General features: G+C 72.5%; 51 protein-coding genes, 1 pseudogene and 1 riboswitch (1 of these 53 cut by a window edge). Of the genes and pseudogenes, 17 read left to right on the top strand and 35 right to left on the bottom strand.

What is annotated here, in order from left to right:
* Nucleotides 1-175 precede the first annotated feature (175 nt).
* From ACTFTM_RS08440 to ACTFTM_RS08425, 4 genes and pseudogenes are all read right to left on the bottom strand, one after another.
* Nucleotides 176-688 (bottom strand): annotated as a pseudogene (locus ACTFTM_RS08440) (CinA family protein); the annotation flags it as partial.
* Between the two features lie 129 nt (nt 689-817).
* Nucleotides 818-1,411, bottom strand: coding sequence for a CDP-diacylglycerol--glycerol-3-phosphate 3-phosphatidyltransferase (gene pgsA, locus ACTFTM_RS08435; protein WP_449565260.1), 594 nt, complete (start codon nt 1,409-1,411; stop codon nt 818-820).
* Between the two features lie 77 nt (nt 1,412-1,488).
* Nucleotides 1,489-2,997, bottom strand: a complete 1,509-nt coding sequence (rimO, locus tag ACTFTM_RS08430) for a 30S ribosomal protein S12 methylthiotransferase RimO (protein WP_449565259.1) — start codon at nt 2,995-2,997, stop codon at nt 1,489-1,491.
* 80 nt (nt 2,998-3,077) lie between these two features.
* A complete protein-coding gene (locus ACTFTM_RS08425; protein ID WP_449565258.1) occupies nt 3,078-4,001 on the bottom strand; it encodes an ornithine cyclodeaminase family protein in 924 nt (307 codons plus the stop codon).
* 92 nt (nt 4,002-4,093) lie between these two features.
* A riboswitch (guanidine-III (ykkC-III) riboswitch) is annotated at nt 4,094-4,164 on the top strand.
* Between the two features lie 36 nt (nt 4,165-4,200).
* Between ACTFTM_RS08425 and ACTFTM_RS08420 the strand changes: the two genes are divergently transcribed.
* On the top strand, nt 4,201-4,515 hold the full coding sequence (locus ACTFTM_RS08420; protein WP_449565257.1) for a DMT family transporter: 315 nt from the start codon (nt 4,201-4,203) through the stop codon (nt 4,513-4,515).
* Nucleotides 4,516-4,588: 73 nt separating this feature from the next.
* On the top strand, nt 4,589-4,834 hold the full coding sequence (locus ACTFTM_RS08415) for a hypothetical protein (RefSeq protein WP_449565256.1): 246 nt from the start codon (nt 4,589-4,591) through the stop codon (nt 4,832-4,834).
* A 66-nt stretch (nt 4,835-4,900) separates the two neighbouring features.
* Here ACTFTM_RS08415 and ACTFTM_RS08410 read toward each other — a convergent pair whose 3' ends face one another.
* Nucleotides 4,901-7,354, bottom strand: a complete 2,454-nt coding sequence (locus ACTFTM_RS08410; protein WP_449565255.1) for a DNA translocase FtsK 4TM domain-containing protein — start codon at nt 7,352-7,354, stop codon at nt 4,901-4,903.
* 113 nt (nt 7,355-7,467) lie between these two features.
* Here ACTFTM_RS08410 and ACTFTM_RS08405 point away from each other — a divergent pair, with 113 nt between their 5' ends.
* Complete coding sequence (locus ACTFTM_RS08405) at nt 7,468-7,938, top strand: YbjN domain-containing protein (RefSeq protein ID WP_449565254.1); 471 nt, start codon at nt 7,468-7,470, stop codon at nt 7,936-7,938.
* 95 nt (nt 7,939-8,033) lie between these two features.
* Nucleotides 8,034-9,608: a YbjN domain-containing protein gene (locus ACTFTM_RS08400; protein WP_449566577.1), complete on the top strand. Its 1,575-nt coding sequence runs from the start codon at nt 8,034-8,036 to the stop codon at nt 9,606-9,608.
* A gap of 170 nt (nt 9,609-9,778) precedes the next feature.
* Here the strand turns inward: ACTFTM_RS08400 and ACTFTM_RS08395 are convergent, their stop codons facing one another.
* From ACTFTM_RS08395 to ACTFTM_RS08375, 5 genes are all read right to left on the bottom strand, one after another.
* On the bottom strand, nt 9,779-11,467 hold the full coding sequence (locus tag ACTFTM_RS08395; protein ID WP_422738863.1) for a ribonuclease J: 1,689 nt from the start codon (nt 11,465-11,467) through the stop codon (nt 9,779-9,781).
* Nucleotides 11,468-11,519: 52 nt separating this feature from the next.
* The gene (gene dapA / locus ACTFTM_RS08390; RefSeq protein ID WP_433537556.1) at nt 11,520-12,446 is read right to left on the bottom strand and encodes a 4-hydroxy-tetrahydrodipicolinate synthase; all 927 of its coding nucleotides are present in this window, start codon (nt 12,444-12,446) and stop codon (nt 11,520-11,522) included.
* Between the two features lie 47 nt (nt 12,447-12,493).
* Nucleotides 12,494-13,234 (bottom strand): FAD-dependent thymidylate synthase, encoded by a 741-nt coding sequence (thyX, locus tag ACTFTM_RS08385; protein WP_449566576.1) that lies wholly within the window; start codon nt 13,232-13,234, stop codon nt 12,494-12,496.
* A 506-nt stretch (nt 13,235-13,740) separates the two neighbouring features.
* Nucleotides 13,741-14,328 (bottom strand): DUF2752 domain-containing protein, encoded by a 588-nt coding sequence (locus tag ACTFTM_RS08380; protein WP_449565253.1) that lies wholly within the window; start codon nt 14,326-14,328, stop codon nt 13,741-13,743.
* Nucleotides 14,329-14,332: 4 nt separating this feature from the next.
* A complete protein-coding gene (locus tag ACTFTM_RS08375) occupies nt 14,333-15,562 on the bottom strand; it encodes a winged helix-turn-helix domain-containing protein (protein ID WP_449565252.1) in 1,230 nt (409 codons plus the stop codon).
* An 80-nt stretch (nt 15,563-15,642) separates the two neighbouring features.
* Between ACTFTM_RS08375 and ACTFTM_RS08370 the strand changes: the two genes are divergently transcribed.
* Nucleotides 15,643-16,194 carry an N-acetyltransferase family protein gene (locus ACTFTM_RS08370; RefSeq protein WP_449565251.1) on the top strand — a complete coding sequence of 184 codons (552 nt, stop codon included), beginning with the start codon at nt 15,643-15,645 and terminating at the stop codon, nt 16,192-16,194.
* Here ACTFTM_RS08370 and ACTFTM_RS08365 read toward each other — a convergent pair.
* Nucleotides 16,093-17,367 carry a glycosyltransferase 87 family protein gene (locus tag ACTFTM_RS08365; RefSeq protein WP_449565250.1) on the bottom strand — a complete coding sequence of 425 codons (1,275 nt, stop codon included), beginning with the start codon at nt 17,365-17,367 and terminating at the stop codon, nt 16,093-16,095. The two genes, ACTFTM_RS08370 and ACTFTM_RS08365, sit on opposite strands and share 102 nt — an antisense overlap.
* 36 nt (nt 17,368-17,403) lie before the next feature.
* Between ACTFTM_RS08365 and ACTFTM_RS08360 the strand changes: the two genes are divergently transcribed.
* Nucleotides 17,404-17,979 (top strand): N-acetyltransferase family protein, encoded by a 576-nt coding sequence (locus ACTFTM_RS08360; protein WP_449565249.1) that lies wholly within the window; start codon nt 17,404-17,406, stop codon nt 17,977-17,979.
* Nucleotides 17,980-18,016: 37 nt separating this feature from the next.
* Here the strand turns inward: ACTFTM_RS08360 and ACTFTM_RS08355 are convergent, their stop codons facing one another.
* From ACTFTM_RS08355 to ACTFTM_RS08340, 4 genes are all read right to left on the bottom strand, one after another.
* Nucleotides 18,017-18,901 carry a carbohydrate ABC transporter permease gene (locus ACTFTM_RS08355; RefSeq protein ID WP_449565248.1) on the bottom strand — a complete coding sequence of 295 codons (885 nt, stop codon included), beginning with the start codon at nt 18,899-18,901 and terminating at the stop codon, nt 18,017-18,019.
* A gap of 1 nt (nt 18,902) precedes the next feature.
* Nucleotides 18,903-20,021 (bottom strand): carbohydrate ABC transporter permease, encoded by a 1,119-nt coding sequence (locus ACTFTM_RS08350; protein WP_449565247.1) that lies wholly within the window; start codon nt 20,019-20,021, stop codon nt 18,903-18,905.
* 70 nt (nt 20,022-20,091) lie between these two features.
* Nucleotides 20,092-21,339 carry a sugar ABC transporter substrate-binding protein gene (locus ACTFTM_RS08345; protein ID WP_449565246.1) on the bottom strand — a complete coding sequence of 416 codons (1,248 nt, stop codon included), beginning with the start codon at nt 21,337-21,339 and terminating at the stop codon, nt 20,092-20,094.
* A 25-nt stretch (nt 21,340-21,364) separates the two neighbouring features.
* Nucleotides 21,365-22,324 carry a LacI family DNA-binding transcriptional regulator gene (locus ACTFTM_RS08340; protein WP_449565245.1) on the bottom strand — a complete coding sequence of 320 codons (960 nt, stop codon included), beginning with the start codon at nt 22,322-22,324 and terminating at the stop codon, nt 21,365-21,367.
* Between the two features lie 172 nt (nt 22,325-22,496).
* Between ACTFTM_RS08340 and ACTFTM_RS08335 the strand changes: the two genes are divergently transcribed.
* Complete coding sequence (locus ACTFTM_RS08335) at nt 22,497-24,599, top strand: amylo-alpha-1,6-glucosidase (protein WP_449565244.1); 2,103 nt, start codon at nt 22,497-22,499, stop codon at nt 24,597-24,599.
* 223 nt (nt 24,600-24,822) lie between these two features.
* Here the strand turns inward: ACTFTM_RS08335 and dapB are convergent, their stop codons facing one another.
* The 6 genes from dapB to truB all read right to left on the bottom strand — a co-directional run bounded on the left by dapB (nt 24,823) and on the right by truB (nt 32,051).
* Nucleotides 24,823-25,575 (bottom strand): 4-hydroxy-tetrahydrodipicolinate reductase, encoded by a 753-nt coding sequence (gene dapB, locus ACTFTM_RS08330; RefSeq protein ID WP_449565243.1) that lies wholly within the window; start codon nt 25,573-25,575, stop codon nt 24,823-24,825.
* 61 nt (nt 25,576-25,636) lie between these two features.
* The gene (locus ACTFTM_RS08325; protein ID WP_449565242.1) at nt 25,637-27,034 is read right to left on the bottom strand and encodes a M16 family metallopeptidase; all 1,398 of its coding nucleotides are present in this window, start codon (nt 27,032-27,034) and stop codon (nt 25,637-25,639) included.
* A 47-nt stretch (nt 27,035-27,081) separates the two neighbouring features.
* Nucleotides 27,082-29,472, bottom strand: a complete 2,391-nt coding sequence (locus ACTFTM_RS08320; protein ID WP_449565241.1) for a polyribonucleotide nucleotidyltransferase — start codon at nt 29,470-29,472, stop codon at nt 27,082-27,084.
* Between the two features lie 226 nt (nt 29,473-29,698).
* Complete coding sequence (gene rpsO, locus ACTFTM_RS08315; protein WP_007456699.1) at nt 29,699-29,968, bottom strand: 30S ribosomal protein S15; 270 nt, start codon at nt 29,966-29,968, stop codon at nt 29,699-29,701.
* Between the two features lie 191 nt (nt 29,969-30,159).
* The gene (locus ACTFTM_RS08310; RefSeq protein WP_449565240.1) at nt 30,160-31,089 is read right to left on the bottom strand and encodes a bifunctional riboflavin kinase/FAD synthetase; all 930 of its coding nucleotides are present in this window, start codon (nt 31,087-31,089) and stop codon (nt 30,160-30,162) included.
* Nucleotides 31,090-31,166: 77 nt separating this feature from the next.
* On the bottom strand, nt 31,167-32,051 hold the full coding sequence (gene truB, locus ACTFTM_RS08305) for a tRNA pseudouridine(55) synthase TruB (RefSeq protein ID WP_449565239.1): 885 nt from the start codon (nt 32,049-32,051) through the stop codon (nt 31,167-31,169).
* 171 nt (nt 32,052-32,222) lie between these two features.
* Here truB and ACTFTM_RS08300 point away from each other — a divergent pair, with 171 nt between their 5' ends.
* Both ACTFTM_RS08300 and ACTFTM_RS08295 read left to right on the top strand, forming a co-directional pair.
* Nucleotides 32,223-32,525, top strand: coding sequence for a hypothetical protein (locus tag ACTFTM_RS08300; RefSeq protein WP_449565238.1), 303 nt, complete (start codon nt 32,223-32,225; stop codon nt 32,523-32,525).
* Between the two features lie 12 nt (nt 32,526-32,537).
* A complete protein-coding gene (locus ACTFTM_RS08295; RefSeq protein ID WP_449565237.1) occupies nt 32,538-33,548 on the top strand; it encodes a hypothetical protein in 1,011 nt (336 codons plus the stop codon).
* 11 nt (nt 33,549-33,559) lie between these two features.
* Here the strand turns inward: ACTFTM_RS08295 and ACTFTM_RS08290 are convergent, their stop codons facing one another.
* From ACTFTM_RS08290 to rimP, 10 genes are all read right to left on the bottom strand, one after another.
* Nucleotides 33,560-34,882, bottom strand: coding sequence for an MATE family efflux transporter (locus tag ACTFTM_RS08290; protein WP_449565236.1), 1,323 nt, complete (start codon nt 34,880-34,882; stop codon nt 33,560-33,562).
* 562 nt (nt 34,883-35,444) lie between these two features.
* Nucleotides 35,445-35,654 carry a DUF6186 family protein gene (locus ACTFTM_RS08285; RefSeq protein WP_449566575.1) on the bottom strand — a complete coding sequence of 70 codons (210 nt, stop codon included), beginning with the start codon at nt 35,652-35,654 and terminating at the stop codon, nt 35,445-35,447.
* On the bottom strand, nt 35,654-36,061 hold the full coding sequence (locus ACTFTM_RS08280; protein WP_421475037.1) for a hypothetical protein: 408 nt from the start codon (nt 36,059-36,061) through the stop codon (nt 35,654-35,656). Before ACTFTM_RS08280 ends, ACTFTM_RS08285 begins: the two co-directional genes overlap by 1 nt.
* Nucleotides 36,062-36,174: 113 nt before the next feature.
* Complete coding sequence (locus tag ACTFTM_RS08275) at nt 36,175-37,200, bottom strand: DHH family phosphoesterase (RefSeq protein WP_449566574.1); 1,026 nt, start codon at nt 37,198-37,200, stop codon at nt 36,175-36,177.
* Nucleotides 37,201-37,229: 29 nt separating this feature from the next.
* Nucleotides 37,230-37,721: a 30S ribosome-binding factor RbfA gene (gene rbfA, locus ACTFTM_RS08270; RefSeq protein ID WP_449565235.1), complete on the bottom strand. Its 492-nt coding sequence runs from the start codon at nt 37,719-37,721 to the stop codon at nt 37,230-37,232.
* Nucleotides 37,722-37,849: 128 nt separating this feature from the next.
* A complete protein-coding gene (locus ACTFTM_RS08265) occupies nt 37,850-38,146 on the bottom strand; it encodes a DUF503 domain-containing protein (RefSeq protein ID WP_039905658.1) in 297 nt (98 codons plus the stop codon).
* Nucleotides 38,147-38,236: 90 nt separating this feature from the next.
* Nucleotides 38,237-41,251, bottom strand: a complete 3,015-nt coding sequence (gene infB / locus ACTFTM_RS08260; protein ID WP_449565234.1) for a translation initiation factor IF-2 — start codon at nt 41,249-41,251, stop codon at nt 38,237-38,239.
* A gap of 93 nt (nt 41,252-41,344) precedes the next feature.
* Nucleotides 41,345-41,677 carry a YlxR family protein gene (locus ACTFTM_RS08255; RefSeq protein ID WP_449565233.1) on the bottom strand — a complete coding sequence of 111 codons (333 nt, stop codon included), beginning with the start codon at nt 41,675-41,677 and terminating at the stop codon, nt 41,345-41,347.
* A 16-nt stretch (nt 41,678-41,693) separates the two neighbouring features.
* Entirely contained in the window at nt 41,694-42,737 is a 1,044-nt protein-coding gene (gene nusA / locus ACTFTM_RS08250) for a transcription termination factor NusA (protein ID WP_449565232.1), read from the bottom strand.
* Nucleotides 42,734-43,432: a ribosome maturation factor RimP gene (gene rimP, locus ACTFTM_RS08245; protein ID WP_449565231.1), complete on the bottom strand. Its 699-nt coding sequence runs from the start codon at nt 43,430-43,432 to the stop codon at nt 42,734-42,736. The genes nusA and rimP overlap by 4 nt, the downstream gene beginning before the upstream one ends.
* A 153-nt stretch (nt 43,433-43,585) precedes the next feature.
* Between rimP and ACTFTM_RS08240 the strand changes: the two genes are divergently transcribed.
* The 7 genes from ACTFTM_RS08240 (at nt 43,586) to ACTFTM_RS08210 (ending at nt 50,161) form a co-directional block, all read left to right on the top strand.
* A complete protein-coding gene (locus ACTFTM_RS08240) occupies nt 43,586-44,113 on the top strand; it encodes a hypothetical protein (RefSeq protein WP_449565230.1) in 528 nt (175 codons plus the stop codon).
* The gene (locus ACTFTM_RS08235; protein ID WP_449565229.1) at nt 44,110-44,547 is read left to right on the top strand and encodes a ferritin-like domain-containing protein; all 438 of its coding nucleotides are present in this window, start codon (nt 44,110-44,112) and stop codon (nt 44,545-44,547) included. Before ACTFTM_RS08240 ends, ACTFTM_RS08235 begins: the two co-directional genes overlap by 4 nt.
* A 52-nt stretch (nt 44,548-44,599) precedes the next feature.
* A complete protein-coding gene (locus ACTFTM_RS08230; protein WP_449565228.1) occupies nt 44,600-45,202 on the top strand; it encodes a PadR family transcriptional regulator in 603 nt (200 codons plus the stop codon).
* Nucleotides 45,199-45,933 (top strand): ABC transporter ATP-binding protein, encoded by a 735-nt coding sequence (locus ACTFTM_RS08225; RefSeq protein ID WP_449565227.1) that lies wholly within the window; start codon nt 45,199-45,201, stop codon nt 45,931-45,933. Before ACTFTM_RS08230 ends, ACTFTM_RS08225 begins: the two co-directional genes overlap by 4 nt.
* A complete protein-coding gene (locus tag ACTFTM_RS08220; protein WP_449565226.1) occupies nt 45,930-48,722 on the top strand; it encodes an FtsX-like permease family protein in 2,793 nt (930 codons plus the stop codon). The genes ACTFTM_RS08225 and ACTFTM_RS08220 overlap by 4 nt, the downstream gene beginning before the upstream one ends.
* A 72-nt stretch (nt 48,723-48,794) precedes the next feature.
* Nucleotides 48,795-49,295, top strand: a complete 501-nt coding sequence (locus ACTFTM_RS08215) for a nitroreductase/quinone reductase family protein (protein ID WP_449565225.1) — start codon at nt 48,795-48,797, stop codon at nt 49,293-49,295.
* Between the two features lie 155 nt (nt 49,296-49,450).
* A complete protein-coding gene (locus tag ACTFTM_RS08210) occupies nt 49,451-50,161 on the top strand; it encodes a nucleotidyltransferase domain-containing protein (protein WP_449565224.1) in 711 nt (236 codons plus the stop codon).
* A gap of 7 nt (nt 50,162-50,168) precedes the next feature.
* Here ACTFTM_RS08210 and ACTFTM_RS08205 read toward each other — a convergent pair whose 3' ends face one another.
* Both ACTFTM_RS08205 and map read right to left on the bottom strand, forming a co-directional pair.
* Entirely contained in the window at nt 50,169-50,882 is a 714-nt protein-coding gene (locus ACTFTM_RS08205) for a VIT1/CCC1 transporter family protein (protein WP_449565223.1), read from the bottom strand.
* Between the two features lie 173 nt (nt 50,883-51,055).
* Nucleotides 51,056-51,913 carry a type I methionyl aminopeptidase gene (gene map, locus ACTFTM_RS08200; protein ID WP_449565222.1) on the bottom strand — a complete coding sequence of 286 codons (858 nt, stop codon included), beginning with the start codon at nt 51,911-51,913 and terminating at the stop codon, nt 51,056-51,058.
* 95 nt (nt 51,914-52,008) lie between these two features.
* On the opposite strand from map, the gene ACTFTM_RS08195 reads away from it, so the two are divergent.
* Nucleotides 52,009-52,323, top strand: a complete 315-nt coding sequence (locus tag ACTFTM_RS08195; protein ID WP_449565220.1) for an STAS domain-containing protein — start codon at nt 52,009-52,011, stop codon at nt 52,321-52,323.
* Nucleotides 52,324-52,339: 16 nt separating this feature from the next.
* Here ACTFTM_RS08195 and ACTFTM_RS08190 read toward each other — a convergent pair whose 3' ends face one another.
* Together ACTFTM_RS08190 and ACTFTM_RS08185 are read right to left on the bottom strand one after the other, a co-directional pair.
* Nucleotides 52,340-55,999, bottom strand: coding sequence for a SpoIIE family protein phosphatase (locus ACTFTM_RS08190; protein ID WP_449565219.1), 3,660 nt, complete (start codon nt 55,997-55,999; stop codon nt 52,340-52,342).
* A 193-nt stretch (nt 56,000-56,192) separates the two neighbouring features.
* Nucleotides 56,193-56,732, bottom strand: partial view of a pyridoxamine 5'-phosphate oxidase family protein gene (locus ACTFTM_RS08185; protein ID WP_449565218.1) — the 3' portion only. 12 nt of this gene lie beyond the right edge of the window; the window shows 540 of its 552 coding nt (coding positions 13-552); its start codon lies off the right edge, out of view — the gene reads right to left on this strand; it ends in the stop codon at nt 56,193-56,195.

The following is a 56,732-nucleotide window of genomic DNA, read 5'->3' as shown; positions in this document are numbered from 1 at the left end:
GCGGGACGGCTCACCGACGCCCCGCGCCGGCCGTCCCCAGACCGTCCCGGGCGTCGTCGCGGGCCGATCCCGCGTCGTCTCCGGTGGCCTGCCCGGCGGTGTCAGCGCCGGCAGAGGCGGTCGCGCCAGCGGCGGTGTCCGCGCCGGCGGGGGCGGCCGCGTCCGCCGGCTCCCGGCCGTCGCGGGCGGCCTCGTCGGCGGCGTGGATGTGTTCGGCGAGCAGTCGCAGCGCCTCGATCACGGCGGCCGAGCGTACGTGGTCCCGGCCGCCGTCGAGGTCGAGTTCGCGCACCTCGACGCCGGTCGGGCCGGCGACCGCGACGTAGACCAGGCCGACGGGCTTGCCGTCCTGCGGTTCCGGGCCGGCGACACCCGTGGTGGCGAGCCCCCAGTCCGCTTCGCAACGCCGCCGACCGCCCTCGGCGAGCGCCGCCGCCACGTCGGGGTCGACCGGTCCGCGTGCGGCCAGCAGATCTGCCGGTACGTCGGCCAGCGTGGCCTTCAGTTCGGTGGCGTAGACGACCAGCCCGCCCCGGTAGATCCCACTGACCCCGGCGATCTCCACGATCGACGCGGCGAGCAGCCCGCCGGTGAGCGATTCGACGGTGGCGAGGGTCTCGTGCCGCTGCGACAGGCTGTGCACGACACCCGCCGCCGCGCTACCCGTCGCGTTCTCTTCCCGCTGCATGATCCCGTCCTTCCCCGGCCGCCGATCCCCAACCCTCCCGGCCGGACCCCGTCGATCATGAAGTTAGCGCCCCGACACGCCGGGCCGAGGGGCGATAACTTCATGATCGCCGCACCTCAGGGGGCCGGGTCAGGGGCGGGGGCGGCGGAGGCGGAGGGCCTGGAGGATGTAGTCGAAGCCTGTCGCCACCGTGACCAGGACGGCGGCGCCCATGATCCAGGGGCCGACGGCGGCGAGGGCGGCCGGCATCGGCCAGAGGTACCAGGCGATGGCCAGGATCTGGAGCGCAGTCTTGATCTTTCCGCCGCGGCTGGCCGCGATCACGCCGTGCCGGATCACCCAGAACCGCAGGCCGGTGATGCCCAGCTCGCGGACGAGGATCAGCGCCGTCACCCACCAGGGCAGCCGGTCGTACCAGGAGAGCAGCACCAGGGCCGCGCCCGTGAGCGCCTTGTCGGCGATCGGGTCGGCCACCTTGCCGACCGAGGTGACCAGCCCGAACCGGCGGGCGATCCAGCCGTCCACCAGGTCGGTCGCCGAGGCCACCGCGAAGATCAGGCAGGCTGCCATCCGCCAGCCCGTGTGGGTCATCTCCGACACGATCACCGAGGCGGCGAAGACCGGCACCAGCACCAGCCGCAGCGCGGTCAGGGCGTTGGCCGCGTTGAGCACGGGCACCCGCGCGACCACCCGGGCCGGCGTCGACTCCGTCGCTTCGGTCACCGTCTCGCTCCGCTCGGGCCGCCGTGGCGTTCCCGGCACCGCAACACCTGGCTCCCCCGCTCCGTCCGGGCCCGCCGTCACCGTGCCGCGCCGGGCGCCGCCGAGATCATCTCATCCGGCACCGCGAGCAGATCCACCCCTTCGGTGCCGGTCACCGTGGCCCGTACCAGGTCACCCGGGCGCAACGCGGCCAGGTCCACCCCGCCGTCGACCGGCGCGACCAGGGTGGTCGATCCGTCCACCTCCGGCGCCTGGTGCGCGGCCCGGCCCTCCACCACGCCGTCCACGATCGCGTCGACGAGCACCTCGACGGTCGAGCCGAGCCGGTCCTCGGCCCGCTGGGAGCAGAGCTCGTCGGCGAGCGCGCTGAGCCGGTCGTACCGCCGCTTGATGGTGGCGGCGGAGACCTTGCCGGGCAGCCCGGCGGCCTCGGTGCCGTCCTCGTCGCTGTAGTCGAACATGCCGATCGCGTCGAGCCGGGCCTCGGTCAGGAAGCGGACCAGCTCGTCGACGTCGGCGCGGGTCTCGCCGGGGAAGCCGACGATGAAGTTGCTGCGCGCGCCCGCCTCCGGCGCCAGCGCCCGGGCGCTGGCCAGCAGTTCCAGGAACCGGTCGGTGGAGCCGAAACGCCGCATCCGGCGCAGCACGGGCTCGCTGGAGTGCTGGAACGACAGGTCGAAGTACGGGGCCACACCGGGCGTACCGGCGATCGCCTCGACCAGCCCGGGCCGCGTCTCGGCCGGCTGGAGGTAGCTCACCCGCACCCGGACGATGCCCGACACCCTGGCGAGCTGCGGCAGCAGCTTCTCCAGCGCACGCGGGTCGCCGAGGTCCTTGCCGTACGAGGTGGAGTTCTCGCTGACCAGCACCAGCTCCCGTACGCCGGTCTTGGCCAACCACTCCGCCTCGGCGAGCAGCTCGTCCGGGGTGCGCGAGACGAACGCCCCACGGAACGCCGGAATGGCACAGAACGCGCAGCGCCGGTCGCAGCCGCTGGCCAGCTTCAACGAGGCGACCGGGCCGGTGTCCAGTCGACGGCGCAACACCTGACGCAGGTGCGCGGGGGTGTGCTCGTCGGCGTCGACGGTGGCGCGCGCCACGGTGCCGTGCCCGGGCAGGGACACACCGCTGTCCCGGCGCTTCACCGGCGTCAGCGGCAGCAACTCGCGGCGGTCGCGCGGGGTGTGCGCGGTGACCTGTTCACCGGCGACCACGGCGTTGAGCCGGGCGGCGATGTCCGGGTAGTCGTCGAAGCTCAGCACCGCCTGCGCCTCGGGCAGACTGTCGGCCAGCTCCTTGCCGTACCGCTCGGCCATGCAGCCCGCGGCCACCACCTTGGCGCCCGTCCCGGCGGCGGCGAGCAGCGTCTGGATCGAATCCTGCTTGGCCTTCTCCACGAAGCCGCAGGTGTTCACGACCACCACGTCGGCGCCCTCGCCGTCGGTGCTCACCTGCCAGCCGTCGGCGTGCAGCCGGGCGGCCAGCTCCTCCGAGTCGACCTCGTTACGGGCGCAGCCCAGGGTGAGCAGGGCGACGCGACGGCCCTCGGCGTTGTCGGAAGCGGAAGGAGAGGTGGCAGACACCATCCGAGGGTACCGGGCCGCTCGCGGTAGCCCACGCACGCGGGCACGCTGGCCGGCGGGAACACCCCGCTCGCCCGCGTCGGTCACCGGGTCACGGCGGTCGCGTGGGTCAGCGCGTCGAGCAGGAAGACCTCGCTACCGGCCAGGCCCGTGCAGCAGAAGACGGAGACCTGGTCCGCCGTGGTCCGGCCGGGAACCGCGCCCGCCAGGATGCCGCCCAGGTCACGCAACCGTTCCGCGTACGGGGGCAGGGCCGCGAGCATCGGCGGCTGGTAGTCGGCCGCCTGGGCCGGCGAATCGGTGACCAGCAGGTCGGCGACGTCCAGCAGGTCGGTGCCGAACTCGCTGCGGTCGTGCTGCTTGAAGCCGACCGTGTTGACGTGCGTGCCGGGGCTCACCTCGACGGCGCGCAGCACCGGCGTGGGGCTCGTGGTGGCGAGCACCACGATGTCCCGGCCGGTGACGGCCGCGCCGGGGTCGGCGACCGCGCGGGCCGGCACGCCCAGTTCGGCGCGTACCCGGGCGGCGAAGGCCTCCCTGCGCGCCGTCGAACGGCTGTGCACCACCACCTCCCGCAGCGGGCGCACGGCCGCGGTGGCCCACACCTGGGTCCACGCCTGCCGGCCGGAGCCGATCACGCCGAGGGTGGTCGCGTCCGGGCGGGCCAACGCGTCCACCGCGACGCCGCCCAGCCCGCCGGTACGACGGGAGCCCAGCTCCTCGCCGACGGCGACGGCCCGGACCGCGCCGGTGTCGGCGTCGTGCAGCACGACCAGTTGCTCCCCGTTGGGGTGGCCGAACGTGTCGTACGAGCGGTAGCCGTACCAGTGGCCGACCAGGTGCCCGGCGGTGAGCACCATCCGGCCGCCGCCGAGCGGGGCGGCGGCCCGGGGTGGGGCGATCAACCGTCCCTCGTACGCGGCCACCAGGGCGGCCCGCATGGCGTCGACGGTGGTGGCGGCGTCCAGGGCGGCGGCGACCTCGGGGTCGGCGTAGAGCAGGGCCATGCCCGCCATAGTGCAAGTTGAAGCAAAGTAGAGGTCAATGCGTGGTGGCGTGAGTCACCGACCGGGGCCGCCGGCCGGTGCTAGCGTCGGCCGTGGTGACCCGGACGCGGTGGTCACTCCGGACGAGCGGTGGGCGTACCCGGTCAGGCCAAGACGCCCCGGCAGTGTGCAGACCCGACTCGTCCTCGTGAGGTGAACGATGGCCTGGCTCGTACTCGTGATCTCCGGTCTGCTGGAGACGGCCTGGGCCATCGCCCTGGACCGCAGCGCCGGCTTCAGCAGGCTGCTCCCGTCGGTGGTGTTCGTGCTGGCCCTCGTGCTGAGCATGGGCGGCCTGGCGTACGCCCTGCGCGACATCCCGGTCGGCACCGGATACGCGGTCTGGGTCGGCATCGGCGCGGTCGGCACCGCGGTGGTCGGCATGGTGGCGCTCGGCGAGTCGGTGAGCCTGCCCCGGGTCTTCTGCCTGCTGCTGGTGGTCGCCGGCGTGGTCGGCCTCAAGATCTTCCATTGACGACCACGCGTGGCGAGCACCCACAGTGGGTAGTGATCGATTCGTCACGACAGGCTCTCATCCGGAGGAAGACATGACCGACATTCCCACCACTGCCCGCCCGCGCAGCAACGCCGCCCGCATCCTCACCATCGTGGGTTTCGTCTTCGCGGTGCTCGCCCTGCTGCTCAACCCGATCATCTTCGGCGTGCTCGGCATCATCGCCGGCATCGTCGGCGCGGTCCTGGGTGACAAGCCGCTGGGCTGGTACGCCGCCGCGGCCAACGTCGTCGCCGCGATCATCGGCCTGGTGGTCATCGCCGCGCTGATCAACAACTGAACGCTCCCGACGTCACGGGCCCGCCGGATACCGGCGGGCCCGTCGTGTGTCCGGGGTCGGGTGTGGTCAGTCCACGTCGCCGCGCAGGCCGACCAGGACCTCCTCCAGCTCGTCCGGCTTGACCAGCACGTCGCGTGCCTTCGAACCCTCGGACGGCCCGACCACCCCACGGGTCTCCATGAGGTCCATGAGGCGACCCGCCTTGGCGAAACCGACCCGCAGCTTGCGCTGGAGCATCGAGGTGGAGCCGAACTGCGAGGTGACCACCAGCTCCACGGCCTGCACCAGCAGGTCGAGGTCGTCGCCGATGTCCTCGTCGATCTTCTTCTTGTTGTCCTGGGCGGGAGCCAGCACGTCCGGGCGGAACTCCGGCTCACGCTGGTCCTTGCAGAACTTCACCACGTCGCTGATCTCGCGCTCGGTGACCCAGGCCCCCTGGATGCGGACCGGCTTCGACGCGCCCATCGGCAGGAAGAGCCCGTCGCCCCGGCCGAGCAGCTTCTCCGCGCCCGGCTGGTCCAGGATGACCCGCGAGTCCGCGAGGGACGAGGTGGCGAACGCCAGCCGGGACGGCACGTTCGCCTTGATCAGACCGGTCACCACGTCGACCGAGGGACGCTGGGTGGCCAGGACCAGGTGGATGCCGGCGGCCCGCGCCAACTGCGTGATCCGGACGACCGAGTCCTCCACGTCACGCGGCGCGACCATCATCAGATCGGCCAGCTCGTCCACGATCACCAGCAGGTACGGGTACGGGCGCATCTCCCGCTCGCTGCCGGGCGGCGCCTTGATCTCGCCGTTGCGGACCTTACGGTTGAAGTCGTCGATGTGCCGGACCCCGTTGGCCGCGAGGTCGTCGTAGCGCATGTCCATCTCGCGCACGACCCAGTCCAGCGAGTCCGCCGCCTTCTTGGCGTTCGTGACGATCGGCGTGACCAGGTGCGGGATGCCCTCGTAGCCGGTCATCTCGACCCGCTTCGGGTCGATCAGCAGCAGCCGCACCTCGTCCGGCGTCGCCCGGGTCAGGATCGACACCAGCAGGGTGTTCAGGCAGGACGACTTACCCGCGCCGGTCGCGCCGGCGATGAGAATGTGCGGCATCTTGGCGAGGTTGGCCACCACGTAGCCGCCCTCGATGTCCTTGCCGAGCGCCACCACCATCGGATGGTGGTCGCTCGTCGCCGCCCGCGAGCGCAGCACGTCGCCGAGCGCCACGTTCTCCGGGTCGGTGTTCGGGATCTCCACACCGACCGCGCTCTTGCCCGGGATCGGGCTGAGAATCCGTACGTCCGGCGACTTCACCGCGTACGCGATGTTGCGGGAGAGCTGGGTGATCCGCTCGACCTTGACGCCGTGCCCCAACTCCACCTCGTACCGGGTGACCGTCGGGCCACGGGTGAAGCCGGTGACGGCGGCGTCCACGTCGAACTGGTCGAAGACGCCGGTCAGCGCGGCGATCACCTCGTCGTTGGCCTTGCTGCGGGTCTTGGGCGCGGCCCCGCTGCTGAGCATGTTGGCCGGCGGCAGGGTGTAGTCGCCCGCCAACCCGGTCAACGCGAGCTGCTCGGCGCGGGTGGGCGCGGGCGAGTGCTCGGGCGGCTCGGCCGGCTTGCGGCTGGCCGGCACCTTCGCCGGGGCCTTGCGCGGCAGGACCATGGTCTCCTGGAGGTCCGCGCCCTCCAGATCCTCGAAGTCGTCCGGGTCGATCGGTGGCGGCATCCGCTTCGCCGGCCGCTTGCGGGCGGGCCGGGCGACCGGCTCGTCGTCCTCCTCGGTGGCCTCCGGAGGCGCGACCAGTGTGCCGGCGAGCAGGCCCAGCCGCTCCGGAATCTTGTTGATCGGCGTCGCCGTGACCACGAGCAGGCCGAAGAGCAGGAGCAGGACCAACAGGGGTACGGCCACCCAGGCGGTGACCGCCCGTTCCAGCAACCCGCCCACACCGGCGCCGATCAGGCCGCCGGCGAAGTCACGCTCCACGGTGTCCACCGGGTCCTGGCCGATCTCAAGCAGCGCGGCCGTCGACACCAGCAGCGAACCCCAGCCGATCAGCCCTCGACCCCGGTGCTCCGGATCGGCCGGCTGACGCATGAGCCGCCACGCGCCGATCATCAGCAGCACCGGCACCACGACGGAGATCGCGCCGAGGAACAGCCGGACCGTGTCGGCCAGACGGGCGCCCACCGGGCCCGCGCCGGAGAACCACAGCGCCACGGCGCTGAGCAGGGCCAGCCCGAACAGCAGCAGCCCGGCCCCGTCGCGACGGTGCTCCGGATCCAGGTCGCGGGCGGAAGCGGCCTGCCGTCCGGCGGCCCGCACGGCCCACCCCATGCCGTGCGCCAGCCCCATCCACAGTGCACCCACGGCGCGGCCGACGTAGACGGCCGGGCCCGGACGGGCGGGTGTGGTGCGCCGTCGTACCGGAGCGCGGGTCTTCTTCGCCGGTTGACGGGCACGGCTGTTGGTGCCACCGCGCGGCGACGCGCCGCGTCGCCGGCTCGCCTGAGAGGTACGGCCCGCCATAGAGTCACGGTAACGGTGGGGCCGGGCAGATCGCCGCTTTTCCGGGTCGTGTCCGCGCGTCGCAGCACGGACCCTGCCGCCGGTCGTGATATCCGCCTCAGAAGGGATGCCCCATGGCGTCGCCGGGACTCGAGGACGATCCGCTGGCCGGGCACCCCGATGCGGTACGCCCGCTGACCGGCGAGCTTGTCGCCGCGGTGCTCGCCGCGCGTGGCCGTGCGGTCGGCCGTGCCCCCGACGGCGACCTCGTGGGGCGCTTCGACGACAACCTGATCTGGTTCCTCCGCCTCGGCGCCGACGGCGAGATGCTCCAGGTCCGCACGATGGTCGCGCCGACCTTCGGGATCGAGCGGGTGCCCGACCTCTACGCCTTCTGCAACTCGTGGAACCACGACCGGCTCTGGCCCAAGGCGTTCGTGCACGTGGACGACGTCGGACGGGCCCGGATCCACGGTGAGGTGATCACCGACCTGGAACGCGGCGTCACGCCGCACCAGCTCGACCGGCTGCTCGACTGTGGCATCACCACCGGCTGCCAACTCGCCGTGGCGGTCCGTCGGCTGCCCGGCGCGGTGCTGTCGTGACCGGCCGGGAGGAGACCACGGGCAGCCGCACCGACCGGGTGCACGCGCCCTCCGGTGGGGACGACGGGCGACGCGTCGGTCAGCGCGTCCCGGCGTTGGTGTCCGCGCTGGCCGACGCCCGGGACCTGCCCGACGGGCCCGGCCGGTTGGCTGCCCTGGAAGGGATCGCCGAGCGCGCCGACGCCGCCGGGGACGTCCGGTCCGCGCTGGACGCGAGGTTCGCGCTCATCGAGGCGTACCTGCTGCACGGCGAGCGGTGGCGGATCGTCGAGCCGGTACGACGCTGCCGGGCCGCCGCCGACCGGTGGCCCGGGCTGCTCGGCGACGCCGAGACCGTGCTGCTGACGCGTTACCAGCGGTACGCGGTGGAGGCGCTGCTCGGCACCCCGCGCGTGGGGCTGGACCAGACCCGTCTGCTCCTGGACGACCTGGCCGAGCGGGTGGGAACGGACGGGCTCGACGCGCCGACAGTCGCCGAACTGCGGTGCCGGATCGCCGACCACCTGGGCGACGAGCCCACCGCCCGGCGCTTCTATCGGCAGTGGGCGGGTACGCGTGGCGGTCCGGCCGGCGGGTGTCCCGGCTGCGCCCCGGCCCGCCGGGCGGAGCTGCTGGCCGGCTGGGGCGAGTGGCAGGCGGCCCGCGCCGAACTGGAGGTGTACGACACCGGTGCGCCGACCTGCACCGACCAGCCCGAGCGGGCCCTGGTCGCCGGACTGCTGCCACGGTTACGGCTCGGTGCGGTCGAGGAGGCGGCGGCGGCGCACGTGCGGGCGTACCGGCGGCACCGGCACGAGCGTGCCGCGTTCGGGCATCTCGCCGCGCACCTGCGGTTCTGCGCGCTCGGCGGGCATCTGGACCGCGGGCTGGCCATCCTGGCCGAGCAGCTACCCCGACTGGACCGGCCCACCGACGACCTCGCCGCCATGGAGTTCGCCGCGGCGGGAGCGCTGGTCTGCGGGCTGGCCGACGAGGCGGGGCTGGGCGAGCGGCGGGTGCGCCGCCCGGCGTACGGCGAGCGTCCGGCCACGGAGCTGGACACCTCGACGCTCGGCGCGCTGCTGCTCGGCCTCGCCACCGACCTGGCCGGCAGCTTCGACGCCCGCAACGGCACCGGTCACCAGTCCGGAAGGATCGCGGCCTGGTTGGCCGAACGCCCCGCCGCGACCACCGTGCCGCTGCCCGCCGACGGCGCCGACGGGGAAGAGGACGAGGCTGGGGCCGGAGCCGGAGCCGAGGCCGGGGTCGACCGGGACTCCGAGCGGGAGCTGATGGCGCTCACCGCTGACCTCATCGCCGCGACGCTCGACCGACGCGGCGACCGGTACCTGGTCGACGACGACGGCACGGTGGTCGGCCGGTGGGGGGCCGCCGTGATCCAGTTCCGGCGGGCCGGCGAGCGGGGCGAGGTGCTGCACACCCGGGCGATGGCCGACCGACGGCTACCGGCCGCGCGCAGGTCCGAGGCGTACGCCTTCTGCAACGCGTGGAACCACGACCGGCTGCTGCCCAAGGCGTACGCCCACGACCTGGACACCGAGATCGTGCTCGCCGGGGACGTGGCCACCGACCTCGCGCACGGGGTCGCGCCGGAGCAGTTGCGGGTGCTGGTGGACGCCGCCATCGCCACCGGCGTCGCGTACGCGGAGGCCGTCGCCGCCCTGCCCTGACTCGCGGGACGGCCCGCAGTTCGCACCCCCGCGCGCGCGACTGCGCGACTTCCGACAGCGCGCAACCGGACGCGCGGGACAACTGTGGTATCGCCGTGGCCCGCAACAGAATCCGGGCCGGTCACCGACATCCACGGGGGACGTCGGCGACCGGCCCGGTCACACGTGCGTCAGACCTCGACGACCGTGGGCACGATCATGGGCCGCCGCCGGTACGCGTCGTTGACCCACCGCCCCACCGTCCGCCGGACGATCTGCTGGAGCTGGTGCGGGTCGGTGATGCCGTCCGAGGCCGCGCGGTTGAGCGCTTCGGTGACCAGCGGGATCACCGGGTTGAACGCCTCGGGGTCCTCGGAGAAGCCCTTCGCCGACAGCGTCGGACCGGCGACCACCTTGCCGGTGACCGAGTCGACGACAACGGTCGTGGCGATGAACCCGCCGTCGCCCAGGATGCGCCGCTCGGTGAGCAGCGACTCGCTGACGTCGCCGACGGCGAGGCCGTCGACGTAGACGTACCGGCTCTTGACGTGCCCGACCAGGCTGGCGCGGCCCTCGACCAGGTCGACCACGTCGCCGTCCTCGCAGATCACCACCCGGTCGGGGGCGACACCGGACTCGATGCCGAGCCGAGCGTGTGCGCGCAGGTGACGCCACTCGCCGTGCACGGGCATCAGGTTGCTGGGTCGGACCACGTTGAGCAGGTAGAGCAGCTCACCGGCCGGCGCGTGCCCGGAGACGTGCACCTTCGCGACGTCCTTGTGCACGACCACCGCCCCGGCGCGGGCGAGCCGGTTGATGACCCGGTAGACCGAGGTCTCGTTGCCCGGCACCAGCGACGACGCCAGCACGACGGTGTCACCGGGCGCGATGGTGATGTGCCGGTGGTCACCGCTGGCCATGCGGCCGAGCGCGCTCATCGGCTCGCCCTGCGACCCGGTGGACATCAGCACGATCTGGTCCGGAGGCAGCGTCGTCGCCTCCTCGATCCCGATGACCAGGCCGGCCGGGATGTTGAGCAGGCCCAGGTCGCGGGCGATGCCCATGTTGCGGACCATGGACCGGCCGATCAGGGCGACCTTGCGGCCGTGCTCGGCGGCGGAGTCGAAGACCTGCTGCACCCGGTGCACGTGCGAGGCGAACGAGGCCACGATGATCCGGCCCTTGGCCTTCGCGAAGATCGAGTCGAGCACCGGTCCAATCTCCCGCTCCGGGGTGACGAAGCCGGGGATCTCCGCGTTGGTGGAGTCGGAGAGCAGCAGGTCGACGCCCTCGGCGCCGAGCCGCGCGAAGCCGGCCAGGTCGGTGATCCGGCCGTCCAGCGGGAGCTGGTCCATCTTGAAGTCGCCGGTGTGCAGCACCAGCCCGGCCGGGGTGCGGATGGCCACCGCGAGCGCGTCCGGGATCGAGTGGTTGACCGCGAAGAATTCGCACTCGAACGGCCCGAGCCGCTCACGGCCGCCCTCGCGCACGGTCAGCGTGTACGGCTGGATCCGCCGCTCGGCCAGCTTCGCCTCGACCAGGGCGAGGGTGAACTGCGAGCCGACCAGCGGGATGTCGGGCTTGTGGGCCAGCAGGTACGGCACCGCGCCGATGTGGTCCTCGTGGCCGTGCGTCAGCACGATCGCCTGGACGTCGGCGAGACGGTCCAGGATCGGGCCGAAGTCGGGCAGGATCAGGTCCACGCCCGGCTGCTCGACGTCGGGGAAGAGCACCCCGCAGTCGACGATCAGCAACTTGCCGTCGTACTCGAAGACGGTCATGTTCCGACCGATGGCGCCGAGCCCGCCGAGCGGGATGATCCGCAGGCCACCTTCCGGCAGCGGCGGGGGTAGTTCCGCCTCGATGTGCGCCTCGGTCACTCGTCCACCTCATTCTGCGACGCCGTCACCCGGCGCCCGTCGTGTCGTTCGATCATTCGGGTAGCTCCAGGCCCGCTGCCGCGAAGTCCGCGCGCAGCTGGGCGATCTCGTCGTTGGTGGCGTCCACGAGCGGGGGCCGCACCGGGCCGGCAGGCAGGCCCAGCGACGCCAGGCCGGCCTTCACCAGGATGGTGCCCTGCGTGCGGAAAATGCCGGTGAACAGCGGCAGCAGCCGCCGGTGCAGGGTCAGCGCGGTAGGCATGTCCCCCGCGTCGTACGCCTCGATCATCTGTGCGGTCAGCGCCCCGGTGAAGTGCGTGGAGGTGCCGACCACGCCCACGCATCCGACGGCCAGCGCCGGCAGGGTGAGCGCGTCCTCGCCGCTGTAGTAGGCGAGGCCGGTCCGGCTGGTCACCCAGCTGGTGGCGATCAGGTCGCCCTTGGCGTCCTTGACCGCGACGATGCGGCCGTGGTCGGCGAGCCGGACCAGTGTCTCGGTGTCGATCGGCACGCCGGAGCGGTGCGGGATGTCGTACAGCATCACCGGCAGTCCGCTGGCGTCGGCGACGGCGGTGAAGTGCCGCAGCAACCCGCTCTGCGGCGGCTTGTTGTAGTACGGCGTGACCACCAGCAGCCCGTGCGCGCCGGCCTTCTCGGCGGAGGCGGCCAGCTCGATGGTGTGCCGGGTGTCGTTCGTGCCGACACCAGCCACGACACGGGCGCGGTCACCGACGGCCTCGACCACGGCGCGGATCAGGCGTTCCTTCTCCGCGTCGGTGGTGGTCGGCGACTCGCCGGTGGTGCCGTTGACCACCAGCGCGTCGTTGCCCTGTTCGTCGACCAGGTGGCTCGCCAGTCGGGCGGCGCCGTCGAGGTCGAGTGAGCCGTCGGCGGTGAACGGGCTCACCATGGCCGTGAGCACCCGCCCGAAGGGGCGGGACACCGGTCGGGCTGCGGCGTCGGGGTGGTCCTGCGTCATACCCTCCAACCTAGCGGACGACCAGCCGGAGCCCGCCGGGGAAGGGCTCAGGACGCCTCGTGCGGGCTGGCCGCCACCTCGGTGCCGTCCGGCAGGGTGGTGATCACGAAGTCGGCGAAGACGTTCGGGGCGGCCCCCTGGAGCTGACGCAGACACTCCACGGCCAGTTCGCGGATCTCCACGTCGGCGTGCTCGGTGGCCCGCATCGCGATGAAGTGCCGCCAGGCCCGGTAGTTGCCGGTGACCACGATCCGGGTCTCGGTGGCGTTCGGCAGCACCGCGCGGGCCGCCTGCCGGGCCTGCTTGCGGCGCAACGTCGGGTTCGGCTCGTCGGAGAAGCGCTGCTCCAGACCCTCCAACAGCTCCGTGTACGCCCGCACGCTCGCTTCGGCGGCCTCGACGAACTTCTTGTGCAGCTCCGGGTCGTCGGCGATGACCGCCGGCTCGACCATTGCCGCGTCCCGCTCGGGGACGTACCGCTGCGAGAGCTGGGAGTACGAGAAGTGCCGGTGCCGGATCAGCTCGTGGGTGAAGGAGCGGGACACCCCGGTGAAGTAGAAGGTCACCGAGCCGTGCTCCAGCACGCTCAGGTGACCCACCTCGAGGATGTGCGCCAGGTAACCGGCGTTGGTGGCGGTCGCCGGGTTCGGCTTCTTCCACGACTGGTAGCAGGCCCGCCCGGCGAACTCGGCGAGCGCCTGGCCGCCCTCGGCGTCAGTCGACCACGGCACGTCGTCCGGGGCCGCGAACTGGGTCCACGCGATCAATTTGACCTGGGGCTGCACCATCTCCGGCATGCCTGGGACTGTAGTGGCGTGCCGCCTCCCGGCCCAACTCAGGCGCGCCCCGTGCAATGTCGATCACTCACTCCGCGGCGACGGCGTCGGCGCCGGCGCCGGCGCCGGCGCCGGCGCCGGCGCCGGCGTGGTCCCGCACCGCCACGGCACGGCACGGCACGGCACGGCACGGCAGAGATCGGTCGGCCTCACCACTGGGCCCGACGGTCGGGGCGCATGCCTGGGCTCAGGTCCTTTGGAGCTGAATCGTTTATGACATCGGCTGGCAGCAGAGATCACGTGATGTCGTCAACGATTCAGCTCCAAAGCGTCCGAACACCACACCCGGAGGGCGCTCGACCTGCTCCGTGCCGCCGGGCTGCCGGGCTGCCGGAGCGCAAGCCGAGCGACGAAGAGACAGCCAGACGCGAACGGCCGCGCGGACCGAGCTGGCAGTTACTGCGCGGTCGAACGCAGAGCGCGGTAAGACGCAGAGCGCGGTCAGACGCAGAGCGCGGTCAGACGTAGAGCGAGGTGAACGGCGCCCAGGGCAGGTTGCGCACCACCGTGAACGCCAGCCACGCGGCCATGAAGCCGCCGATGACCTTGGGGCTGATCCGCAGTTCGGGCAGCCGCCAGCCGAACGCCTGGTTGCCCGCCCAGGCCACGAAGAGGTAGGCCAGGAAGGGCAGGGAGAAGACGAACAGGAAGTGGTGTCGGGCGGCGGCCGGCAGGTCGGCGTGCAACACGTACCAGAGGGCGCGGGTGCCGCCGCAGCCCGGGCAGTCGAACCCGGTGGTCAGCTTGAGTATGCAGGTGGGCGCGGCGTCCGGGTCGGCGTGGGCCGGGTTGCTCACGAGCGCGTACGCCATGCCGAGCCCGACGCAGCCGACCGCGGCCAGTGGCACGGCCCAGCGCGGTGAACGCTCGTGGATCCGCAGGACGAGCCGGGTGAGCCGGTCCGGCTCGGGCGCCGGGTAGGGGTAACCGACGGGCGGCTCCGCCGACCACCCGCTCGGGGCAGCATCGGGGGCGGACGCCGTGTGGACGGCACCGGCACCGGCGGTGGGCGGTGACTGGTCGACCGGTCCGGGAACGCTCGTCACGCATTCACGGTACACCCGACACGCTCGCCAGGGCGGCCGTGAGCGGACCGGCCAGGTCGCCGGCGGCCGGGGGCGCGACCGCGTCCAGCCCGAGCCAGCCGGCCAACCGGTACAGCTCGGCGGCGAGGGCCACGGCGGTCTCCCCCGCGTCGGCCCCTGGTTCGAGCCACGCGGCCGGCACCAGCAACACCCCGGCCTTGCGGTCGGCCTTCAGGTCGACCCGGGCGGTGAACCGGTCGCCCTGCAGGAACGGCAGCACGTAGTAGCCGTACACCCGCTGGGGCGCCGGCACGTAGATCTCGATCCGGTAGCTGAAGTCGAACAGCCGCTCGGTGCGGGCACGTTCCCAGATCAGCGGGTCGAACGGGCTGACCAGCGTGTTGCCCCGAACCCAGCGCGGCAGCCGCGCCGACGCGTGCAGCCAGGCCGGCTGCCGCCAGCCCGCCACGGTGACCGGCACCAGCTCGCCGGCCTCGGCCAGCTCGGCGACCGCCTGGCGGGCCCCGGCGACCGGCAGCCGGAAGTAGTCGCGCAGCTCCGGCTCGGCGGCGACCCCGAGCGACCGCGCGGCCAGGGCCACGAGACCGCGGTACGCCTCGGCGTCGGTCGGGGTGGGCGCGGCCAGCACGGACGTCGGGAGCACCCGCTCGGGCAGGTCGTAGCGGCGGGCGAAGGACGTGCTGCGCTCGGCGGCGGTCACCTCGCCGGCCCAGAACAGGAACTCCAACGCCTGCTTGACCGCCGACCAGTTCCACCCCCAGTTGCCGGTCTGCCGGGGCGCGTCGTGCTCGATCTCGGCGGCGGTCAACGGCCCCCGGGCGGCCACCTCGTCACGCACCCAGGTGACCAGGTCCGGCTGCTCCTGCGCGATGCGCCGCATGCCGCCCCAGGCCTCGCTGCGCGCCCGTGCCATGCGCCAGCGCAGCAGCGGGTGCAGCCCGACCGGTACGAGGGACGCCTCGTGGCCCCAGTACTCGAACAGCTCCCGCGGCCGGCGGTAGGCGGCGGTGTCCAGCAGGGCCGTCGGGTACGGACCGAGTCGACTGTAGAGCGGCAGGTAATGCGCCCGTTGCAGCACGTTGACCGAGTCCATCTGGATCAGGGCGACCCGGTCCAGGACCCGGCGCAGGTGCCGACGGGTGGGCACGCCGGTCGGCGGCGGGTCGGCGAAGCCCTGGGCGGCGAGCGCCACCCGCCGGGCCTGGGCGAGCGAGAGTGATTCCGGTGCGGCCATCGTCGGCGACGATAAATCATCGGTACGACGTCGGTGCGGGAAGCTGGACTCCGACCGTCATCGGGGCATAGAACGGTGCAATGCTGACCATCCGCCGGGAGGAGCCGGACGACGCCGAGGCGATCGCCCGGGTGCACGTGCACGGCTGGCAGTCGGGTTACGCCGGTGTCATGCCGGACGAGGTGCTCGGTCGGCTCAACGTGGCGGCCTGGGCGCAGCGCCGCCGTGAGGTGGGCACCGCCGAGCCGGAGCACCCGTTCACCACCCTCCTCGGCGAGGTGGACGGGCTGGCCGTCGGTTTCACGACCTTCGGGCCGTACCGCCGCAACCAGGATCGGGACGACCTGGATCCGAGCGTCGGCGAGGTGCTGGCGCTCTACGTCGAGCCGGCGTTCTGGGGCGACGGGACGGCCACCGCGCTGTTCTCGGCCGCCCGCGCCGGGCTCAGCGAGCGGGGCTGGACCGGCTACCGGCTGTGGGTGCTGGCCGACAACGGGCGGGCCCGCCGGTTCTACGAACGGGCCGGGCTGTCACCGGACGGTGAGCGGTCGACCTACCAGGTGCCGCTCGCCGGCGGGCGTGGGCCGGTCGGGCTCGTCGAGCTGCGGTACGCCGGACGCCTCGACGACTGACCCACCCGGCGTCAGCCACCGGCGGATCGGCAGGAAGGCCAGCAGCGCCAGGCTGATCCAGACGTACGCGTTGCTGCCGAGGAAGCCGTCGACGCCGGTGAAGTCCTTCTCCCAGAACCAGACGGTCCGGCTGATCAGCAGCACGTACCCGATGATCGCGGCGACCAGCAGGACGCGCCGGCGACGGCCGGCCGGCGCGGCCATCGCGTTGTCGACGAGCAGGATCAGCGCGGGCAGCAGCCAGACCAGGTGGTGTACCCAGGTGACCGGGCTGACCAGGCACATCACCGCGCCGGTCAGGGCCAGGCCGGTGACCTCGTCGCCGGCCGCGACGGCCGCGCGGGACCGCCAGGCCCAGAGCCCCAGGGCGCCGAGGACCAGCAGCAGCCAGAGCAGGGTGCTCGGGTGCTGCGGGTCGAGGCGGGCGACCACGCCGCGCAGCGACTGGTTGGAGACGAACGCCAGCTCGCCCACCCGCCCGGTGTTCCACAGCGCCTCGGTCCAGAACTCCCGGGACGCGTCCGGGAAGAGCGCGCCGGCCAGCACGGTCACCCCGGCGGCCGTGCCGCTGGCGGTGAGAGCTGCGCGCCACCGCCCGGTGACCAGCAGGTAGACGATGAAGATGCCGGGGGTCAGCTTGATCGCGGTGGCCAGGCCGATGCCCACACCCGCCCACCGGTTGCCGGCGGGCAGCAGCCGGAGCAGGTCGACCGCGACCAGGAAGAGCAGCAGCGTGTTGACCTGACCGAAGTTGACGGTCTCGCGCATCGGCTCGAAGGCGGCGGCCAGGCAGAGCGCGACGGCGAGGGCGAACCAGCGGGTCCAGCCGGCCCGCTGGGCGATCGGGTCGACGAACCACCAGATCAGCACGGTGGTGGTGGCCACGCTGGCGAGCACGCTCACCACGATCGCGGCCGTCCACGGCAGGTACGCCATCGGCAGCATGACCAGCGCGGCGAACGGCGGGTAGGTGAAGCCGTACTGGGTGGTGGGCTTGAGGTAGTCGTAGATCTCCCCGCCGTCGTGCACCCACCACGTCAACGCGCCGTAGTAGACCTTGAGGTCGAAGAAGCCGTGCCGCACGGCGGCGACGGAGAGGAACGCGGTGACCGCCACGGCGAGCACCACCACCCCGACGACCTGCGCGGCCGTCCTGTTGGCACCCTGCGCCACCGTCGCCTCCCTGGCCCTTGAGTAGGCTTGCGTCCCATGGCTCTCGGGTACGTCCGCCCGGCGCGTCCCGAGGACGCCGGCGAGATCGCACGCATCCAGCTCGCGACCTGGCGGGTCGCGTACCGCCGGATCCTGCCTCGGCACGTGCTCGACAACCTGGACGAGGCGTTCCTCGCCCGGCGGTGGAGCGCCGCGGTGCTGGAGCCGCCCTCGGGCGCGCACCGGGTGCTGGTCGCCGTCGAACAGGCGGAGCAATCGTATCTGGTGGGGTTCGCCGCCTCCGGCCCGGCCGACGGCGAGGCCCTCGCTCCGGGGGAGCCGGCCGACGCACTGGGCCCGGACGTGGCGGCGGTGACCGACCTGCTGGTCGAGCCGCGCTGGGGTCGGCGGGGGCACGGCAGCCGGCTGCTCGCCGCCACCGTCGACCTGTGGCGCTCCGACGGGATGAGTCGGGCGGTGGCCTGGGCGTTCGACGGCGACGAGGCGACCCGGAAGTTCCTTACCAGCACCGGCTGGGAGCCCGACGGCGCGGCCAGGGCGCTGGACGTCGACGACATGCTGGTGCCCCAGGTGCGCCTGCACGTGGCCGTCCCGCCGGAGAAGACCGAGTGAACCGGTGCGGCGGCTGCGGGCCGCCGCACCGGCACGGTCAGCCCTTGTCCGATCCGTCGTTGGCGTCGCGGACGAAGTAGCGCTGGAAGACCACGAAGATGATCGCCACGGGAATGGTGGCGAGCAGCGCCGCGCCCAGCTTCAGCGGGTACTGGGTGCCGCTGCCCAGCGAGCCGCTGACCAGGTCGGCGAGGCCACGCGGCAGGGTGAACAGCTCCGGGTCCTGCACCGACACGAGACTGTGCGGGAACTCGTTCCAGGAGCCCTGGAACGACAGGATGGTCAGGGTGATCAGGGCCGGCTTCGCCATCGGCAGCACCACCGACCAGAAGGTGCGGAAGATGCTCGCCCCGTCGATGCGGGCGGCCTCCTCCACACTCACCGGGATCGACTCGAAGAACTGCTTCATGATGAACACGCCCGCCGCGTCGGCCAGCAGCGGCACCACGAGGCCGGCGTAGCTGTTGTAGATGCCGAGCTGGTTGAGCACCAGGAACTTCGGGATCAGCAGGACCACACCGGGGACCGCCATCACCGCGATGACGGCCGCGAACAGCCCGCCGCGTCCGGCGAACCGCAGCCGGGCCAGGGCGTACCCGGCGAGCGAGTCGAAGAACACCCGACCGAGGGTGACCAGCACGGTCACCAGCAGCGAGTTGCCCAGCCAGAGCGGGAAGTTGGTGCCCGCGAAGATCCGCTCGAAGCCGGCCAGGGTGAGCGGGTCCGGGAACGGCGACAGCGGGTTGGCCGCCGCGTCCGGCTCGGTCTTGAGCGAGTTGCCGATCTGGATGACGAACGGGTAGAGGAACACCAACCCGAAGAAGACCAGCGTCGCGTACCCCAGGAAGCGGGTGGCCAGCGTGCGGGCCGCGCGCTGGTCGCCGCGCGCGGGCCCCGCCGGGCGGTCGGTGCGCACGGTCATCTCAGGGCCTCTCCGGTACGCGCCGACGCCGCCAGCCGCGGCGCGGTCGGTCGGTGTCCCGCTCGGCCAGCGCGCGGCGCTGGATCAGCGTGAGCACGATGATGATCAGGAACAGGACGAACGAGATCGCCGCGCCGGATCCGTAGTCGAAGTCCCGGAAGGCGGTCCGGTACGACAGGTACGCCGGGGTGAGGGTGGTCTTGGCCGGGTCGCCCTGGCTCATGACGTACACCTGGTCGAAGACCTGCCAGGAGCCGATCAGGCCGAGGGTGAGCACCAGGAAGGTGGTCGGCCTGATCATCGGCAGCGTGACGTGACGGAAGCGCTGCCAGCGGGACGCGCCGTCGAGGGTGCTCGCCTCGTCGAGGGTCACCGGGACGTTCTGGAGCCCGGCCAGGAACATCAGCATGAACGTGCCGGAGGTCGTCCAGACGACCAGCGTGATGATCGAGGTCATGGCGACGCTGGGGCCGGCGAGCCAGTCCCACCAGGTCAGCCCGAACGGGCCGCCGTCGGTCAGCGCCGCCGGGGGCGTGTCGACGCCGACCGCGCCGAGCAGGAGGTGCAGGACGCCCCGGGAGTCGGCGAACCACTCCGGTCCGTCGATGCCGAGGAAGCCGAGCAGCGCGTTCACCGCGCCGGAGTTGGCGAACAGGAACAGGAACACCACGCTGATCGCGACCGAGCTGGTGACCGAGGGGAAGTAGAAGGCGCTGCGGAAGAAGCTCTTGCCCTTGAGCATCCGGTTGTTGACGATCAGCGCCAGCCCCAGCGCGAGCACGGTCTGCGTCGGCACCACGATGACCACGTAGTAGATGTTGTTGCGGATGCTGGTCATGAAGTCGCGGCGGGCCAACCCGTCCTCGGTGAACAACTGGGTGTAGTTGTGCGCGCCGACGAACGGGACGTCGCCGGTGAACGGGCTGCCCTGGCCGTTCCAGTCGGTCAGGCTGACCCAGAGCGCCATCAGGATCGGCAGCAGCAGGAACAGCCCCAGGATGACGATCACCGGCGCGACGAACAGCCAGCCGGCGAGGTTCTCGTTGCCGCGAACGCCACCACGGCGGCGGCGGCCCGCGCCGGGCGCGGTGGCCGTGGCGGTCAGTGTCTCGGTTGCCATCTCCCCTCCCTTCCTCTCTCGGGCCGACGTGCGGCGGGGGTCCCTGGTCCGTGGGGCCCCCGCCGACTCGTCAGCTACCGCCGAGCGCCGCCTTGGCGTTCTTGTCGAAGTTCTGCAGCACGGTCTTCGGGTCGCCGTTGGCCAGGCCCTGCAGACCGGTGTCGAGATCCTTGAGGACGCTGTCCATCTTCGGCGCGTTCACCGGGCCCTGGGCGTACGCGGCGCCGTCGATGAAGACCTTGTCGCCCGGGGAGGCGGCGATGTACTGATCGCGCACCGACTGCCGCGACGGCATGACACCGACCGCCTTGGCGAACGTCAACTGCTGCTCACCGGCGGTCATCGCCTCGACGAACTTGATCGCCTGGTCCTTGTACTTGCTCTTCGCCGCGATGCCCCAGCACTGGGTGAACGAGAGGGTGCCCTGACCACTCGGCCCGGCCGGCAGCGGCACCACCTTGTACTTCACGTTCGGGAAGTCGTTCTGCATGGCACCCTTGATCCAGTTGCCCTCGATCGTCATCACGGCCTTGCCCTTGCCGAACGCCTCGCCGGACCAGCCCGAGTCGAGCTGCTTCGGGTACTTGGCCAGGCCGGAGGTGAGCAGGGTCTTGACGTACTCCAGGGCCGCCAGGTTCTTCGCGCTGTCGGCGGTCGGCTGCTTGCCGTCCTCGCTCATCAGCCAGCCACCGTTCTGCACCAGGAAGGCGCCGATCCGGTCGCGGGTGTCGCCGAGCGCCAGGGCGACCTGCCCCTTCGCCTTGATTTTCTGGGCGGTCACGGTGAGCTGGTCCCAGGTGGTCGGCACGTCGGCGTCGGTCAGCCCGGCCTTGGCCCACAGGTCGGTGTTGATCTGCAGCGCCAGGGTGGAGAAGTCCTTGGGAGCGCAGTAGAGCTTGCTGTCGTAGCTGAACGTCATACGCAGGCTCTCGTAGAAGTCGCCCTTGTCCGCGAGCTTGTCGCCGTACGGCTCCAGCGCGCCGACGCTCGCGTAGTCGGCGAAGCGGGCCGCGTCGACGTAGAAGACGTCCGGCGGGGTGCCTCCGGCGAGGGCCTGGCCGAGCTGCTGGGTGAGGTCCTGCGCGGGGGTGACCGTCGCGGTGTTGCCGGAGCTGCTGGCCCACTTGGCGGCGGCGTCCTGGACGGCCTTGGTCTCGGCCTCGCCGGAGGAGCCGATGAGGATCTGCAGGTTGGCCGGACCACTGGACTGGGCGGCGTCGCCGGAGTCGTCGAAGCCGCTGCCGCAGGCCGCGGAGCCGAACAGCGCGACGGCGGCGAGGCCGGCGACCGCTGCCCGGGTGAGGGTTCTGGGTGCCATGGGTTTCTCCTGGTGGGGGGGTGGGTTACGCGGTGTGCCGCAGGGCCAGCGAGGGCGCGAGCAGCACGGGGGTGGGTGTCTGGTTGCCGTCGAGGACGCCGGTGAGCAGGTCCACGCAGCGGGCGGCGGCCTCGGCGAGGGGTTGGCTGACGCTGGCCAGGCCGATGGCGGCGGCCACCGGCGTGTCGTCGAAGCCGATCACCGACACCGGCGGGTCGAGGTCGCGGATCGCCTGGAGAGCGCCGAGCGCGAGCGAGTCGCTGGCACAGACCACGGCGGTCGGCGTCTCGGCGGCGAGCAGGTCGCGCATGAGGCGTTCGCCCTCGGCGACGCCGTCCTCGGTCTCCCGGTGCAGTCCGGCGGGGTCGATGCCGGCGGCGTCCAGCGTGTCGCGCCAGCCGGCGCGCCGGTCGTCGCCGACGCCGGAGCCGATGGGCCAGCCGATGAAGGCGATCCGCCGATGCCCGGCGTCGAGCAGGTGCCGGGTGGCGGCGGCGGTGCCGGCCGCGCCGTCCACGTCGACCCAGGGGTGCGCGTCGAGCGCGTCCCACGGCCGACCGAACGTCACGAACGGCACCTCCCGTTCGGCGAGCCAGGCGGTACGCGGGTCGCCGTACTTGGTGCCGACCAGCACGAACGCGTCCAGCTCGTACGTGCCGAGCAGGTCGTCGTAGGTGGCGATCTCCCGCTCGTCGTCGGTGGCGGTGTAGAGCAGCACCCGGTAGCCGGCGGCGTCGGCGGTCTCGGTGAGGCCGTGCAGGAAGCGGTCGAGCACGGAGCCGTTGATGCCGTCACGGGTGGGTTCGATGCGGGCGGCGATGAGTCGGGACCGGCCGGTGCGCATCTGCCGTGCGGCCTGGTTCGCCCGATAGCCGAGCGCGTTGATCGCGTCCTCGACCCGCTGGCGGGTCTCCTGCCGCACGATGTGCGGGGAATTGAGCACGTTGGAGACCGTCTGGCGGCTCACGCGGGCGTGCCGGGCCACCGTTGCGATGGTTACCTTTTCAGGCACTTAATCCCTCTCGCCGTCTTGAACGATCCAATTCGGATAGTGCAGAATTAGATCGTTCAAGTTTCTGGAATGTTTCGCACTTTGCACCGCCAGGGGCGCGTTGTCAAGACGTCCGCCCCGCACCCCGATGATCTGGAGCCGCACCGTGACCGAACGCCAGCTGCAACCCCTCCTGCACGAGTTGGTGGGGGTGGTGCTCGCCCCCACCAGCGCGCTGGGGGACGCGACCGGGCAGATCCGCCCGACCGGCGTCCAGGGCGTCTTCCACGCCGACGCCCGCGTGCTCTCCCGGGCCGAGCTGCGGGTGGACGACCAGGAGCTGGAAGGGCTGACCCACGGCGACGACGGCCCGCACGGCGCCCGCTTCGTCAGTCTGGCCCGCTGGCTCGGCGAACCCACTCCCGACCCCACCGTCCGCGTCGACCGCTCCCGCCGGGCCACCCGCAACGGCCTCACCGAAGAGCTGCGGATCGTCTCCACCGCGACGGTCGGCGTACGGACCACCGTCAGCGTCGACCTCGCCTGCGACCTGGCGCCCATCGAGGTGGTCAAGTCCGGTGGCGCCACCGCGCCCCTGGAGGCCAAGACCGGGCAGCCGGGCGTGCTCACCTGGGCCGCCGACGGGATCACCGTCACCGTCACCGCGCCGGACGCGGACGTGCTCGCCACCGGCGAGCGTGCCACCGCGCCCCGGCTGACCTGGCCGGTCGACCTGCCCCCGCGCGGCGAGACCGTGCTGCGCTGGCAGGTGGCCGTCACGGACCCCCGCGCCGTGGTGGTCGGCCCGACCGGCGAGCCGGAGTGGGCCCGGCCCGAGGTGACCGCCGACGACCGGCGGCTGGTCCGTCTCCTCGACCGCAGCCTGGACGACCTGCGCGGGCTACGACTCGCCGAGACCGGCGCTCCGGGGGACGTCTTCCTCGGCGCCGGCGTTCCCTGGTTCCTCACCCTGTTCGGCCGGGACAGCCTCTGGGCCGCCCGGATGATGCTGCCGCTCGGCACCGACCTGGCCGCCGGCACCCTGCGCGTACTCGCCCGCCGCCAGGGCACCCGCGTCGACCCGGCCACCGGCGAGGCCCCCGGCAAGATCCTGCACGAGCTGCGCCGCCACGAGTTCGCGCTCCCCGACGACGGGCTACGACTACCGCCGGCCTACTACGGCACCGTCGACGCCACCATGCTCTGGGTCAACCTGCTGCACGACGCATGGCGCTGGGGCCTGCCCGCCGAACAGGTCGAACCGCTGCTACCGCACCTGGAGGCCGCCCTGCGCTGGCTCGGCGAGCACGCCGACCCGGACGGCGACGGCCTGGTCGAGTACGTCGACACCACCGGGCACGGACTGTCCAACCAGGGCTGGAAGGACTCCGGCGACGCCGTACGCTTCCACGACGGGTCGCTGGCCCCCGCGCCGATCGTGCTGGCCGAGGTGCAGGCGTACGCGCACGAGGCGGCGGTGAACGGCGCGGCACTGCTGGACGCCTTCGGCCGCCCCGGCGGAGACCGCTGGCGCGCACACGCCGCCGCCCTGGCCCGCCGTTTCCGGGACAGCTTCTGGGTCGACGGCCGGTACGGCCCGCAGCCCGCCCTGGCGCTCGACCGGGACAAGCGACCGGTCGACTCGTTGACCAGCAACATCGGCCACCTGCTCGGCACCGGACTGCTCGACGCCGACGAGGAGGCGCAGGTCGCCCGCCTACTCACCACGGACACCATGGCCGGTGGCTTCGGGTTGCGGACGATGTCCACCGACGACGCCGGCTTCAGCCCCCTGTCGTACCACTGCGGTTCGATCTGGACCCACGACACGGCGATCGTGCTCGCCGGGCTGGCCCGCGCCGGGCACTCCGAGGCCGCGCTCGGCCTGGCCGAAGGGCTGCTCTCGGCGGCCGAGGCGTTCGACTACCGGATGCCCGAGCTGTACGGCGGCGACGACCGGACGCTGCTGCGCCGCCCGGTGCCGTACCCGGCGGCCTGCCGTCCGCAGGCGTGGGCCGCGGCGGGCGCGGTCCTGCTGCTCCAAGCCGCGACGGGCCTCTACCCCGATGTACCGGGCGGCACGGTCCGGCTGACCCCACTCGCCGGCCCCGAACTCGGCGCAGTGCGGGCCACCAACCTCCGGGTAGCCGGTACCCCGGTCACGGTCAGGGTCGACCAGACCGGAAACGCCGAGGTAACCGGCCTCCCCACCCCGCTAACCCCGACGATCCCCACCCAACGCACCCCAACCCCCTCCCACCTCCGCTAACCCCGCCCCCGCCCCGCCCCTCCCCGTCGATCATGGAGTTGTGGTGGGCGAAAGCTCCATACCTGCCCCTTCTGCGGGGCACCACAACTCCATGATCGACGCCGACGGAGAGGCGAGGTCCGTGCAGTCCCCGCGATCTTGCAGTTTGTGTTGCCGAGATGGGCAGGATTGCCGTTTTTGTCGCGACAGAAACTGCAAGATCGCGAGGGCGGCGCGCGCTGGCTCAGCCGAGGAGTGGGTCCAGGCCGATGGTCAGGCCGGGGCGGGTGCGCACCGCACGGACGGCCAGGATGACACCGGGCATGAACGACACCCGGTCGTACGAGTCGTGCCGGATCGTCAGCGTCTCACCGGTGCCACCGAACAGCACCTCCTGGTGGGCGACCAGTCCGGTGGCGCGTACGGCGTGCACGCGTACCCCGTCGATGTCGGCTCCCCGCGCGCCCGGCACCTCGTCCTTCGTCGCGTCCGGAACCGGGCCGAGTCCGGCCTCGGCGCGGGCCTGGGCGATCTGCCGGGCGGTGTGGGTGGCGGTGCCGCTCGGGGCGTCCAGCTTGCCGGGGTGGTGCAGCTCGATGATCTCGACGGACTCGAAATGCCGGGCGGCCCGCGCGGCGAACTGCATCATCAGCACCGCGCCGATACCGAAGTTCGGGGCGATGACCACGCCCACCTCCGGCTTGTCGGCCAGCCAGCCGCGCACCTGGTCCAGCCGCTGCTCGGTGAAGCCGGTGGTGCCGACGACCGCGTGGATGCCCTGCCCGATGGCCCACCTGAGGTTGTCCATGACCACGTCGGGCGTGGTGAAGTCGACGACCACCTGGGCGGCGGACGCGGCGTCGAGGCCGTCGCCCTGGTCGATCGCGGCGGCCAGTTCGAGATCGTCAGCGGCCTCGACGGCCTTGCAGACCTCGACGCCCATCCGACCACGGGCACCGAACACGCCGACCCGGGTCTTCCCCTGCTCGTCAGTCACGGGGCACAACCTATCCCAATCGGGACGTGCGCTCCCGGCCGGGACAGATCCTTGAGCGGTGTCAGCCGGTGAAGTCGCCCTCGCCGAACGGACCGACGACGGCAAGCGACATCGGCCGGCTCAGCAGCTCCGCGGCGAGGATGTTGACGTCCTCGACGGTAACGCCGTCGACCCGACGGAGCAGCTCGTCCACCGGCATCAGGTCGCCGTAGAGCAGCTCTCCCTTGGCCAGCCGACTCATCCGCGAGCCGGTGTCCTCGAGGCCGAGCACGAACGAGCCCTTGCTCATGCCCTTGCCCCGGGCCACCTCGGCCTCGGTCAACCCGTCGGCGGCCACCCGGGCCAGCTCGGCGCGGGTCAGGGCCAGCACCTCGTCCACCTTGCCCGGCGCGCACCCGGCGTAGACGGCGAACAGACCGCTGTCGGCGTACTGGCTGGCGTAGGAGTAGACCGAGTACGCGAGGCCGCGCTGCTCGCGGATCTCCTGGAAGAGGCGGCTGGACATGCCGCCGCCGAGCACGTTGTTGAGCACGCCGAGGGCGAAGCGCCGGTCGTCGGTGCGGTCGATGCCGGGGCAGCCGAGGATGACGTGCGCCTGCTCGGTCTCCTTCGGCTCGACCATGGTGGTGGCCGGCTTGGTGCGTACCGCAGGGGTGGCCGCGCGGTGTGCGGCCGGCGCGGCCGGGTCGCTGTCCAGCGGCGTGCCGCGCACGGCCTGGCGAACCAGCTTGACCACGGCGGCGTGGTCGAGGTTGCCGGCGGCGGCGATGACGATCTGCGGCGCCGTGTAGCGACCCCGGTAGAAGGACTGGATCTGCCGGCGGGTCATCGGCGTGACGGTCTCCTCGGTGCCGGAGATCAGCCGACCCAGCGGGTGGTCGCCGTAGACGGCCCGGGCGAAGAGGTCGTGCACCTCGTCACCGGGCTCGTCGTCGTGCATGGCGATCTCCTCCAGGATCACGCCCCGCTCGGTCTCCACGTCGGCCGGCTCCAGCAGGGAGTCGGCGACCAGGTCGCACATCACGTCGATCGCCAGCGGCAGGTCCTCGTCCAGCACGCGGGCGTAGTAGCAGGTGTATTCCTTCGTGGTGAAGGCGTTCGTCTCGCCACCGACCGCCTCGATCTGCGAGGAGATCTCCAACGCGGTCCGCTTGTGGGTGCCCTTGAAGAGCAGGTGCTCCAGGAAGTGCGCGGCGCCGGCCTGCGGACGGGTCTCGTCCCGCGAGCCCACCGCCACCCAGATGCCGAAGGAGACGCTGCGCATCGCCGGGATCGCCTCGGTCAGCACGCGCAGGCCGCTGGGCAGCACGGTACGTCGTACCGTGCCGCCCAGCGGGTCGTCGCTGAGGGTTCTGGTGACCGCGCGGGCGGTGCCGCCGGAGCGGCCCGCCGCGGTGTCCCGAGACGGGGCCACCCCCCGTCGATCCGGTGGAAACGGCGCACTGAAGGCCCGACTCACGTGGTGCTCCCGGTTCGACGAGGGGTGGGTGTTACAGGTGCTGGTGGTCAGCTGTGCCGGGTCCGGCGACGCGGACGCTCGCCGCCCTCGCCACCACCCTCGCCGCCGCCACCCTCGCCACGGTCACCGCGCTCCGGGCCACGACCGCCGCGGTCGCCGCCACGCTCGCGGTCCCCCCGGTCACGCGGACCCCGGTCACCCCGGTCACGGCCGGACGGACGGTCGCCACCGGCGGCCTCACCGGCGGCCGGCGCCTCGGCGCCCTCCGGACGGACCTTGTCGAGGTAGATCTTGCCGCGGGCGTCGATGTCCGCGATCTCGACCTCGACCCGGTCACCGACGTTGAGGAAGTCCTCGACGCGCTCGACCCGCTTGCCGTCGCCCACCTTGGAGATGTGCAGCAGACCGTCGCGGCCCGGCAGCAGCGAGATGAACGCGCCGAACGCGGCGGTCTTGACCACCGTGCCGAGGAACCGCTCGCCCTGCTTCGGCAGCGTCGGGTTGGCGATCCCGTTGATCCGGTCGACGGCCGCCTGGGCCGACGGGCCGTTGGTCGCGCCGACGTAGATCGTGCCGTCGTCCTCGATGGAGATCTCGGCGCCGGTCTCGTCCTGGATCGCGTTGATGGTCTGACCCTTCGGGCCGATCACCATGCCGATCTTGTCCACCGGGATCTTGACGGTGGTGACCCGCGGCGCGTAGTCGGACATCTCGGCCGGCGACTCGATGGCCGCCTTCATGACGCCGAGGATGACCTGCCGGGCCTCGTTGGCCTGCTGCAACGCGGCGGCCAGCACGTCCGACGGGATGCCGTTGAGCTTGGTGTCGAGCTGCAACGCGGTGACGAACTCCGGCGTGCCGGCGACCTTGAAGTCCATGTCACCGAACGCGTCCTCGGCGCCGAGGATGTCGGTCAGCGTCACGTACTGGGTCTTGCCGTCGACCTCGTCGGAGATCAGGCCCATGGCGATGCCGGCGACCGGCGCCTTCAGCGGCACACCGGCCGAGAGCAGGCCCAGCGTCGAGGCGCAGACCGAACCCATCGAGGTGGAGCCGTTGGAGCCGAGCGCCTCGGAGACCTGCCGGATGGCGTACGGGAACTCCTCACGCGACGGCAGCACCGGGATGAGCGCGCGCTCGGCGAGCGCGCCGTGGCCGATCTCGCGCCGCTTCGGCGAGCCGACCCGGCCGGTCTCACCGGTCGAGTACGGCGGGAAGTTGTAGTTGTGCATGTAGCGCTTGCGGTTCTCCGGGGACAGCGTGTCCACCATCTGCTCCATGCGGAGCATGTTCAGCGTGGTGACGCCCAGGATCTGGGTCTCACCGCGCTCGAACAGCGCCGAACCGTGCACCCGCGGCAGCACGCCGACCTCGGCGGTCAGCGGCCGGATGTCACGCGGGCCACGACCGTCGATGCGGACCTGCTCACGCAGCACACGGCTGCGCACCTCGGACTTGGTGAGCGACCGGAAGGCGGCGGACAGCTCCTTCTCCCGGCCCTCGAAGCGGGCGCCCAGCTCCTCGGCGACCCGGACCTTGACCCGGTCCAGGGCCTCCTCGCGGTCGGCCTTGCCGGCGATGGTGAGCGCCTCGGCGACCTCGCCACGGGCCAGGTCGGACACGGCGTCGTAGACGTCGTCCTGGTAGTCCAGGAAGACCGGGAACTCGGCGACCGGCTTGGCGGCCACCTCGGCCAGCTCGGCCTGCGCCCGGCACAGCTCGCGGATGGCCGGCTTCGCGGCCTCCAGGCCGCTGGCGACGACCTCCTCGGTCGGGGCGACGGCGCCGCCCGCGATCAGGGTCACGGCGTTCGGGGTGGCCTCGGCCTCGACCATCATGATCGCGACCTCGCCGTCGGCGAGGGTACGACCGGCCACGACCATGTCGAAGGTGGCGCGGGCCAGCTCCTCCAGGGTCGGGAAGGCGACCCACTGGCCGTCGATGTGCGCGACACGGGTCGCGCCGATCGGGCCGGAGAACGGCAGGCCGGAGAGCTTGGTCGACATCGAGGCGGCGTTGATGGCCACAACGTCGTACGGGTGCGCCGGGTCGAGCGCGAGGACGGTCTCGACGACCTGGACCTCGTTGCGCAGGCCCTTGACGAACGACGGGCGCAGCGGCCGGTCGATCAGGCGGCAGGTGAGGATGGCGTCCTCGCTGGGCCGGCCCTCGCGGCGGAAGAACGAGCCGGGGATGCGGCCCGCGGCGTACATCCGCTCCTCGACGTCGACGGTCAGCGGGAAGAAGTCGAACTGCTCCTTCGGCTGCTTGCCGGCGGTGGTGGCGGAGAGGACGACCGTCTCGCCCAGCTGGGCGATGACGGAACCGGCGGCCTGGCGAGCCAGCCGACCGGTGGAGAAGGTGATCTCGCGGGTGCCGAAGGACCCGTTGTCGATCACGGCGGTGCGGGATTCGGTGCCGAGTTTGGTCTCGGTCATGTGCTGTCGTGCTCCTTCGCGTCGTGGGCCCACGACGTAGGGGAGCTGCTCAGCCGGCCGGTCTTCGATCGAAGCGCCCGGGAGGCCGGCGTGCTGCCGGGTTCCCGGGGGCCACTACCGGAGACCGGTACGCTGACCGGCTCCCTATCGGGTGGTCGCGCGGCCCGTGTTGTTTCAGGTGGGACGCGGATCGGGGGAGCCGCCGTGCGGCCGCTCCCCCGTCACGTCACCGGCGCAGACCGAGCCGCTCGATGAGCGTCCGGTAGCGGGCGATGTCCTTCTTCTGGACGTAGTTGAGCAGCCGACGGCGACGGCCGACCAGCAGCAGCAGCCCACGGCGGCTGTGGTGGTCGTGCTTGTGCACCTTCAGGTGCTCGGTCAGCTCAGCGATCCGCTTGGTGAGGACCGCGACCTGCACCTCCGGCGAACCGGTGTCGCCCTCGGCGGTCGCGTACTCCGCGCGGATGCTGGCCTTGGCTTCCTGGTCGAGCGCCATGTTCTCCCTGTTTCAGTGGGTTGATCAAATGGGTGTCCGTCGTCCCGATCGGGACCGGGAACGGACCGGTTCCTCGCACCCGCGGCGTCGAGCAGGCACGCGAGGCCCCACGCCGGTCACCCGACGTTCCCGCAAGACTACCAGCACTCACCGGTAACACCCTGCCAAGGGCCGCGTGGCCCGGTGGATGATCAGCTCAGCGCGCGCCGGGTGCGCTCGACGTCCTCTTCGATCTGGGCGATCAGCGGCTCGATCGAGTCGTACCGGACCTGCCCGCGTAGGTGCGTCACGAAGTCCAGGGCCAGCCGCTCGCCGTAGAGATCACCGGAGAAGTCCAGCGCGTACGCCTCCACGCGCCGCTCCCGGCCGGAGAAGGTCGGGTTGGTGCCCACCGACACCGCGGCCATCAGCGGCTCGGGCTCGCCCCGGCGGATCATGCGGGCGGCGTACACCCCGTCGGCGGGTACCGCCGCGTACCGGTGGCAGAGCAGGTTCGCGGTGGGGAAGCCCAGCACCCGGCCGCGCTGGTCACCACGGACCACCACGCCCTCCACCCGGTGCGCGCGACCCAGCGCCCCCGCCGCGGTCCCCACGTCACCCGCGTCGACGCAGGAGCGGATGTACGTGGAGGAGAAGACCGTGCCGTCCGCGGCGATCAAGGGGCTCCCCTCCACCCCGAAGCCGAAGGTCTGGCCCAGCCGCTCCAGCAGCGCCACGTCGCCGGCCGCGCGGTGCCCGAAGCGGAAGTTGTCGCCGACCACCACCAGCGCCGCGTGCAGGTGCTCGACCAGGATGTCGTGCACAAACTGCTCGGGCGGCAGCCGGGAGAACTCGGGGGTGAACGGCACCACACAGAGCACGTCCACGCCGAGGGCCTCGATCAACTCGGCCTTGCGGCCCGGCTCGGTGAGGATCGCGGGGTGCGAGCCGGGGCGGACCACCTCGGCCGGGTGCGGATCGAACGTGACCACCACGGACTGCACGCCCAGTTCCCGGGCGCGGGCCACGGTGTGCCCGATGGTCGCCTGGTGCCCCTTGTGCACGCCGTCGAAGACGCCGATGGTGACGACCGAGCGCCCCCATCCTCCGGGCGCCGCGTCGTACCCCCGCCACCGCTGCATGCCTCTCCTCCCCTGCTGTCCCGCCCGTCGGCGGGTCGACTGCGCCGGCCGGGGGCCGGCGGACCTGCGTCCCGCCGTCAGGCCGGGGCGAGCACGATCTCCGCGCGGGCCCGGCCGTCCCGCTCGCTGACGATAGCGATCAGACCCCCGGTGGGGCCGAAGACGGCGTACGGCCCGGCGATGCCGGCCGGGTCCAGCGGCCCGCCGTGGCCGAGCACCTTCGCCTCGTCGGGGGTCGCGTCGCGGCGGGGGAAGAACCGGTCGGCCGCGGCGTCGAGCGGCAGGTTCACCACCTCCGGGGCGCGCTCCTCCAACTGTTCGAGGGTCGCCGCCTCGGCGAGGGCGAAGCCACCCACCGCGGTCCGGCGCAGCGCGGTGAGGTGCCCGCCCACACCGAGGGCCAGGCCCGCGTCCCGGGCGATGGCCCGGATGTACGTGCCCGAGGAGCAGGTCACGTCGATGTCCACGTCCACCACGTCCGGCTCGGCGCGGCGGATCGCCAGCACCTCCAGCCGGGAGATGGTGACCCGGCGCGCGGGCAGGTCGACGCTCTCGCCGTCACGTACCCGTTTGTAGGCCCGCTGCCCGTCGATCTTGATGGCGCTGACCGCGCTCGGCACCTGGTCGACCTCGCCGGCCAGCGCGGCCAGCGCGGCGCGTATCGCCTCGTCGGTGACGTGACCGGCGCCGGTGGTGGCGATCACGTCGCCCTCGGCGTCGTCGGTGACGGTGGCCTGGCCGAGCCGGATGGTGCCGGTGTAGCTCTTGCCCGCGCCGATCACATAGGTCAGGAGGCGGGTGGCACGGCCGACGCCGATCACCAGCACCCCGGTGGCCATCGGGTCGAGGGTGCCGCCGTGCCCGACGCGGCGGGTCTTCGCCAGTCGGCGGATCCGCGCCACCACGTCGTGCGACGTCATGCCGCCGGGCTTGTCGACGACGATCAGACCATCGGTGCTCACGTCGCCCAAGCCTGCCAGACGACGGCATCGGTCAGCGGACGGCCCCGACCACCCCTTCCGCAGGTCCGGCCGATCCGCTGGTTCGGCCGGTTTGTCCCACGGGTCGGCCCGCGACCCCTCGAAGGTGCGAAGATCATCCGCCCGCTCCCCCGGACAAGGACCAGGACTCCGATGACCCCCGACCGCCGTCCCGCCCACGAGCACCGCGCTCGGGTCGATCTGCCGCACTGGATGCGGCATCCGGCACCGAAGCGGCGGAACCCGGCACGCTACGTCGACGACCTGATCGAAGGCTCGCGGGCGCTGCGGACGGTCCGCCGCGCGATGTGGCGCCGACGCGACCGGGCCCGGTGGAGCGAAACGCACCCACACCTCGTCGCCGTGCTGTCGTTCATCGCGGCCGCCGTCCTCGGCACCGCCCTGGTGACGGGCACCTACTACCTACTCGCGCTGGCCACCAGCGGCGATTACTGACGGGAAAGAACCATGACGCAGTCGGCGCCGAACGAGCCCACATCCCCGGGCCCGACCGATCCGCCCGCACCGCCGGCCGCTGTCGCGGAGGTCAACCCGGTGGCGTTACCGGAGTGGATGAACTCGGCGCAGACCGAGCACCCGCCCACCGGCTGGGAGCGGGTCCGCTTCTTCTCCGCCCGGCACAACGGCGCACTGATGGTGGGGCTCGGACTGGTGCTGGCCCTGGTCATGGTCGGCGGGGGCCTGGTGATCGTGGACCGGGTCGCCGACGGCGTCCGCACGTCCACCGCGGCGACGCCCACCCCGAGCGGCACCCCGCCGGTGAGCAGAGTGGGCGAACCGCGGGACCTGTTCGCCGGCTCGCCGGCGGCCTCCTTCGCCCCCGCTGAACAGGCCGTGCGGATGCCGGCGGCGAAGGCCACCGGGCCCTTCAGCGAGGCCCAGGTACGGGCGGCGCTGGAGACGGTGCGTAAGGGGTTGGTCGAGAGCCGACTCGACACGTCCATGCTCACCGGCGACCCGGAACCGTTCCTCCGGCTGCTCGCCCCGGACCTTCGTGAGCAGCTCAGGTCGGACTTCACCGGCAACGCCTTCCTGCGGTACGCGACCAGGATGGCGTCGCCCTCGGACTGGGAGCCCGGTATCCGCGCCGACGGACGGGTCACCTACCGGGCCACCACGGAAAACGGCACACGGATGCTGGAGGTCTCCACCGAGTTCGTGTGGGCGTACCCCTTCGACGTGGACCTGCGGGCGCCGGCCGGCGCCGGTGTGGTGGCGCTGCGGGACCGTGTGGTGTGGCAGGTGCCGCACCCGGAGGACGTACCGGCTTCCGCTCGGGGCCTGTGGATCGTCTCAGCGGAGGCGGTGACCTGGAACGCGGACTGCGGCAAGCTCCGCGACGGCTGGGTGCAGGAGCAGTTCTGGGTGGCCGATACGCACGGAGATCGGATACCCGCGGGCGACCCGGGCACGATCTTCGATCTCGACGCGTCCGCGCCGACCACCGTCCGCTGCTGACCGGCGAGCGGTCAGCGGACGGCCCCGACCACCGCCCATCTGCCCGAGCGCATCCGCAGCAGCAGGGCGAGGAGTCGGATCACCACGAACAGGGTGAGTCCCGCCCAGATGCCACCGAGTCCCAGGTTCAGCACGTACGCCAGCCAGATGGCCGGCAGGAACCCGCCGAGTGCCGCCACGATGGTGAGGTTGCGCAGGTAACGGACGTCACCGGCGCCGATCAGCACGCCGTCGAGCGCGAACACCACCCCGGCCAGGGGCAGCATGGCGACGAACCACGGCCAGGCGACCATGGCCTGCTCGCGGACCTGCCCGTCCGAGCTGAACCAGGACGGTACGACGCCCGCGCCGGCGGCGATGACCACTGCGAAGGCGACGCCGCAGAGACCGCCGAGCAGCCCGATCCGGCGGGCCAGCGCCCGTGCGCCCGCCGCCTCGCCGGCCCCGAGCGCCGCGCCGACCAGGGACTGCGCGGCGATGGCGAGGGCGTCGAGCACCAGCGCCGTGAAGAACCACAGTTGCAGGGCGATCTGGTGGGCGCCGACGGCGGCGGCGCCGAACCGGGCGGCGACCGCCGTCGCGGAGAGGAAGCTGGCCTGGAACGCCAGGCCCCGGATCAGCAGGTCACGGCTGAGCACCAACTGGTCGCGGATCAGGCGCGGCTGGGGCCGCAGCGACACCCGCTCGGCGACCAGGGCCCCGGCGAAGAGCACGCCGGAGAGGGTCTGCGCGACCGCGTTGGCGACCGCCGAGCCGGTCAGGCCCAGGCCGGCGGGGTAGACCAGCAGCGGGCAGAGCAGCGCGGAGACCAGGTTGGGGCCGAGCACGAAGTACAGCGGGCGTCGGGTGTCCTGCACGCCGCGCAGCCAGCCGTTGCCGGCCGCGGCGAGCAGCAGACCAGGGGCACCGAGCGCCGCGACGCGCAGCCACTGAGCGGCGGCGCCGGCAACGTCGCCACCACTTCCGGCGAGGGTACGCGCCAACGCGCCCCCGCCGATCTGCATGCCGATCGCGACCAGCAGTCCGACACCGAGCGCCAACCACGAGGACTGCACTCCCTCGGCCACCGCCGCCGCCCGGTCGCCGGCGCCGAAGCGACGGGCCGAGCGTCCCGTGGTGCCGTACGCGACGACCGTGCCGAGCCAGGCGGTGAGTGTCATCACCGTGCCGCCGACGGCGAGCGCGGCGAGGGGAACCCGACCGAGGTGGCCGACGACGGCCGTGTCGACGAGAACGTAGAGCGGCTCGGCGGCGAGCACCACGAGCGCCGGCAGGGCGAGGCTCGCGATCCGGCGTGGTGAGGCCGATCGGTCAACGGTGGCGGTCTGGCTCATCGCCGCCGATCGTGACACGAGCGCGGTAAGGACTGCAAGCGCGTCGCAGGCTTACCCCGCACCGAGGGAGCAGGGTGCCCAACCTCGTCGATCTTGCACTTTGTGCTGGCGAAATGCGCCTTGGGGCCAGCTTCGTCACCACCGCAAGTGCAAGATCGGCAGACCGGGTGGGTGTTGAGGGTGCGCTGGTTTACCCGGGGGGTTACTGGCGGGTGTCCATTGACGTCTGCAGGGCGCGGCGAGCCTGCTCGCGGGCGTCGTCGGTGGTCTCGGGCTTGGGCTTGTTCGGCATGGTGGCGCTCCTTCCAGGGTGCGAGCCACCGGCACGCGGCGGCCCTCACGGGCGGTCGTGCTGAGCGCCGCCGCACGGCGGTCCGGGGTTACCGGAGCGGCCGGCTGGGCAGCGAGCCCGGGTCGGTCCGACCCTGGAGGGAGGCAGCGCGAGGTGTGGCACCACCGCCCACGACCTGCACCACAGCGCGGTGCCGGCCGTCTCCCAAGTTATCGTTCAGGTCCATATGCTGCCCACGGTTCCCGCCATTTGGACGGCCGGAACCCCGCCTCAGCGGGCCAGGAAGTGCCAGCCCAGCCACCACCAGAAGCCGAACAGACCGATCCTGCCCACCGGCACCGGCCCGACCTCGTAGCGCATCACGTAGGCGCACACGTCGCTCATCGTGGGGATCCGGGAACCCTCCCGGCGGGCCAGCCACTCGATGCCGGCGAAGAGGACGAGCGCGGTCACGAAACCGCCGATCGCGAGGGCCCGCATCATCGCCGCACCAAACCCCAGAACGCGGCCAACCAGGCGAACCACGCCGCCGACCGGGTTAGATGATCCTCCAGTAGCGGGTCGGCGAGCCGGGAGAACGTGGGAAAGTCGTCGCCCACGGCAAGGACGAAGGTCGCGCCCTCGAAGACCCCGAAGATCACCACCGGCAGGGCCCACCACGCCGCTCCCGCACCCAGCCGGGGCGGCGCCGGACGCCGGGGCACCCGGTTGCTCAGACCGAGCCAGATCAACACCCCGCCGGTGCCGAGCGTGTAGAGATTCGCCTCGGTGGAGAACGACGCGAACCGACCACCGACGAGGGAGAGGCAGAGGAGAACCGGGACGGAGACGGCGGGCCGATCCCAGGCTCGGGGGGCCTCCACGGTGAGATCGTGCGGCTGCTCCATCCCGCAATTCTTCCCGGTCTCACGCAACGCGGGAAGGCCAACACTCCCCGGAGTTGACCCTGAACTTGCCGCGGCGACCACCAGCGCCACCGCGGCGGGCGAGCCGCGCGCGATCAGCCGACGCCGGAGATCAGCGCCTCGCCCAACTCGCCACGGATCGCCTCGACGACCTGCTCGGCGCTCCCCCGGCCGGTGAACCCGGCCGCGAACCTGTGGCCACCCCCGCCCAACGCGACCGCCACGCGGCTGACGTTCACCGCGCCCTTGCTGCGCATCGACACGGCCCACTCCTCGGGCGCGGTCTGTTTCAACACGCAGCTCACGTCCGCCTCGGCGGTGCACCGCACCGAGTCGATGAGCGCCTCCAGCACGTACGGCCGCTGGTCGTGGCGGGCCAGATCGTCGAGGGTGGCGAACGTCCACACCAATCCCCGACCGGCGGCGGCGGCCGGCTCCAGACGAGCACGGCCGAGGACCTCTCCGAAGAGACGAACCGCGCCGAAGGGCCGGGTGTCGAAGACGCGTCGGGAGATGTCACCGGGCGAAATACCGGTAGCCAGCAGCCGGGCGGCCATCTGGTGTACGGCCGGAGTGGTCGCCTCGAAGCGGAACGAGCCGGTGTCCGTGGTCAGCGCCACGTACAGGCACTCGGCGATGGCCCGGTCCGTCGTCACGCCCAGCCGTGCCAACAGCCCGTCGGCGACCACCGACGTGGCGGCGGCTCCCGGGTCGACCAGGTTGACCGTGCCGAAGCCCGGATTCGAGGCGTGGTGGTCGAGCACCAGCGCGGCACCGGCCGTCGACAACCGGTCGGCCAGCTCACCGAGGCGCGACTCGCTGGCCGCGTCGAAGCAGATCACCAGGTCCGGTGCCGGGTCCGCGTCGCTCGCCGGGACCAGAAGCTCCATCCCGGGCAGACCCCGGAACGGCTCGGGCACCTCCGGCGGCCCGGGGAAGGTCGCCTGCACCCGGTGTACGCCGAACTGACGCAGGCCCAGACCGAAGCCGAGCATGCTGCCCAGCGCGTCACCGTCCGGGTTGACGTGGCAGACCAGCAACACCCGGCCGGTCGACGGGAGGGCGCGGATCAGCGCCTCGGCCGCCGCCCAGTCCGCCTCGGACGGACCGACGTCGACCATCGCGGCGAGCTGGGCACCGGCGGCGCCCGTCACCGCGCCGCCCCACCCCGGGGGTTCTCCGTGACGTCGGCGACCTCGTCGGTCTCGTCGACCTCGTCCGTCTCGTCGTCGACCCGGTACGGCTGCGCGTCGCCCGCGTACTCGGCCCGGGCAGCGAGCCGCTGCACCTCCGCGTCGGCGTTGCGGGCGGCGGCGAGCAGGTCGTCGATGTGCTTGACCTGGTCCTGCACGTCATCGAGGACGAACGTCAGCGTCGGCGAGTGCCGCAGCCCGAGCGCCTTGCCGACCGTGCTGCGCAGCAGCCCCTTGGCGCTCTCCAGAGCCGCCGCGGTGTCCGCCTGGGCCACCGCGTCACCCAGCACGGTGTAGAACACCGTCGCGTCGCGCAGGTCGGCGGTGATCCGGGCGTCGGTGATCGTGATCATGCCCAGGCGCGGGTCCTTGATCTGGCTCCGCACCACCGAAGCCACCAGCTCACGCACTCGTTCCGCGTGCCGGCGTACCTTGGCCGGATCAGACATCTCGCCACCTCCACGGCGTCCCGCTCCCGGACGGCCCGACGGCCCAGGAGGCCGCCGGCCGGCCGGCCAACATCTCGAACACTACCTTCGCGGCGGCGCCGGTCGCCGGGCACCGCCGGCCCCGTGGGTCAGTCGTCGTCCACGCCGTACAACCGGCGTCGGACCGACAGCAGTTCGACCTCGGGACGGGCCGCCACCAGGTGCTCACAGGAGTCGAGCACCTCGCGGACGTGCGCCGCTTCGGCGGCGACCACGGCCACCGCTATCTCCGCTCGACCGTGCAGGTCGAGCGCACCCACCTCGGCGGCCGACACCTCGAAGCGGCGCAGGGCCGCCACGATCGGCCGTACATATGATCTCTTGGCTTTGAGCGACCGGGAGTCGCCCGGCAGCAGCAGGTCGAAGACCGCGGTTCCGGTGAACATCGCCCCGGACGATACCGCCACCCCACCCCGCATGATCAAGGGGTTTACGCCGGTCGGCGTAAACCCCTTGATCAGCGTGTCACTGCCGGATCAGGCGCGAACCTTCTCCCGCATCTCGAAGGTCTCGATGACGTCGCCGACCTGGACGTTGTTGTAACCACCCAGGGTCAGACCGCACTCGAAGCCCTCGCGGACCTCGGTGGCGTCGTCCTTGAACCGCTTGAGCGAGGTGATCGTGAGGTTGTCCGCCACGACCGTCCCGTCCCGAAGCAGCCGAGCCTTCGCGTTGCGTCGGATGATGCCCGACCGGACGATGCAACCGGAGATGTTGCCGATCTTGGACGAGCGGAACACGTCGCGGATCTCCGCGGTGCCCAGCTCGGCCTCCTCGTACTCCGGCTTGAGCAGGCCCTTGAGCGCTGCCTCGATCTCCTCGATGGCCTGGTAGATGACGGTGTAGTACCGGATCTCCACGCCCTCGCGGTCGGCCATCTCGCGGACCTTGTTCGAGGCCCGCACGTTGAAGCCGATGATCGTGACCGGCTCGGACGACGCGCTGGCGAGCATGACGTTGCTCTCCGTGATCGCACCGACGCCCCGGTCGAGGACCTTGAGCTGGACCTCCTCGGGGATGTCGAGGTTGAACAGCGCGTCCTCGAGGGCCTCCACCGAACCGGAGACATCGCCCTTGAGGATGAGGTTGAGCGAGGTCTTCTCGCCCTCCTTGAGCTGCTCCATGAGCGTCTCAAGAGTGGCCCGGCCACGGGAGTTGGCGAAGGACGCCGCCCGTCGCCGTGCCTGGCGCTGCTCGGCGATCTGCCGCACCGTACGGTCGTCCGCCGCGGCGAGGAACGTGTCACCCGCACCGGGCGGCGCGGTCAGACCCAGAACCATGACCGGACGCGCCGGACCAGCCTCGGAGAGCTGGTTGCCGTTCTCGTCGAGCATGGCCCGGACCCGGCCGTGCGCCCCACCGGCGACGATCGAGTCGCCCGCCCGCAGGGTGCCCTTCTGCACCAGCACCGTCGCCACCGCACCGCGGCCCTTGTCCAGGTGCGCCTCGATGGCCACACCCTGCGCCGGCCCGTCGATCGGAGCGGTCAGCTCCAGCGACGCGTCGGCGGTCAGCAGGACGGCCTCGAGCAGTTCCTCGATGCCGATGCCCGGCTTGGCGGCCACGTTGACGAACATGGTGTCGCCGCCGTACTCCTCAGCGACCAGTCCGTACTCGGTCAGCTGCTGGCGGACCTTGTCCGGGTTGGCGTCCGGCTTGTCGACCTTGTTGACCGCGACCACGATCGGCACGTCGGCCGCCTTGGCGTGGTTCAACGCCTCGATGGTCTGCGGCATGACGCCGTCGTCGGCCGCGACGACCAGGATCACGATGTCCGTGACCTGGGCGCCACGGGCACGCATGGCGGTGAACGCCTCGTGACCCGGGGTGTCGATGAACGTGACCGCCCGGTCCTCGCCCTCGTGCGGGACGTGGACCTGGTAGGCGCCGATGTGCTGGGTGATGCCACCCGCCTCGCCGGCCACGACGTTCGCCTTACGGATGGCGTCGAGCAGCTTGGTCTTACCGTGGTCGACGTGACCCATGACGGTCACCACCGGCGCACGGCTGACCAGACGCTCCTCGGCCACCTCCGCGTCGAGGTCGATGTTGAACTGCGCGAGCAGCTCGCGGTCCTCGTCCTCCGGGCTGACGATCTGGATGTCGAAGCCCAGGTGCTCACCCAGCAGGTGCAGGGTGTCGTCAGAACAGGACTGGGTCGCGGTGACCATCTCGCCCAGGTTGAACATCTCCTGGACCAGCGAACCCGGGTTGGCGTTGATCTTGTCGGCGAAGTCCGACAGCGAGGCGCCACGGGAGAGCCGGACGACCTGACCCTGACCCCGGGGAGCACCCGAGCTCATGGTCGGAGCCGACAGGTTGTCGAACTCCTGTCTGCGCTGCTTCTTGGACTTGCGACCGCGCGTCGGCCGACCACCCGGACGCCCGAAGGCACCCGCGGCGCCGCCGCCACGACCACGACCGCCCGCACCCGGACGACCGCCGCCACCGGCCGGACCACCCGGACGGAAACCGCCACCGGGAGCACCGCCACCGCCGCCGGGACCGCCACGGTAGCCACCGCCACCGCCGGCACCCGCGCCGCCACCGGGGCCGCCGCGGTAACCACCGCCGCCGCCACCGCCACCGCCGGGACCGCCACGGAACCCGCCGCCACCGCCACCGGGACGGCCCGCGCCGCCACCGGGGCGACCCGCGCCACCGGGGCCGGGACGACCGGCGGCCGGACGCTGACTCGGCATGGACGCCGGGCTGGGCCGCGGCGGCATGGAGTTCGGGCTCGGCCGCGGCGGCATACCCGCCGGGCTGTTCGGCCGGGGGCCACCCGCACCGGCGGCCGGCGGCCGCTGTTGCTGGCCGCCCTGGATGCCGAACGGGTTGTTGCCGGCACCGCGCGCCGGCGGACGACCGCCGGGGCGGGCACCCGGACCGGGAGCCGGCGTGTTCGGACGAGCTGCCGGTGAACCGGGACGGGGCGGCATCGCCGCAGGACCCGGACGAGGACCGGGCCGGTTGCCGTCGGCCGGAGGCTCCCGGCGGACGGGGTTCTCACGCTGCTGCTGGCGGGCTGCCTGCGCGGCCTTGACCGCGGCCTCCTGCTCAGCCTTCAGCGCGGCGGCGCGCGCCTCCGCGGCCGCCACCTCGATGTCGTGGGCACTCGCCGGCTTGGCGACCGGGGCCGCCGACTGCGGCGCACCGGGCACCGGACCCTTGGGCTTCGGACCGGGCACCGGCGCGGCCGGCCGCCGAGGCGGCATCGGCTTGGCCGAGACCCGGGGCGCTCCCGGGGTCGGTGACGGCGTCGGGGTCGGCGTCGAAGCCGGCGTCGGCGCGGGCGCCGACGGGGCGGCCGGCGCCGGGGCACCGGCGGACGCGACGAATGCGTTCCTCAGCCGTCGGGCGACGGGCGCCTCGACCGTGCTGGACGCGGACTTGACGAACTCGCCCATCTCCTTGAGCTTGGCGAGAACGGTCTTACTCTCGACCCCGAGCTCTTTTGCAAGCTCGTGTACGCGGGCCTTGCCTGCCACTGCACTCCTCACTCCGAGGTCGTGCGGGCAGCACCCGCAGCGACCTCACTCGTGCACTTGAAGCCTGGTCATTTCAGGGACTTCATCGTGTGCTCATGTCGGTCGTCCTACCCTGCTAGCGACCCTCGCCCGGTCGGGCTGACCGGACGTAGTGGTTGGCGCATCGACGTGCTCTGCCAGCACACCGTGGTCGAGGACCTCGGTGATCCGCAGCGCTCGCCCGAAGGCGCGGCGCCGCACCGCCAGCGCGAAGCAGGCCGGATCCGGGTGCATGTTCGCTCCCCGACCCGGCAGCCTGCGGCGCGGATCAGGCCGGAGGCTGTGACCAGCCTCGTCTCTGATCGCGACGATCCGCAGCAATTCGCTGGCCGGCGCACGCTTCCGGCAGCCCACACAGGTGCGCTCCGGCTGCGTGCGTCGTACCACTGGAAGAAGTCTACCCCTAGCTGCCCGAGATCGCGCCGCCCGGCTCCGGCACCTGATCCGCCGCCGCGCGCGCGGCGGGCGCGGTCTGCTCCGCGTCGGACCGGATGTCGATCCGCCAGCCGGTCAAGCGGGCAGCAAGGCGGGCATTCTGCCCCTCACGGCCGATCGCGAGCGAAAGCTGGAAGTCGGGGACGGTCACCCGGGCGGCCCGGCCAGCCAGGTCCACCACCTCGACCCGCAGCGCCTTGGCCGGCGACAACGCGTTCCCGACGAAGGTGGCCGGGTCGTCCGACCAGTCGATGATGTCGATCTTTTCGCCGTGCAGCTCGCTCATCACGGCCCGCACCCGCTGACCCATCGGGCCGATGCAGGCGCCCTTGGCGTTCACGCCGGGAGTGGTGGAGCGGACGGCGATCTTCGTACGGTGACCTGCCTCACGCGCGATCGCGCCGATCTCGACGGTGCCGTCGGCGATCTCCGGGACCTCCAGCGCGAACAGCTTCTTGACCAGCGCCGGGTGGGAGCGGGACAGGGTGATCTGCGGCCCGCGCATGCCCTTGGCCACGTGCACCACCACGCACCGGACGCGCTCCCCGTGCGCGTACCGCTCGCCGGGCACCTGCTCGGACTGCGGCAGGACGCCCTCGAGCTTGCCCAGGTCGACGCTGACGATGCCCTTCTCGGTACGCGTCTCGTGCGCCTGCACGACGCCGGTGACCAGGTCACCCTCGCGGCCCACGTACTCGCCGAAGTGCACCTCGTCGGTGGCCTCCCGCAGGCGCTGAAGGATCACCTGCTTGGCGGTCATGGCGGCGATCCGGCCGAAGTCGTGCGGGGTGTCGTCCCACTCCCGGACCAGCGAGCCGTCGTCGTCCATCTCCTGCGCGTACACCAGGGCCGCGCCGGACTTACGGTCGATCTCCACCCGGGCGTGCGGCTCGGCGCCGTCGGTGTGCCGGTAGGCGGTCAGCAACGCGGTCTCGATCGCCGCGAGGATCGTGTCGAACGGGATCTCCCGCTCGCGCTCGAGTGCGCGTAGCGCCGCGAGGTCGATGTTCACCTCTCCTCGTCCTCCACATCATCATCGTCGTCGATGTCGTCTGCATCGTCGTACTCGTCGGTCTCGTCCGCGTCGTCCAACTCGTCCGGCTCACCCAGCTCGGCGAGGCGGGTGAACTCGACCTGCACCCGGCCCGGGCCCAGCTGGGCGTACGCCCACCCGGCCTCGCCGCCGTCGGTCTCCAGCCGTACGCCCTCGTCGTCGGCCCCGAGCACCCGGCCGGTCACCTGACGGTCCCCGGAGGGCTGTTCGCCACGCTGACCGGGCAGCGCCGCGGCGCTCCGGACGGTGACCTTGACCAGTCGACCCACGTTGCGTCGCCAGTGCCGGGGCAGGGTGAGCGGCCGGTCGACGCCGGGCGAGCTGACCTCGAGCTGGTACTCCCCGGCGACGATGTCGCCGTCGGCCTCCTCGGCCGCGTCCAGCGCCTTCGAGACCGCGCGGGAGACGTCCGCGACGGCGTCCAGATCGATCCCGCCGTCCGCGTCCACGATCACCCGCACCACGTGTCGACGCCCGGCCCGGGAGACCGACAGGTCCTCCAGGTCGTAGCCGACGCCGTTGACCACCGGCTCGATCACTGCCCGCAACCGGGTACGCCGGGCCGCGAGATCACCGCCGCCGCGGGGACCGCCGGGGCCCGCGCCGTCGCGGGGTCGGCCCGTCGACCTGGTGGCACGGCCACGCTGCGTCATGTACGCACCCTTTCCCTGGTCGATCGGGACGTCGTCCCGCCATGCCGGCACGCCACCGGAGCGGACGCGCCGGCGGCTGCGCAGAGCGTAACGCGCCTGCCGGTTGGCGGACCGGGCGGCGCACCGACGCCGGTGACGCCCGGACCGGCCCCGATGGTGTTGACTTGCCCGGTGGGGATCGGCAGAACGACTCAGCGCGACCAACTATTCGGACATTCTCGGCGAAAGCTCCTGCGCGCCGGAGCCCTCCTGGCGCTCGGCGGCGCGGCGGCGCCGCTGACAGGCTGTGATCTTTTCGACCGCGACGACGAGCCGGCGCCGCCGCCGGACCCGCTGCGGTCGATGGTGGACGAGTCGCTGAGCCTCGCCGCGGCGTACCGGGCGAGCGCCGCCGCCCATCCGGACCTGGCCGGCCGCCTCAATCCCATCGCCGAGACGCACACCGCGCACGCCACCGAACTCGCCCGGATCGTCGGCATCACCCTGCCGTCCGCACCCGCCGTCGACCCGAACGCCACCGCCGCCGCCGAGCCGGCGGGCGCGCTCGCCGCCCTTCGCGCGCGGGAGAAGGCCGCCCAGCAGTCCGCCACCGCCGCCTGCGCCGCCGCGCCCGCCGCGCGCGCCGCGCTGCTCGGATCGATCGCCGCGGCACGGGCCACCCACCAGGAGGCACTGAAGTGAAGCAGCCCACCGCCGAGGAGGCCCTCGCCGCCGCGCTCACCGCCGAGTACGCGGCCATCTACGCGTACGGACGGATCGGTGTCCGACTCACCGGCGCGGTACGCGAGGCCGCCCACCAGGCGGAGGCCGCGCACCGACGTCGACGCGACGCGGTGGTGGTGCAGTTGAGCACCGGAGGGGGCACCGTTCCACCCGGCCGGGCCGGTTACGCGCTGCCGTTCCCGGTCACCAACCGGGCGAGCGCCCTGCGGCTGGCCATCGAGGTGGAGGAACGCACCGCGGCGCACTGGCGGGCCGCGTTGGCGTCCACCACCGGCGCCGACCGCGACCAGGCGCTGGCCGCCCTCGTCGAGTACGCCGTACGGGCCACCCGCTGGCGCAAGGCCGCCGGGGTGACCCCTTCGACTGTCCCATTTCCCGGCCGCCCGACCTGAACCGATCCGCCCCGGTTGCGGAGCCCATACCAGGTATGCATACTCCGTTGCCATGTCCATCCGTCACGGGCTGCTCGCCCTCCTCGAACGCGGCCAGATGTACGGCTACCAGCTGCGCGCCGCGTTCGAGGAGTCGACCGGCTCGACCTGGCCGCTGAACATCGGGCAGGTCTACACCACGCTGGCCCGGCTGGAACGGGACGGCCTGGTGCGCCCGCTGCCGGAGAGCGAGGCCGGCCAGCGCCCGTACGAGATCACCGACGCCGGCCGGGCGGACCTCGCGCTGTGGTTCGCCACCCCGATCAGCCGTACCGACCGGCCGCGCGACGAACTGGCGATCAAACTGGCCCTGGCGCTCACCACCCCCGGCGTGGACGTCCGCTCGGTGGTGCAGGCCCAGCGCAGCGCGACGATGCGTGCCCTGCAGGAGTTGACCCGGTTGAAGTACGGCAGCGACCGACCGGAGGACCTGCCGTGGCGGCTGGTCCTGGACTCGATGGTGTTCCAGGCCGAGGCCGAGGTGCGCTGGCTGGACCACTGCGAGAGCAGCCTGGTCCGGCACCAGCCCGGCGGCCCGTCGCCGCAGCCGCCCCGACCGGTGCCCGGTGCGGTGGCCGACGCGGCTCGGTGGGCCGATGAGGAGGCGCGACGGTGAACGACTCGGACGACGCGGTGCTCGATCTGCGCGCCGTCCACCGCACCCACGGAACCGGACCGGCGGCGGTGCACGCGCTGCGCGGCGTCAGCCTCGTCGTCCGGCCGGGCGAACTGGTCGCCGTGATGGGTCCGTCCGGTTCCGGGAAATCGACGCTGCTGGCCCTCGCGGGGGGACTGGACCGGCCGACCCGTGGTGACGTCCGGGTGGAGGGGCAGCCCCTCGGCGCGCTGGACCGCCGCGGGCTGGCGCAGCTGCGCCGACGCCGCATCGGCTACATCTTCCAGCACCTCAACCTGCTGGGCAGCCTGAGCGCGCTGGAGAACGTCGCGCTCCCGCTGGAACTCGACGGCGTCGGCGGTCGACGGGCCCGGGCGGCTGCCCTGGCCGCGCTGACCGAGGTGGGCCTACCGGCGCTGGGTGACCGCTTCCCCGACCAACTCTCCGGTGGCCAGCAGCAGCGGGTGGCCATCGCCCGCGCGCTGGTCGGCGAGCGACGGCTGGTGCTCGCCGACGAACCCACCGGGGCGCTCGACTCGCAGACCGGCGAGGCGGTGCTGCACCTGTTACGCCGCCGCATCGACGCGGGCGCCGCCGGCATCCTCGTCACCCACGAGGCGCGGCACGCCGGCTGGGCCGACCGGGTGGTGTTCCTGCGCGACGGCGTGCTGGTCGACACGACCGCGCCGCTGGGCAGCGTCGAGCAACTGCTCTCCGGCAGCGACCGTTGACCCTGCGTCGGTCGCCGGTGGAGTCCGGTCGCGTCGGCACCCCGAGCGGGCCGCCGCCGTCGCCGTCGGACGGGCGGCGACGGTTCGCCGAACTGACCGGCTCGTGGCGGGCGGCGCTGCGGATCGCCCGCCGGGAGTCCCGGCGGGCGCGGCGACGGACCGCCCTGGTGCTCGCGATGATCGCGCTTCCGGTGCTGGTGCTGGCCTTCCTGGCCGCGAGCTACGACATGGCCGAACTGACACCGCAGGAACAGCTCGACCGGCGGCTCGGCGTCGCCGACGCCGAACTGCGCTGGTTCGCCGACACCCCGGTCGTCCAGGACGAGTCGGGCGACACCTGGTATCCCCGTGACGGCGGCCGGTCGGCGTTGAGCCGTCCGACCACCGCCGCCGAGGTGACCGCGTTGCTCGGCCCCGGCAGCCGGGTCACCGAGATCCGCGCCGGGAGCCCCGTGACGGTGCGGGGTCCACGTGGCGACGAGACGCTCCAGGCATGGGTCCTCGACCTCACCGACCCGCTGGCCCGCGGCCTGGTTCGGTTCCGGTCGGGGCGGGCGCCGCAGCAACCCGGAGAGGTCGCGCTGAGTCCGACAGCACTGCGCCGGCTGGACGGACGCCTCGGTGAGGCGGTGCCCACCGCCGACCGGACCCGGACGTACACGGTGGTCGGTGTGGTCGAGTTCCCCGACGACCTCGGCCCGGTGATCGCGCTGCACCCGGCGGCCGTCGGCCGCGTCGACGGCCAGCCGGACAGTCGGTGGCTGATCGACGTCCCTGACAGCGTCGACGCGGCGATGGTCGCCCGGCTCAACGAACGCGGAGTGGTGGTGGCGCCTCGTCACGTGCCCGCTTCGACGACGCCGTCCCGGAGCTTCATCGGGTACGTCGGCCCCGCCGACACCAACGACCTGAGCACGATGGTGCTGATCGCCGGGCTGGGTTTGCTGGAGGTGGTGCTCCTGGTCGGGCCGGCGTTCGCGGTGGGGGTACGCCGTCGCCGCCGGGACCTGGCGCTGGTGGCGGTGGCCGGCGGGGACGCTGCCCACCTGCGTCGGGTGGTGCTCGCCGACGGGGTGGTACTGGGCGTGTTGGGCGCCGCGGCCGGGCTGCTGCTCGGTGTCGGAGCGGCGTTCGCCGGTCGTCCCCTCATGGAGCAGTACGTCTTCGGCACCCGCTTCGGCGGGTACCGGTGCTGGCCCCTGGCCCTGGTCGTGCTCGGCGGCGTCGCGGTGCTGGCCGGGGTGCTGGCGGCGTCCGCGCCGGCCTGGACGGCGGCCCGGCAGGACGTCATGGCCGGGCTCGCCGGTCGACGAACCCCTCCCCCGCCCCGTGCCCGGGCGCTCGTCAGCGGGTTGGTGCTGGTCGTCGGCGGGGCGGCGCTCGCGGCGTTCGGAGCGACCCGGACGTCGCCGGCGGTGATCCTGGCCGGCCTGATCCTCGGCGAGCTGGGCCTGGTCTGCTGCACACCCACCCTCATCGGCGGGCTCGCCCGGCTCGGTCGCGTGCTGCCGCCGGCACCCCGGATCGCGTTGCGCGACGCGAGCCGGAACCGGGCCGCCGCAGCGCCGGCCATCTGCGCCGTGATGGCGGCGGTGGCCGGCAGCGTCGCGCTCGGCGGCTACCTGGCCAGCGACGCGGTCCGCGACGCCCGTACCTATCAACCGCTGCTGCCCACCGGTCACGTCCTGGTCAATCGCGATGACCCGGCCCTGCGGCCGGAACCGACGTTGGAGCAGGTCAGCGCCGCCGCCCGGAAACACCTCGGCGCAAGCGCCGCCGCCCTGGTGCAGGCCACGGCCTGCCCGTCGGTCGACGGCCCGGCCAGCTACTGCTCCGTCGTACCGGAACTCCCGCCGGATCGTGCCTGCCCCTTCCAGCCCGGGGACAGCCTGTCGGCGACCCAACGTCGGCAGGCGCGGGCCGACCCGCGCTGCCGGGACCGCACGGCGGACGCCTTCGGGAGCTACGTGCAGACGCTCGTGGACGACGGCAGCGCGCTGCCGCTGCTCACCGGCGCCGACCCGGCGGCGACCACCGCCGCCACCGCCGTGCTGCACGCCGGGGGCGTGGTGGTGACCGATCCGCGCTACCTGCACGACGGTCTGGTGACCGTGCAGGTGAGCGAGGTCCGGGCCGGCCGGGACGAGGCGACCACCACGCGACGGGACCTGCCCGGGTACGCCCTGGCGCCGGCGAACGGCCAGCCTCGCCTCCTGCTGTCCGCGACGGCGGCCCGGCAGCTCGCCCTGAAGCCGGTTTCGAACGGTTGGGTGATCGACACCCCGACGCCGCCCAGCCAACGTGGTCTGGACGAGTTCACCGCCGACCTGCGGGCCTTCGGAGGTTTCTCCTTCCAGGTGGAGCAGGGCGCCGCCCCCCGCGACGATTCGCCGCTGCTGTTGCTGCTCGCGGCGGCGGCCGGAGTGATCACGGTGGGCGCGGCCGGGATCGCCACGGCGCTCGCCGCCGCCGAGGGCCGCGGGGAGTTGTCCACGCTCGCGGCGGTCGGCGCGGCTCCGGCCGTACGCCGGCTGCTGGCGATCTGTCAGGCCGGGGTGATCGCGGGTCTCGGTTCGGCGCTCGGCATCGTGGCCGGTCTCGGCACCGCGGCGATCGTGCTGTTCTCGGCCAACCGGGAGTACGCCACGGTCTGGCCGGCGCTGGAGCCGTACCCGTACCTGGTGCCGTGGCCGGCCCTGGGCGTCCTGGTGCTGGTGCCGATGGTGGCGATGCTCGGCGCGGGCCTCTTCACGCGGGCCCAGCTGCCGATCGAGCGTCGCCTGGACTGAGGTCGCCACCACACCCGGAACCGGGCCGTCCGGGGGTGCCGCCGGGGCGGGGCAACCGGCAGACTGATCCGCGTGTCAGCGCTCGCTACCCTCACCCGCCGACTCGGCCACCACCGTTGGTTCGGGACCGCCGCCCGCCTGCTGGTACCCGCCGACCGGATCGTCGGCCGGCTCACCCGCGGACGGGTGGTCGCGCTCGGTCTGCTGCCGTCTCTGGTGATCACCACGACCGGCCGCCGGTCCGGCAAACCGCGCAGCAACCCTCTGCTCTACGTGCCCGACGGCGACGCGTACGTGGTGATCGGTTCCAACTGGGGGCAGACCCACCAGCCCGGTTGGGCGATGAACCTGCTCGCCGACCCGGCGGCCGAGGTGGACGTGAAGGGCCGCCGGTTGGCGGTGCGGGCCGAGCCGGCGTCCGGGGCCGAGCGGGACCGGCTGTGGGAGCTGCTCGTCGCCCAGTGGCCGGCGTACCGCACCTACGTCGAGCGGGCCGGAGGTCGCGAGATCCGCATCTTCCGGCTGGTGCCGACCGGGCGCGGCGGACCGGCCAGCCCGCCGTCGGCTGGCTAGGCTGACGCCAGTCGCCCCAGGGGGAGGTTGTGGACCCGTGAGCGCGAGGAGTGAGCCGGTCCTGCGAGCCCCGCAGTCGCGAACAGAGATTGAACCGTGAGCGCGAGGAGTGAGCCGGTCCTGCGAGCCCCGCAGTCGCGAACAGAGATTGAGCCGTGAGTGCGATAGGTGACGACCGGCGGTGGCCGGTGGCGGAGCGGGTGGCCGAGGCGATCCAGCGGCGTTTCCCGGCCGACGTGCTCGCGATCGCGGTCCACGGCCCGCTCGCGCACGGCGACGACGACGGTGGCGGGGACGGCGAGGTGGGGATGCTGGTGGTCACCTACCGGCCGGGTGGCGGGCCGCCGCCGGCGACCCGACGGGTGGACGGCGTGCTGGTCGACCTGACCGTCGCCGCCGCCGACGACTACCTCGGGCAGGCCCGGGTGCTCTCTCCGCTGTGGCCGCTGACGGCCGACCGGTACGTCACCACCCAGTCGCTGTTCGACCCGACGAACTGGCTGCGGACGTTACGGGACGAGCACCTCGGCCGGCTCGCCCGGGCCCGACCGGCGGAGTTCAGCACCGCGGCACGGCAGGCCTGGTACCGGGGCAGCGCCGCGCACGCGCGGGCAGCCCGCCTGGCCGAGTGGTACGAGACCGACCAGGCGCTGCTGATGCTCGGTGAGGCGCGGTTGGCCGCGGCGACCGTGACCGGCCTGCTCGGCCGCACCTATTTCCGTGATCCGGGTGACGCGGTGCGGCGTACGGGTCTGGCCGGCGCGGACATGACCGAGGTCGGTGCGGTGCTGGCCCGGCAGGCGGAGGAACTGGCGGCGCGTGGCCGCCCGGTGGACGGCACGATCGACGATCTGCTCGGCGGTTGACGGGGCGTCACAGTCCGCCCTGCACCCCGATCAGCGAGCCGATGAGGTAGGTGGCCCCGGCCGCCGCCGCGCCCAGCACGAGTTGACGCAGGCCGCTGGTCCACCACGGGCGGTTGGTGAACCGGGCCACCACCGCGCCGGCGGCGAACAGTCCGAGTCCGCCGACGGCGAGCGCCATCCAGAGTGCGGTGGCGCCCAACAGGTACGGCAGCAGGGGGATCAGCGCCCCGAGGGAGAAGAAGACGAACGAGGAGATCGCCGCCGCCCACGGGCTCGGCTGGTCGTCCGGGTCGACGCCCAACTCCTCGCGGACGTGCACCCGCAGCGCTTCCTCCGGATCGCGCCGTACCGCCTCGGCGACCTGGGTGGCGAGGTCGCGGGGCAGCCCTCGGGCGACCCAGGCGTCGGCCAGCTCGCGGGCCTCCGCCTCGGGGTGCCGCTCCAGCTCGCGCCGCTCCTTGGCGACCTCGGCGGCGACCTGCTCGTTGGCCGAGCGCACGCTCGTGTACTCGCCGAGCCCCATCGAGATCGCGCCGGCCACCAGGCCGGCGGTGCCGGTCAGCACGATGTTGTGCGGCGAGACGCCACCGCCGCCGACGCCGGCGATGAGGGCGATGTTGGTGACCAGGCCGTCCATCGCGCCGAAGACGGCGGGACGCAGCCAGCCGCCGGAGACGTCCGCGTGGTGCGCCTCGCGCAGGGCGGCGGGAGTGTCGGTCACGGCGCATGCCCTTCGTTCGCGACTGCGGGACTCCGCTTCGCTGCGTTCCTCGCGCTCACAGCGCATGCCCTTCAATCGCGACTGCGGGACTCCGCTTCGCTGCGTTCCTCGCGCTCACAGCGCATGCCCTTCGTTCGCGACTGCGGGACTCCGCTTCGCTGCGTTCCTCGCGCTCACGGAAGCGTCAGGATCTCGTGGCCGTCGTCGGTGACGACGATGGTGTGCTCGAACTGGGCGGTCCACCTGCGGTCCTTGGTGACCACGGTCCATCCGTCGTCCCACATGTCGTACTGGTAGGTGCCGAGGGTGATCATCGGCTCGATGGTGAAGGTCATCCCCGGCTCCATGACGTCCGTCGGCCGAGGGCTGTCGTAGTGCGGCACGTAGAGACCGCTGTGGAAGGTCTCGCCGATGCCGTGGCCGGTGAAGTCACGGACCACGCCGTAGCCGAACCGCTTGGCGTACGACTCGATGACGCGGCCCACCACGTTGATCTGGCGGCCCGGCGCCACCGCGCGGATGCCGCGCATCATCGCCTCGTGGGTGCGCTCGACGAGGAGCCGGACCTCCTCGTCGACCTCGCCGACGCAGAAGGTGGCGTCGGTGTCACCGTGCACACCGCCGATGTACGCGGTCACGTCGACGTTGATGATGTCGCCGTCGGTCAGGACCGTGGAGTCCGGGATGCCATGGCAGATGACCTCGTTGAGGCTGGTGCAGCAGGACTTGGGGTAGCCCCGGTAGCCGAGCGTCGACGGGTACGCGTCGTGGTCGCAGAGGAACTCGTGCACCACGCGGTCGATCTCGTCGGTGGTGACGCCGGGCTTGCAGTGCTCGCCGGCGAGCTGGGTCGCCTGGGCGGCGAGCCGGCTGGCGATCCGCATCTTCTCGATGGTCTCCGGCGTCTGCACGTGCGAGCCGCGCCACGGCTGCGGGCTCTTCTTACCCACGTACTCCGGGCGGGGAATGTGAGCGGGCACCGGTCGCGTCGGGGAGAGCGTGCCTGGGGTCAGCGGCGCACGGACGGTCATGCGGCAAGCCTATCGCCGGGCGAGCCGGTGACCCGCGCCACGGCCGGTCGGGACCGGTTGTTGCCCTGCCAGGTCGGCTGTGCCATCGTGTCTGCGTGGATCAAGGGGGAGCACCACCCGTCTTCTCCGCCCGCGCGGAGATCGACGGAGAGCACCTCCACGTGGTGGTGGCCGGTGAGGTCGACATGGCGACGGCCGACACGATGCTGCAGACCGCCCTGCGCGAGCCCGCCAGCCGGCTCACCCTCGACCTGCGGGCGGTGACCTTCTTCGACTCGGCGGCCATCCACGCGGTCGTCCGGCTCGCCCAGCAGTTCTCCGGCACACTCACCGTGCTGCCGTCCCGGCAGGTGCGCCGTGTGCTGGAGATCTCCGGCCTGGGCGACCAGCCCTGGCTCGACCAGGTCTGAGCCGCGCAGCCCGTCGTCAGCTCTGCAACTGCCGGCGCAGCGTCACCTCGGTGCCGCCGTCGGTACGCCGCACCATCAGGTCACCCAACGCCTTGATCAGCGACAGTCCGCGCCCCCGGAAGCCGGAGTCGGTGGACTCCCGCCACTGCCCGGTGTCCCGCACGGTGGCGATCACGGTCCGGTCCTCGATGGCCACCTCCACGGTGATCACCGCCTCGGCGGGGTGGACGGGGTGTTCGATGGCGTTCGCGGCGGCCTCCGAGACCGCCACGGTCAGGTCGAACAGGTCCGTCTCGCCGACGTTGTGCGCGACCAGGAAGTCCTCGAGGCGCTTGCGGAGCACGCTCAGCCGGGTCGGGTCGGCCGGCAGCCGCAACGCGAACCGGTTCAGCTCCGCCGCCTCCACGGCGAGCACCGCCACGTCGTCGCGGCGGGGTCGCCCGGCCACCCGCGCGACCACCGTGTCGACCAGATCCGCCACGTGCTGGCCCGGGGCGGCGGCGTCGACCCGCAACTGTGCCAGTGCGGCGTCGATGCCGAGCTGACGGTCCTCGATCAGCCCGTCGGTGTACAGCAGCAGCCGGCTGCCCGCGGGCAGCTCACCCTCGACGGTCCGGTAGGTGGCGCCGGGGATGGCGCCGACCGGCGGGCCGAGCGCACGGTCGTGCAGGAACGCCACGTCGTCTCCTCGGATCAGCAGGGGGGACGGGTGGCCGGCGCTGGCATAGCGCAGGCGACCGGTACGGGGGTTGAACAGCAGGCAGACCACCGTCGCGAACGACGACTCCTCGGTGGACACGACCAGCCGGTTGAGCCGGGTCAGCGACTCGCCCGGGTCGAAGCCCTCCAGCAGGTACGCCCGCAGCGCGTTGCGTAGCTGGCCCATGGCCGCGGCGGCCTGGACACCCTTGCCGACCACGTCACCGATGACCAGCATCAGGTTGTCGCCGTCGAGCGCGAACGCGTCGTACCAGTCCCCACCGACCTCGACGTCGGCGCTGCCCGGCAGGTAGCGGCTCGCGACGACCGCGCCCGGCAGCTGCGGCAGCGACCTCGGCAACAGACTGTGCTGCAACGTGGTGGCGATGTGGTGTTCGGCCTCGTAGAGCTGGGCGTTCTCCAGTCGGACGCCGACCAGCCGGGCCAGTTGGGTGAGCGCGGCCTCGTCGGCCTTCGCGTCGTCGTCGGCGGCCCGCCAGACCCGCAGCTCGCCGAGCTGTTCGCGGCTGGTCCCGGTCAGCGGGGCCACGAAGGTCGGGTCGGCGGCGCTGTCACCGCCGCCGTCGGCCTCGAACCGGGCGCCGGACGCGCTGACCACGACCCGGGCCGCCTCGGCGAGGCTGAGCGCGTGCCGGGCGGCGACCTGGAGCACGTCGCCGGTGGACCGGGCCGTGTTGACCGCCACCGCCGCGTCGGCCAGCGCCCGCAGACGACGGATGATCTGGCCGCGTAGCTGGCCCAGCTCGACGTTGGCCCGTACCCGGGCGATCAGCTCCTGCCCCGAGAACGGCTTGGTCAGGTAGTCGTCGGCGCCGACCGCGAGGCCGGCGACCGCCTCCGCGGAGCCGGCGCGGGCGGAGAGCAGCACGATCGGCACATCACGGGTACGGGGGTCCGCGCGCAGGGCGCTGACCAGACCGAACCCGTCCAACCGGGGCATCATCACGTCGCTGAGCACGAGGTCGAACCCGCCCTCACGGGCCAGCGTCAGGGCCGCCAGACCGTCGCTGGCGGTGACCACCTCCCAGGTCGGCGCGAGCAACCGGGTGACGTGCTCACGCAGGTCGGCGTTGTCATCGACGACCAGGATCCGGCCACTCGGGGTGCCTTCGGTCGGCTGCTGGCCGGCCTCCCCGGTGGCATCCCCGGCGGCCCACAGGGCGGTCTCGGCGACGAAGAGCCGGGCCTGCTCGGGCTCGCCCGTCGGCAGGGGGGCGAAGGGGACCACCCGGTCGGCGGGCAGGTGCTTCGAGGAGAACGGGACGGTCACCGTGAAGGTGCTGCCCTCGTCGACCCGGCTGGTCAGCCCGACCGTACCGCCGTGCATCTCGACCAGCTCGCGGACCAGCGCCAGCCCGATACCGGTGCCCTCGTGGGTGCGGGCGCGCGCCCCGGGCACCCGGTGGAACCGTTCGAAGACGTGCGGCAGTTCGTTGGGGACGATGCCGACGCCGGTGTCGGCGACATCCAGTCGGGCCACGTCGCCGTCGGCCCGGACGCGCACGCGGATCTCGCCGTCGAAGGTGAACTTCAGGGCGTTCGACACCAGGTTGAGGACGATCTTCTCCCACATGTCCCGATCGACGAAGACCGGCGCGGGCAGCGGCGGGCAGTCCACGACCAGTCGCAGGCCGGCACGCTCGGTGGCCGAGCGGAAGGTGCTGGCCAGTCGGGCGGTGTAGCCGGCCAGGTCGGTGGGCTGGTAGCGGGCCGCGAGCCGGCCGGATTCCAGCCGGGAGAAGTCGAGCACGGTGTTGACCAGCTTGAGCAGCCGCAACGCGTTGCGGTGCATCGTGACAAACCGGTCGGTGTACGCGGCGGGAAGTTCCGGGTCGGCCAGCATGTCCTCCAGCGGGCCGAGCACCAGCGTCAACGGGGTACGGAACTCGTGGCTGACGTTGGCGAAGAAGTTGGTCTTCGCCCGGTCCAGCGCGGCCAGCTCGGCGGCCCGGGCGCGCTCCTGTTCGTACGCCCGCTGGGTGCCGACCGCCCGGGAGACCTGCGCGGCCACGAGGTCGAGGAAGTCCCGGTACTCGTCGCCGAGCGGCAGCAGGCGGGCCACGCCGACGACCAGCGCGCCGACCGTCTCGTTGGTGGCCTTCACGGGCAGCACGAGCGCCACGTCGGCGGCGTCGGCCGGTCGCTGCGCGACGACGTCGCGCACCTGCACGGTGACGGAGGCGCCGTCGGTGACCAGTTCGGCGAACGTCTCCGGCGGAGCGGCCACCGCCGCCGGATCGACGCCGCTGGACCCGGTCAGCCGGAACTCGCCGGTGTCGTCGGCGAGGTAGACCAGCGCGAAGGGCACGTCGGCGGAGTGTCGGCCGAGCACGTCGGCGGCGGTGCGGCCCAGCTCGCCCGCGCTGGTCACGTCGGCCAGCTCGGTGCCCAGTTCGGACAACGCCCGCAGTCGGCGTTCACCGACCACCCGGCCGGTGGTCTCGTTCACGATGCAGTAGACGCCGCTGACCGAACCGTCGGCGTCCCGGATCGGGTCGTACGAGACGTCGAAGTAGGTCTGCTCGACGAAGCCGGACCGGTCCAGCAGGAAGGGGTGGTCCGCGCCACGGTAGGAGAGCCCGGTCTGGCGGACGCCGTCGAGCAGCGGGCCGAGCACGTCCCACGTCTCGGCCCAGTGGTGTCGGGCCGGTTGGCCGAGCACGTGCGGGTGCTTGCTGCCGATGGTCGGCCGGTACGCGTCGTTGTAGAAGGCGAGCTTGTCGTCGCCCCAGAACATGACGATCTGCGCGCTGGAGGAGAGCATCATGCTGACGGCGCTGGCCAGCGCGGTCGGCCAGTGTGCCGGGCCGCCCAGTGGCGCGGTGGACCAGTCGAAGGCGCGGAGGCGTTCGCCCAGCTCACCGCCGTTGGAGAAGGCGGCGGCCAACAGTGGGGGGATCTCCTGGCCGTCGGCGAACGGACGCCCCGCGTCCGCGCCCCCCTGGGCCGAGCTCATGCAGCCTCCCCGCCTCGGCCGTACCCCGCAGCCGTTGATCTTCAAGCGCCGTGCTCCGACTTGTACCCCGGCGGACCAGCAACGTAACGCATGACGCCCCGGGGACGCTGGTTAGCTGCGCTCCGGTCGTCGGCGACCTGACAACAGGGGACGGACGCTGCCCGCCGCCGAGGGCTCGGAGGGCTCTGAGCACTCAGAAAACAGGCAGGCCGTCGATGCTCGCGGCGTTCTTGGTGGCGCGATAGGTCACCAGATCATCGGCCGTGCGACGGGAGTGTGAGGTGAGTAACAGGTCGCGCTCCGCGCGGTAGTCCATCAACGGCACCGCGTAGCCGCAGGAGTCGCTGACCCGCTCCACGTCGACGACGATGACGGCCCGTACGGCGTGCACGTCCGGCGGCGCGGGAAACTCGGCGAGCCGTTCGGCGAAGGTCGCCTCGGTCACCGCCACGCTCCGGCCCCTGCCGTGCAGACGCACGATCTTCGGCGGCCCGTCGAAGGCGCAGAACATCAGGGTGATGCGGCCGTTGTCCCGCAGGTGGGCGATGGTCTCCGCACCGCTGCCGTGGTAGTCGAGGTAGGCCACCCGGTGTGGGCCGAGCACCACGAACGTGCCCGCCATGCCCTTCGGCGAGACATTGACGTGCCCCTCGGGACCGGACGGCGCGGTGGCCACGAAGAAGACCGGCTGGGCCGCGATGAACTCCCGCAGCCGACCGTCGATCTCCGGATA

The organism is Micromonospora sp. RB23, from assembly GCF_053585025.1.
This window is presented reverse-complemented; position numbering and strand designations above follow the sequence as displayed.

What these genes read in the sequence shown, in the direction of transcription:
- ACTFTM_RS08320 (WP_449565241.1), bottom strand. Translation starts at nt 29,472, where the DNA reads ATGACCGAGACCAAACTCGGCACCGAATCCCGCACCGCCGTGATCGAC.
- ACTFTM_RS08190 (WP_449565219.1), bottom strand. Translation starts at nt 55,999, where the DNA reads ATGAGCTCGGCCCAGGGGGGCGCGGACGCGGGGCGTCCGTTCGCCGAC.
- ACTFTM_RS08240 (WP_449565230.1), top strand. Translation starts at nt 43,586, where the DNA reads ATGGTGTTGACTTGCCCGGTGGGGATCGGCAGAACGACTCAGCGCGAC.
- rimO (WP_449565259.1), bottom strand. Translation starts at nt 2,997, where the DNA reads ATGGTGTCTGCCACCTCTCCTTCCGCTTCCGACAACGCCGAGGGCCGT.
- ACTFTM_RS08265 (WP_039905658.1), bottom strand. Translation starts at nt 38,146, where the DNA reads ATGTTCACCGGAACCGCGGTCTTCGACCTGCTGCTGCCGGGCGACTCC.
- map (WP_449565222.1), bottom strand. Translation starts at nt 51,913, where the DNA reads ATGACCGTCCGTGCGCCGCTGACCCCAGGCACGCTCTCCCCGACGCGA.
- ACTFTM_RS08360 (WP_449565249.1), top strand. Translation starts at nt 17,404, where the DNA reads ATGGCTCTCGGGTACGTCCGCCCGGCGCGTCCCGAGGACGCCGGCGAG.
- ACTFTM_RS08370 (WP_449565251.1), top strand. Translation starts at nt 15,643, where the DNA reads ATGCTGACCATCCGCCGGGAGGAGCCGGACGACGCCGAGGCGATCGCC.
- ACTFTM_RS08295 (WP_449565237.1), top strand. Translation starts at nt 32,538, where the DNA reads ATGACGCAGTCGGCGCCGAACGAGCCCACATCCCCGGGCCCGACCGAT.
- ACTFTM_RS08350 (WP_449565247.1), bottom strand. Translation starts at nt 20,021, where the DNA reads ATGGCAACCGAGACACTGACCGCCACGGCCACCGCGCCCGGCGCGGGC.
- ACTFTM_RS08230 (WP_449565228.1), top strand. Translation starts at nt 44,600, where the DNA reads ATGTCCATCCGTCACGGGCTGCTCGCCCTCCTCGAACGCGGCCAGATG.
- ACTFTM_RS08280 (WP_421475037.1), bottom strand. Translation starts at nt 36,061, where the DNA reads ATGGAGCAGCCGCACGATCTCACCGTGGAGGCCCCCCGAGCCTGGGAT.
- ACTFTM_RS08345 (WP_449565246.1), bottom strand. Translation starts at nt 21,339, where the DNA reads ATGGCACCCAGAACCCTCACCCGGGCAGCGGTCGCCGGCCTCGCCGCC.
- ACTFTM_RS08355 (WP_449565248.1), bottom strand. Translation starts at nt 18,901, where the DNA reads ATGACCGTGCGCACCGACCGCCCGGCGGGGCCCGCGCGCGGCGACCAG.
- ACTFTM_RS08275 (WP_449566574.1), bottom strand. Translation starts at nt 37,200, where the DNA reads ATGGTCGACGTCGGTCCGTCCGAGGCGGACTGGGCGGCGGCCGAGGCG.
- ACTFTM_RS08405 (WP_449565254.1), top strand. Translation starts at nt 7,468, where the DNA reads ATGGCGTCGCCGGGACTCGAGGACGATCCGCTGGCCGGGCACCCCGAT.
- rimP (WP_449565231.1), bottom strand. Translation starts at nt 43,432, where the DNA reads ATGACGCAGCGTGGCCGTGCCACCAGGTCGACGGGCCGACCCCGCGAC.
- ACTFTM_RS08425 (WP_449565258.1), bottom strand. Translation starts at nt 4,001, where the DNA reads ATGGCCCTGCTCTACGCCGACCCCGAGGTCGCCGCCGCCCTGGACGCC.
- ACTFTM_RS08285 (WP_449566575.1), bottom strand. Translation starts at nt 35,654, where the DNA reads ATGCGGGCCCTCGCGATCGGCGGTTTCGTGACCGCGCTCGTCCTCTTC.
- ACTFTM_RS08310 (WP_449565240.1), bottom strand. Translation starts at nt 31,089, where the DNA reads ATGCAGCGGTGGCGGGGGTACGACGCGGCGCCCGGAGGATGGGGGCGC.
- ACTFTM_RS08375 (WP_449565252.1), bottom strand. Translation starts at nt 15,562, where the DNA reads ATGGCCGCACCGGAATCACTCTCGCTCGCCCAGGCCCGGCGGGTGGCG.
- rpsO (WP_007456699.1), bottom strand. Translation starts at nt 29,968, where the DNA reads ATGGCGCTCGACCAGGAAGCCAAGGCCAGCATCCGCGCGGAGTACGCG.
- ACTFTM_RS08420 (WP_449565257.1), top strand. Translation starts at nt 4,201, where the DNA reads ATGGCCTGGCTCGTACTCGTGATCTCCGGTCTGCTGGAGACGGCCTGG.
- dapA (WP_433537556.1), bottom strand. Translation starts at nt 12,446, where the DNA reads ATGACGCAGGACCACCCCGACGCCGCAGCCCGACCGGTGTCCCGCCCC.
- ACTFTM_RS08410 (WP_449565255.1), bottom strand. Translation starts at nt 7,354, where the DNA reads ATGGCGGGCCGTACCTCTCAGGCGAGCCGGCGACGCGGCGCGTCGCCG.
- rbfA (WP_449565235.1), bottom strand. Translation starts at nt 37,721, where the DNA reads ATGTCTGATCCGGCCAAGGTACGCCGGCACGCGGAACGAGTGCGTGAG.
- ACTFTM_RS08290 (WP_449565236.1), bottom strand. Translation starts at nt 34,882, where the DNA reads ATGAGCCAGACCGCCACCGTTGACCGATCGGCCTCACCACGCCGGATC.
- ACTFTM_RS08415 (WP_449565256.1), top strand. Translation starts at nt 4,589, where the DNA reads ATGACCGACATTCCCACCACTGCCCGCCCGCGCAGCAACGCCGCCCGC.
- thyX (WP_449566576.1), bottom strand. Translation starts at nt 13,234, where the DNA reads ATGGTGCAGCCCCAGGTCAAATTGATCGCGTGGACCCAGTTCGCGGCC.
- ACTFTM_RS08300 (WP_449565238.1), top strand. Translation starts at nt 32,223, where the DNA reads ATGACCCCCGACCGCCGTCCCGCCCACGAGCACCGCGCTCGGGTCGAT.